Genomic DNA, 57,671 nt, shown 5'->3' on the forward strand with positions numbered 1-57,671 from the left:
CTGCTCCGGCGACAGCTGCGCCGGCATCCGGTCACTCTTGCGTGGACTCACAACATCAGATGTCATCACTCACAGTGCCCATCCCGCCGGACCTTCGGCCCGGCGTGTCGGGCCGAACACACCGATCTTGAAACAGTCCCAGAAAGGGAGTCCAGGTGAGGTCAGTTCCGGGATGGTTCGGGTGGCATAGGGAGGGTGTGGTCGTACTGGCCGGGTACGCGGGGTGTCGACGGCGCAGTGTAGGCGTCCGGGCAGTCAAGGGGTGCAATCCGCCCGGGGAGTAGTCCGCACGAAATGTCGCTGGCCGCTTCTTGCGCTCGCCGTGTGTGCCCGTCAGCAGACCACTGTCACCGATCACCACGGGCAGTGTGCTTCCAACCCAAGTAGTTGGTGCGCACGTCAGAGACGCCCGCGGTCGGGCAGGTTGGTCGTGCGGTGGAGTTCGCTGTCACGATCAGCCGTAAGACCACTAGCCGTCGGGTGTTCTTCGCTGCCGCGTTCGTCTCCTGCTCCCTCATGCGTATTGATCGGCACATTGACCGAACGAACATGCTCGAAGACATCGTTGTTCTGGTTCTCCAGCGACGTTGTCCAGCTCGTTGAGGCGGCCAATTCCCCGGGTCAGCATTCATCGCTGAGCGCTTCGTCGAGTCCAAGAGCGCCGACGTCGGATAGTCGGTCGATGATGTCGAGGCATGCGGTGCGGGTGTGTCGGTCGCCTTGGTGGTAGAGGCGGAGGACGACGGTGATGATGTCGCGGCTGATGGCTGCGGCGGCGGTGCGGATGTCGCCGAGGTCGTCGCCGGCTGTGTCGATCACGCGTGTGCTGGCGGCTAGAAGAGTCTCGGGGAGCAGACTTGTACTTTGTTCGAGTGTGTGGAAGAGCGTGTTGTAGTTTTCCGGGAACGCGGCGCTGCTGGTGAAGGAGGCGACGAGGTCACGAGCGGTGGCGATGTCGATGTGTTTGAGGTGCCGCATCGCGTTCGTCGCTGTCTTGCGCACTTCTGGATCTTCGTCGTTGAAGAAGGCTTTGACGAACTCTGGCCTGGCGTTCGGCATATTGGCGAAGACCTTGGCCGCGCCGTTCTTGGCAGCTGGTGGGAGTGCTGCTGGATCGATCGGAGATGTGGCGGAGAGTTGCTTGTTGATCAGAGCGACCGCCCAGATCTGGCCTGCTCGGTCCGCGATGGGCGTGGCAGCTGTTAGGCACTTGGCGAGGTATTGCGTGAAGTGATCACCGGAGTGTTTGAGGGTCGCCAGCAACAGCTTCATCGAGTTGTCGGAGTCGAAGATGGTCGGCTCCGTGTCGGTGAATAGCGTGTCCGCGAGTTGCAGCGCTTGTTCTGGATGTGTCGTGAGTAGGGCACGGACTGCTCTGGCTGCTTGTGCGCGGACGGCGAGGACGGGGTCGGCGGCGAGTGCGGCGATCGTGGGAAGAAGTCTTTGGGCATGTTCCGGCTGTGCTGTTAGCAGGTAGCCGATCGCTCGTGCGCAGAGTCCGCGTACGCAGTTGATCGCTGCGTCCTCCAGCCAGTTGGGCTGGTAGGAATCCGAGGAATAGTCGGGAACACTGGTGTCTGCGGTGTTGGGGTCCTCCGCGTGGGCGTAGTGCTCGAGAAGGTCGATCATGGACTCGACCGCTTCGGCAGCCACGGCTGCGATCGCTCGGCAGATCACCTGGCCGACTGCCTCGTCTGCGATCGTGCGGGCCTGGACACAGACTTGGGCGAGTAGGTCGGCCGGGACTGTGCCGGTGAGTGCTTCGATGGCGTGTTCGAGGTAGGCGGGATGGGTGTTGTGGTCGAGCGTCAGCACGAGTTGGGCGAACCGTTCAGGTTCGCTTGCGGCCTGACGGCCAAACAGTGCAGCCAGTTCCGGCGCGCCACCGCTGAACCCGGTGTCAACCCACCGTGATTGTTCGTCGCGGTAGGTACGTATGGCCTGGTCCCAGTTCTCGTCGGTCATGAACGGGGTAGCCCGTTCAGGCACGGGAGATGGGACGAATTCGAATTTCATCGGTTGTGGTGGTGCCAGTGACGCTGGGCCGAACTTGCGGTCCAGTTCTTGGAGGCGGCGGCGCGGAAGCTCAGGTAACCGATCATGGCGGATCGCGGACAGCAACTCGTACTGGCGATGTCCTCGTAGTCGCAGGTTCTCAGCCTTGAGTTCTCGTGCGGGATAGTGATCGAGCAATCGGGTCGACAGTGCTTCTATTCGGTCGTCGTCGCAGTGTGCGGTTGCGGCTTCGATGAGTTGGCGTGTTGCCCAGGCCGGGCTGTCCAACCAGCCCAGGCGGAGGTTGTGGGAGTCGGTGAGGAGCCAGTCGACGGCTTCGTTCGCTGCTTGGTCAGCGAGTGCGGTGTAGGCGCGGCAGGCTAGGAACCGCATCGGTTCGAGGTCACTGGTCGCTAGCCGATGGATCAGCGGGTCGGCGGCAGCGTGTAGGTGGGGTGCTGCTGTGATCAGAGCATGTTCGACTCCCTCGAACAGTGCGTCATGGACGGTGTGTGGTCCCAATGTCCGGTACCGCCACAGCCGGCCATGCCGGAGGTCATCGGGGCTGTCGCTCGTGGCTGTGACATCCAGGATCGTGGAGATGAAAGGGAGTACCTCGGCGAGGACTTGTTCTGGTGCTGCGATGGCGATGTCCTTGATAGTGGTTTCTCCGCCGCCGGTCGTGTCTGAGAGGTACCCCGAGTGGAACGGATCCGCCCTGCCTGCGATGAGTGCGCGGTCCCATGCTCGTCGCAGGTATGCACCGACGACACGAGCCGCACCCGCCGGGTCCTCGTGTTTGACCGTGGACACGATGGACCAGAAGTCGCTGTTGATGGCGATCGATCCTCGTACGTCGTCGAGCAGCCCGCGGTCGATCAGCTCCACTGCCAGGTCGACGAGTCCTGGCGTGAGTGACCACGTGACCATGACGCGTAGCCAGTTGTTCCACGTGTTCGATACGCCGATGTACGGTCGCACGAGTTCTGCTGCTCGCTCGGCTCGGTCGCGAGCGGCGATGACCAGCTGGTTGACAGCTACATCGGCCGTTGTCGGGTCGGAAAGCAGGTCCTCCCAGCGGCCTGTGGCGTCGGCCGCGTCGAACCACTGGGGCAGGCGCAGTAGGCCGACCAGTCGTCGTGTGCGGCGCGTCCCGTTGAAGGCCAGTGGTTCCAGCGCCAGCCAGTCCTCGGCGGTGGGGTGATGTGCCCTCAACACGTTCAGGACGATGTCCAGAAGATGGACTCGTATGGTGTCGCTGGCCATGAGGCGGACGACGGTCTGGCGGAACCGTTCCGGTGCGACTGCTTTGAGGTGCTCGAGGACTTGGCGGGTTTGGCCGCGCCGGAACAAGTGCTGTCCGGACGTCGCGAGGAAGTCGTGCAGGTCGCGTCCCTGTGTCACGAATGCCCTGGCGAACAGGAAGTCGAAATACGTCTCGTGGAAGAACGCCATGGTGGCGCCGTCATCGACCAGCATGCCCGCAGAGACCAGCGCCGACACGGCCCCGATCGGCACACCATCCAACACCGCCGACGGAGCTTGGAGCGACTCGTGGTCGCTCATGTAGCTCACGAGGGTATTGGTTGTCTGTTGCCAGGCCGCTGGCGCATCTTTCTCTGTCACTCGGCGTATCTGCCTGGTGAACTGCTCGTATAGCTCTGGCAGCGTTCGATACGTGCTTGTTCGTGCCTCGACCGGCAGGTGGAGGAAGATCGCGAGGTGCAGTGGCACCTGAAGCAGCGTGGACGTCGCCGTATCCAGGTTCTTCGGGTTGACTCCCGCTTCGGTGAGCGCCTGCCGTACCGCGTCGGGGGTAAGTTCGCCGATCTCCACGCTCTCGGCGCTGCTCGGATCGTCCAGGAGAGAGCGCATCCGCGGGTCGTTGTGCAGGTCCACCGTCCTCACCACCACGAGGACCTTCATGGCGGGATAGGCCTGCGCCTGCTCCAGCATTTCAGTGACCGCGTCGAAGCTGTCCGGCATACGGCCGCTGTATAGGCTCACCGCGTCCAGTTGGTCCACTACCAACAGACTCGGAGACTCTTCCGCCGCCGACGCTAACGAGACCACTGGCGAGTCTGACAGCTCAAACACTCCACCCACGGCCTGCGCGGAGAGAACGACCTGCTCGACTGCGTCCATCCGCACCGCGCTGACCGCCCACCCCATCGCTAGCACGCGGTCTATCGCTTCCACAACCACGGTCGACTTGCCCGAACCTGCCTGTCCGTGCACGACCAGCACACGACGGACGTCGCCTGAGGTCAATCGATCGACCAGGACGGAGACCCCAGGATGAGCGGCCATGATCCGGGGCCGGGTTGACCGATTGCGCCGACGAAGACGGTCGACAGTGGCCCCCACCGCGGCCACATGGTCCACTTCGGAAGCCCCAGCGCCGGCCAGCAGGTTGACATCACCGATGTGCACGCCGGAATTGGCGTACCCACCAGGTGCTGTCGCCGCCCCGGTGTCGGTCGCCGTGACCCGTCGCGCGCGTCTATCCATATCTCACCATTTGCCAGGGGACCGCCGGTCCGAGGGGACACCGTACTCAGTCCAGTTGAGCGCCGGTGATGGCGTCGCCGCCTCCGGACGCCTTCGCGTCACCCGTCCGCTCTACCCGCACCGGTCCGTCCACACGGGTGGCCTTACCAGACACACCAGTGATCGCCCGGCCTCCGTCTTCTGCGGTTGCCCGACCCGTATCGGACACCGTCAGTGACCTCCGGGACGGGGCTGGGCGCAGAGCGGCCCATATTGCAACGCCGACTGCCGCCAGCGCCGCCAGCGCTGAGACCGCCGTGGCCACCTTGTTCGCCTGGTCCCAGCGGGCGACGACGAACCACACACCCAACCCCGCCACGACCACACAACTCATGATCAGTACCAGGCGACTTGCGTTCATGCCCTCATCATCGCGGCAGAGCCGCCGAACGCAACGCAATCGGACCACCTACACACCTGCCGGACCGCCTCCGGAGGAGGACCATCCCGTAGTCAGCGTGCGACAACCCCGTTAGTCAGCGACTGGTCCTGGCTTTGAGAGGCCTGCGGTTCCACGAACGGGGTTACGGATTGTACCCGATCGTGTGCACTGAGCGCCTTACCCTGGACTCGGGTGAATGTGTCATGGCTCGTGTTCTGAAGCCGTCGGGTCAGGCCCCAGCCCGTCGTGGAGCGCAGGGGTCGGTCACCCAACTGCCCTCCAGGTCGTTGCGGGTGAAGGTCTACGCAGGCCCGCATCCGGTCATGGGTCGGCCGCGGTACATCGTGAAACGGTCGCGGCTGGATCGTTGGCACGAGAGCAGGCAGAGGAGGCTGCCGTCGCCTGCTCGGTCAGGTGCGTCGCGGTTGTCGACGGCACGTGAACACTGACCCCGGCGTGGCATCCGAATTTTGACCCCCTGGTCGGCTGACCCTGGCTCCCACCGAGCCGGGGAGGACGAAGGGTGTTATCCGTGGAAGATTGGGCTGAGATTCGTCGTTTACGCAGGTCAGAGCGAATGCCGATCAAGATGATCGCCCGGGTGTTGGGGATCTCGAAGAACACGGTGAAGGCGGCGCTGGCCTCGGATGGGCCGCCGCGGTATCAGCGGGCTCGCAAGGGCTCGATTGTGGACGCGGTAGAGCCGCGGATCCGCGAGCTGTTGCAGGCCTATCCGACGATGCCGGCGACGGTGATCGCCGAGCGGATCGGCTGGACCCGGTCGGTCCGGGTGTTGCGCGATCGGGTGGCCGAGTTGCGGCCGGTGTATCTGCCGCCGGACCCGGCGTCACGCACGTCCTATGTGGCCGGGGAGATCGCCCAGTGCGACCTGTGGTTCCCGCCGATCCAGTTGCCGGTCGGGTTCGGGCAGGTCCGCAAGCCCACCCAGCTGCCGGTGCTGACCATGGTGCTTGGGTACTCCCGCTGGTTGCTGGCGATGTTGCTGCAGACCCGGAAGACGGAGGACCTGTTCGCCGGGTGGTGGCGGCTGATCGAGCGGCTGGGTGCGGTGCCGCGGGTGCTGGTCTGGGACGGGGAAGGCGCCATCGGCCGGTGGCGCGGTGGGCGCAGCGAACTGACCGCCGAGTGCCAGGCGTTTCGCGGCACGCTCGGGGCGAAGGTGGTGATCTGCCGGCCGGCGGATCCGGAGGCCAAAGGCCTGATCGAGCGGACGCACGACTACCTGGAGCGCTCGTTCTTGCCTGGCCGCACGTTCGCCTCACCAGCGGACTTCAACGCCCAGTTGGGTGATTGGCTGGCGGTGGTGAGCACCCGGCCGCGGCGGGCGTTGGGCTGCGCGCCGACCGAGCGGATCGCCGCCGACAAGCAAGCCATGCTGAGGTTGCCGCCGGTGGCTCCGGCCACGGGGTGGCGGGCCTCGACCCGGTTAGCGCGGGATCACTACATTCGCTTGGACAGCAACGACTATTCGGTGCACCCGGCGGTGATCGGGCGGCGGATCGAGATCATCGCAGACCTCGATCAGGTCCGAGCCCTGTGTGACGGGAAGGTCGTGGCCGATCACGAGCGGGTCTGGGCCTGGCACCAAACGATCAGCAACCCGGAGCATGTCGATGCCGCAAAAGCGTTGCGGCGCAACAGGATCGGCCTGCTGCACCCGACTCCAGTGCCCGAGGTTGAGGTCCGCTGTCTGGACGACTACGACACCGCGCTCGGCGTCACCGACGCTCACAAGGGTGGGGTGGCGTGATGGCCAGCCGGACGACCACAACCAAGACCATCACGAAGACCACCACCAGCAGCCGGGACGTCTCGGCCGAGGTCGCGTTCCTGACCCGGGCGCTCAGGGCACCGACCCTGCGCGAGTCGGTGGCTCGGCTGGCCGAGCGGGCCCGCGCGGAGTCCTGGACGCATGAGGAGTTCCTGGTCGCCTGCCTGCAACGGGAGGTCTCGGCGCGGGAGGCACACGGCGGCGAGGGCCGGATCCGGGCCGCTCGGTTCCCGGCCCGCAAGAGCTTGGAGGAGTTCGATTTCGACCACGCCCGCGGCCTCAAGCGGGACACCATCGCCCACCTCGGCACCCTGGATTTCGTTGCCGCGCAAGAGAATATCGTCTTCCTGGGGCCGCCGGGCACCGGCAAGACCCACCTGACCATCGGCCTGGCGATGCGGGCCTGCCAGGCCGGACACCGAGTCGCCTTCGCCACCGCCGCCGAGTGGGTCGCCCGCCTGGCCGAGGCCCACCACGCCGGCCGGCTACAGGCCGAACTGACCAAACTCGCCCGTGTCCCGCTGCTCGTCGTGGACGAGGTCGGCTACATCCCGTTCGAAGCCGAGGCCGCGAACCTGTTCTTCCAACTGGTCTCCTCTCGCTACGAACGGGCCAGCCTGATCGTCACCAGCAACAAGGTCTTCGGCCGCTGGGGCGAGGTCTTCGGCGACGACGTGGTCGCCGCCGCCATGATCGACCGCCTCGTCCACCACGCCGAAGTGATCTCCCTCAAGGGAGACAGCTACCGGCTCAAGGACCGCGACCTCGGCCGCGTCCCCCCAGCCGGCACAACCGAAGAGTAGAAGATCAACAAGCCGAGCAGGGGGTCAAGATTCAGATGCCGCCAGGGGGTCAAGATTCGGGTGCCGTTGACATCGCTAGGGGAACGGGCGTTGCGCAGCTTGGCGAGTGCTTGGTGCTGCGGTCACGCGGACAGCAGTTAGCGTGAGGCCGACCGCACCAATTGGCCGTTTCAAGATCTCCACGAGCTTTGTGACCAGGTAGGCCGGTGGATGGACTCGAGGATCAGTGAGCACGACAGCCCCTCCCCCGGCCGCCGGGGGAGGGGCGCTGCAGGACCACTCTGCTGCTAATCCGGCGCGGGTGTCACGATCCCTCTACCCCTCGAATCCCACGAGCCACAGCAGGCACGCGGACTAGGTGCACACTTGCCGCCACAGCGGGTCACTGGACCGAGCGGCGCCGTGCCTCCGTGTGCCGGCTGTCGCTCGCACCAAGAGGACTCGACGTCGATCGGGTGGACGTCCAGCGGCGGCGCCGGTGAGGCTGCGGGTTACGTGGGCGGGCGTCCGAACTCGGCTAGGACTTGGAACAACCGGGTGCGCACCCACATGTATGTGAGGACGAAGCTGATCAGCAGGCCACCCAGGATGAGTGTCAAGGCGAAGGCGGCTGACGTATTTGTGGTATCGGAGGTGCCACTGCTGTTGTCGAATGCATCGCCAAGCCGTGTGGCAATCTTCCGCAGTATGGCAGCGACTTGCCGGATCTCCACGAGCCCGACACCAATAATGATTTTGGTGAGCCAGTCCGAGACCTGCTCCAGATTCGAGTTAGGTATGTAAGGCGGCGGAGCGACGCCTTCTCTCGGCACGTAGGGTACCGACTTCGGTACACCAAAGAGAAAGCCAGCGATCGCACCGATAGCTGCCGATGCGAATAGCACCAGCACGGCGAGCCCAACCAATCGGGCGCCCTGCCCGCCGAGCAAGTACATCGAAGCGGCAGCGACGGCCACCAACGACCACACCAAACCCGCGAAGATGACCCCATTACCGAACGGCTGGGGAGGGCGCGACTCCGGCGCACCGTCGCCGGGAACTCTCCTTGCCATCGCGACCGTCCTCGAGTCAGGGACGCAGTTGGCGGTGCACGCGTTCTCGCTGCTCTCGCCTCGTGCCTGTGCAAGTGAAGTCGACCTCCAAGAGCAGGTGTTACGGCAACAGAGCCCGGGTTGTGCCGGTAACGGACGCTGAGGCTGCTGATCCGCCGTTCGCGCTGGATAAGCGTGGCTTCCTGGCTTCGCCAGCTGATCAGCCTGGCCGCTTGACGCACCCGTCGGCGGCTGCTGCCGCGAGTGGTCCAAGGTTTGCTTTTGTCCTTGATTTGTCTATTCCACCGTAATCATCGTCAGTGTCCTGACATCGCAGATACTTCTCGGTGACGTCACACTGGGTTGTCCTGATCTTATGCTCTCGGATAGCTTGCGCGGATCGATGGAAGTGTCGATCAGCGAATCGTGGCGAGGGAGGGTGACCGGGTGGTCGAGTCTGTTGAGCTTGTTCTCGCGGCGCTGGGCGCGGGGGCGGTCGCAGGGGTGAGCAACACGTCGTCGAAGGCGGTCGTGGAAGCTTATGACGGGCTGAAGAGCGCGGTTCGCACGGCTCTACGCCGAAGGGATGCCCAGCTGGGTGAGTCGAGCTCGCGAGAGGCGATAATTCTCGATGCGCAACTTGCCGAACCCGAACAGCACCGAGAAGAGCTGGCCGCCGCGTTGACCGAAGCGGAAGTCGGCCGGGACGCGGAGGTGCTGGACGCGGCGCGGAAGCTGATGATCCTCACCGACTCACGTCAGTACAAGAATGACGTGCACGACAACACGGGCGTGCAGGTCGGTGACCACAACACCATGTCCATCGACCTTCGCTCCATGTAGGTGCCGGCATGGACGTATTCGACAACGTGGGTGTGCAGGTCGGCAACGGCAATCAGCTGAACATCCACGCCGTGGACAACGATGTCGGCCTTCTCGTCAGACATGGGAGCGAACAAATAGCGTTCGACCGCGACAACCGCTTCTACGTGGAGATCAGCAACAGGACATCATCGCCCAAACGGCTCGAACTCAGGATCGAAGGCCTGCGCGAGACTGTGGCGACACTTCATCCAGACAAGACAATCGACCTGCCAGGCGGTGGGACGGTCGAACGGACGCTGATTCTTCGGTGTACCGCCACCGAGCCGATGGCCGGCCCGAATCCGTTTCGGATTGTGGTGATAGACAGGGACACCGCGCGCGTTCGGGTGCAGAGCGAACTGCTACGCGTCACGATCCCCGCGAATCCGGTAGTGGCCAGTCAGTTGATCCTGGGCAGCCGTGTGTCGTCCGCGGGAACCTACGCCGCGTCGCTGGAGCTGACGAACAACGGCAACGGGGAACTGCATGTCAGGCCGCGTGTGCACGAGCCGTTCGAGGACGCAGCCGACGTTCTTCCGAAGAAGGGTGTCCGCCTCGAGAGTGAGTGGTTGAACCTTGTTCCCGGGCAGCGCGTCGAGATCCCTGTTGAGATCGACTTTCCCAACCAAGAATGGGCGGACCGCAGGTGGACGGTTCCCATCAGCATCGAGGTGGAGGACCACGAGTCGGTCGGCGGGGCTCTCGACGATGGCAGTGAGATCACACAGTACGGCGTGTCCGCAGATCTCGGGCGCGCGACGGCAGACCTGGCAAGGCGGTTCGGGAGTTGGAACAGACACCACCACCGGGTGCGAGGGATATGGATCCTCGGATGTGGTCTTCTCCTGCTGGTCACCGGATTGTGGGTGGGCTCCGCTGTCGCATCCTCGGTTGCAGAGTCCGCGACGGCACCGCGGACAGCAAGCCCCATGCCGGCCGCCGACGCCGCACCCTCGACCACCGAGGTGCCCCACACGGCAATGCCCTGCCAACCGGAAACATTCGTCGCCGTGCTCAAGCCGCTAACCGCGGACGAGGCCCAAGCCCACGGCGCATGGCTCCTCGAAGTAGAGACCGCACGGTTCCAGTATTGGGCGAAGGTCAACCCTGTGCTGAGCACCTACACCAAGGACGACAAACCCTTCATACACGCGACTAAGCGAGACGACGCCTGCCCGACAGTTCAGGCCAAGTACGGACCGTCGTACACGACCCTCATCTGGGCGGGACCGGTGCCCAGCCAGGCATCCGTGACGCTCTGCCAAGACCTCAACAGGCCAGCCCCTAACAAAATCAACTACGACTGCCTGCTCGTAGCTACGAAGTGACAACAGCCCTACGGTTGGGCCAGCCCCACCGGGAGTCGGTGGGGCTGGCGTGAACGGCAGGCTCTGGCGGCTCGGGTGCGAGACTGTGCGAGGGATGTGACGACTCAAGGGAGTGCGGTGTGGCCTCAGACGCCATCGAAGGACCGGTCCCGTCGTCGAGCGGACGGGGCCAGTCGATCCTCGACCTGCTGGACAAGGCCATCGACCTGCAGACTCCGCTGGTCCGCAAGAACCTCGCCCGAGCCCGCCAGCGCAACCCGGAGGCCACACCGACGGAGGTCGTCCGCACCCTGGAGCGAATTTACCTCAGTGCCCTTGCGAGCACCGGAGCCGCGGTCGGGGGCGCGGCGGCCGCGCCCACGGTCGGCACCGGGATCGCGCTGGCGCTGTCGGCGGGCGAGGTCTTCTCCTCGCTCGAACTGAGCGCCCTGTTCGTGCTCTCGGTCGCCGAGGTCCACGGGGTCCGGCTGGACGAGATCGAACGCCGGCGGACGCTCGTCATGGGGGTCCTGCTCGGCCAGTCCGGCTCCACGACCATCGGCAAGGTCGCCGAGCGCACCGGTCAGCACTGGGCCCGCCAACTCGTCAGCAAGGTGCCTACGGCGACGCTGCGCCAGATCAACAGCGTCCTGGGCAAGAACTTCATCACCAAGTACGGCACCAAGCAGGGGATCATCGTGCTCGGCCGGGTAGCCCCGTTCGGCATCGGTGCAGTGATCGGCGGCGGCGCCAACGCCACCCTCGCCGCCCTTGCCGTCCGAGCCGCCCGACGCGCGTTCGGCCCGGCCCCACAGTCGTGGCCCGAGACATCGGTGGAGCCCGCGCCCTCGACACAGGGTTCTCGACTTGTTCCTCCTGATCAGCGCTCATGACGCGGGTGCCGTAGCCGGCGTCGACATCCGCACCGACGCCGGACAGGACACTCCGAAGGCCACCCAGATTGCACTGTCCACCCTGAAATAGGTTGGCAGGCACGAGAACCTGGCCGTGACCGGCCCGGCCGGCACTGGAAAGTCGCCCTTCGTCGAGGCCCTGGCCCATGTGACGATCAAGAATCCGACTGGACCGCTCCTCGACGTCGATGACTTCAGTTGTGGGTCGTTGGACGGTATGGACTGGCGGCAATGGCTGGACCTGATTCGCCACCACACCAAGGAGTACCGGCCCTCGCCCTATCAGCAGCTCGCCGCCGTGGAGCGGGTCGCCGGGCACGACGGCAATGCCAGGGCGATCCTGATCGCGCAACAACAAGACTTGCGGCGACGCGCCCCGCATGCCCTCGGTGGGTGGCTCACCCGCCGATTCCACGGGTTATGGGGCGCGCTCGCCGGATACGGCTACCGCGCCCGGCGCACCGCCCTGGCTCTCTTGATCGCGCTGATCGCGGCTGGCGGCGTCGCGGTCTGGGCTGGTCACGTCACCACCGGGCCCGGCCGGTACGCCGCCGAACACACCATCACCACACCGACGCCCTCGACACCGTGCTCCACGGTCGAACTGGTCGGGCTCGGCCTGGACCGCGGTCTCCCACTGGCCCAACCGGCCTGCGCACCCGCTGCGACCTGGACACGGAGACCACCGAGGGCCAGGTGTTCACCGTGCTGCTGTGGTTCGTGCAGGCCGCCGTCTGGGGATTGGCCACACTGGCCCTCGCCGGCTACACCGGGCTCATACGCAAGAGCGCCTAACTCGGCGAGTCCAACGACACCTATCCCCCGACCGAGTTAACGTCAGTCGGTTGTCGTCCGGAAGGACTCACAATCGGTCAATATCCCTCAGGCTGTAGTAGCTGAGTCTTGGTGGCCGCGACCACTGCGGCAGTCTAAATGCAGGTCTGAACCACGTTGAGTTGACACGGCCATCTCATCTGCTGCCCGGAGTTCAGAGTGTCCTTGGTTCTCTGGATCTCCACCATCGTGCGCGGCGTCGCAGCACCACCACCGGCTTCTGCGGTTCGTGCCGGTCGTGGGCTCAGGGGGTGCTGGCTGCGATGCGGTCCCAGCCGGGCGCCGCGGTCTGCATGCTTCCGCCGGGAGTCCAGGACCGCACCTGGGAGCGGGTCAACCTCCCCGGGTGGCTGCCTCTACCGCCGAAGTCTCTGTATGCGTCCTTGCCGGTGTTCTCGATCCATATGAGCGACTTCTGCTCGGCGGTGAGCCATCGTTCGAGCCAGTCTGCGTCGACGAGGAGTTCGTTCTGGCCTGCGTTGACCGTGTGACGAACCGTCGCGACGAGCTGGCCCGCGTGGTCGGTCCAGCCGTTGCGTCCATTCCAGTGGAGCTCACCGGGAGCGAGTCCGAAGAACTCGGGGGCGGGCATGTCGAGGGAGATGGTCTCCTGATCCCCTGGGGCGTACCCGTACTCGCCGAGGAGGCTCCAGGCGGCGGGCTGGGTAGGGACGGTGAGTGGCTCGGGCCATTCATTGCGCATCACGTGGAGCTCTGCTCCATGGTGGTGGCCGTAGGGGAATTCGCCGACGTACCCGCGGTGCATCTCGGGTTTGTTGGCGATGGCCTCTCCGAGGAGATCGCGTCCTTCGAGTTCGCTGACGGCGGTAGCGAGGTCGTGGGTCGCGACCAGATGGGTGTAGAGGTGGGTCCACATGCCCCGGGTGCGTTTCGTGGTGTCGGAGCCGTTGTTCCAGTCGTAGGTGCCAGACAGGACGAAGTGGGGGCGGCCGTCGAAGATGGCGTCGTTGACTGCGATGTCTGGGAGGTCGGTGTCGTCGGCGATCCACTCGGCGTCGGTCTTCGCGGCGGTCGGCGCCCAGTCGTAGTCGGGTACCCATGGGCGTGGGGTCGGGTCGGCGGGGGTGAACTCGACGACGGTCGGGTCGACCTGCCGGGAGATGTCGGTGTGTGGGCCGGGAACGGCGGGTGCTGGCGGGTCCCAGCTGTCGGGGGTTTTGGGGGCGTGGTCGGAGACGATGCCGATGAGGCGGTTGAGCGCGATCCACTGGTACTTCTTGCCGATGCGTTCAATCCATGCGGGCTTGGACCGGCCACCACCGAACTTGCCGAGGACGTATCCGTCGAAGGTCGCGTGGAGTTGGGGTTGGTACCCGAGGCGGATGACTTCGGCGACGACCCACCGCGCGGCGGCGGGGAGGTCGATGCCGGGGCGGTCTCGGAGTGCGGGGCTGAGCTGGTAGATGTAGAAGTCGTCGCCGGTGGCCGAGTAGACCAGCTTCGGGTAACTGTGGGTGTCGTACGTGGCGATGTCGGTTTCGGTAGGCCAGGTGAGGGGCCAGTCGCTGGTGTACGGCGGCCGGAACTGGTCGACGGTGGCGCCGGCAGGGAGGGCTGCGCGGTCGTGGGCGGCTTCGAGGATGCTGCGGGCGGCGTCACGCACGGCGGCGTTCGGGGTGACGGCCGACGGCACGGAGAAGATGGTGTTCCACACCACCTCGGCCGCGGCAGCCCAGTCGTCGTGGGTGCCGTTCGCTAGGAGGGCTGCGTACGCGACCTCGCAAGCTCGTTCGACGACCCACTCGTCGTCGACCACCATGAACCGGTCCAGCAGCCCAGCCGCCTGGCTCGGGTGGCGGGTCAGGAGACGGGCGGCGGCGATGGTTGCCGGTTCGCGGACACGGCGGTCGCTGGCGCTGGTGGCCCACAGGAGCGCGGTCACCCACAAACGGGTGGTTTGGTGACTGACCTGGTCCAGCGGCTTCTCCCGGGCCCACCGGATGAGCCGGTCGACTGCTCCGCTGGTGCCGTGAGTGATGTGAAACCAGCCGAGCAGAAACGAGTCGCGGGCACCCATGGTCAGGCCGGTGAGGAAATCGTGGAGGTAGTCGGAGTTTAGGGGGTGATCGGGGCGAGCGGCGAGACGGAACAGCATCGTCAACGCGTCGGAGACCACGTCGGGCCGGCAAAGCGCCTCGTCAACGATGTCGCGGGTGGCGTCGGTGATCGAGGTGTCGTTACGCCATCCGATTCCGGCGACGACGGCTGCGGCGATGGCGTCGTCGTCACCGATTTCAGTGCGGAACTCGGTGAGCTCAAGCCCCAGCCGTTCCGCGACCACGACGGACGTTGCTTCGAGAAGGCCGAGGTCGATCGTGTCGCCGAGGCCGATGATCCTGCCGAGGCGGCCGCTGAGCTCGGCGGTGATGCCGGCGGCGTCGGTGACCTCGGAGAGGGCGTCGGAGACGATGAGGTGGTGTCCGATGCGTTCGAACGTGATGGCGATGATGTCTGTGCCATGGGGGCTGTCGTCGGGGACGACGTCCTCTTCGACGAGCCCTTGGGCGATGAGCGCGTCGAGGAGAGACTTCTCGGCGCTCCGGTCAGACCAGATCGGTGCCAGCTGGGCTTGGGCCTGGACACGAGTCAGCCACGGGTCGCCGCCATTGTCGGCGATGGCTGCGGCGAGGGCGCGCATGGCCTGGTGGACGACGCGGTCGGACAGTGAGGCGTCGATCCGGTCGCTGACGATGTTATTCGCATTGTCGAGAACCATCTGGGTCAGCTCAACGAGGCCCATGGCGGCCTGGTCGAGGGACAGCCGGCTGTTGTTCTTGAGCGCTTCGCAGACCAGGCGCAGGTACAGCGGGTTGTCGAACTCGCCGTGGATGGGCGGCGACGTCGGCGGTTCGAGGCTATAGAACGCGGCGTACTCGCTGACCGCTTCGAACTCGACCCCTTCGAACCCGGTGTGCTCGAACCGCGGCAGGTCGAGCCCGGGCGGGAGGACCTGGCCGACGTAGTGCGTGCGGGCGGTGAGAAGGAGCCGGACGTTCCGGTACCGGCCGACGGTGGTGATGAGCCGTTCGAGGTTGTCGCGCCACGTGGACCGTGGGCGGGTGTCGTTGAGCGCGTCGATCACGAGAAGGGTCGGGACACCTGCGACGCGGGCGCTCTCGTCGAGGAGCGCGATGACTTCCTCGCCGGTGAGGTCGGACGGCATCTTGAGCACGTCGCGCAAGTAGGTCAGCGGGTCGCGGTCGGTGAACCAGCGGCCGTGCATCATGACGCTAGGGCGGCCGTGGCCGAGGCGCCGGACGACCGCGTCGATGGCGAGGTAGGTCTTGCCGATGCCGGCAGCACCAGTCATGAGTGCGACCTGGGCGGCGGCAAGCCGACCGACTGGACTGATGAGCAGTCTGGTGGCGTTACGGAGTTTCTCGCCGAGCTCGCGCAGGGCGTCGACGGCTGCCGCGGGGAACGACACCTGGTACTCGGCCTGGAACTGCCGCCAGCCCGGGGTGTCCCAGTTGTCGCCGGGGTACTTGGCATCCATCGCCGCGACTTCGACAGCTTCCTGGTCGCTGACGATGTTCGAGGCCACGGCGAGCGCTCGAGCGAGGTCGTCGAGTCCGGTGGTCGTGCGCGAGGTGTGCCAAGCGGCTAGCGCGGTAGCGACCTTGGTGGCGGCGTCAAGGGCTGCGTTCAGGTCTGCGGCGAGTACATAGTCCTCCGCGATGCGCACGCCGCGGACGGAGCCGTTGACCTCATCGATCTGGTCGCTGACGACCGCCCACCACTCGTCGTCAGAACAGAGCGCTGCGATGGACCTGGCAGCAGGTACCTCAACGTTCAACTCGGGCATGTAGCGGGGCCGGGCGGCGGCAATCGCCTCCTGCAGCCGGTCTTCCCACCACCGGTCGGCGAGGACGTCGGCGTCGAACCAATACCGGCGCTGGATGCCGGTGGTGTCCAGGCGTTCGAGACGGGTGAGGATGTTCGTCGCCCACTCGACCTCGAACTCCACCGTCATACCGCGCTTAGTGGCCTCAGATTTCCAGCCCTCGAGCCATCCTCCCGGGTCGTTGATCTTCTCCAGGAGAGACTTGCCCTTGGCCGCGGTGCGGCCGGTCGGGTCAGCAGGGATGGCAATCGTGTATTTGGTCAGGTTCGGATGCTGGTCCAGAGCGGCCTTGACGGACTTGTCGAGCTGGGTCTTGTCGACATCGGCGTGGGTGGTCCAGTACTTGGCCTGCCAGCCATGCTCGGTGCCGTCGGACAGCGTCCAATAGCACTCGACGCCGCCGTCACCGCCGGCTCCGTGCAGCGAGACGAACTTAGCGTCCGATGTAGGCGGCTCCTGTGCGACCTGTTGGCAGATGAACTGCTCATACCCGTCGCGTTGCCCGCCAGGACCAAGCGATCGAATCCGCGTGAAGTCGATATCAGGGATGTTCACGGGGATGTCCTTCGGAATGCTGCGGTCCCGGTCGCCGGGCTTGCGGAGAAACGCTACCGGGCTGCCGCCAAGTCCTCGGTCGGGGCGTGCAGCGTTGGCCCTCGGCGCGAAACGCAAAGGTCACCGCAGCTCCTAGGACGCCGCCCTGGCAGAGGCGCTGCGGATTTCAATGGGCGCGACAGGGCCGTCGTGTGGCGCCCCAGCTGGCCTCCGCCGGGACATGTCGACAATCCCGCGATCGGGTGCCGGACAGCACCCGTTCGTGCTAGATGAGGGCGCACCGTGACTGCCAGTGGATTGACATGACTCGGGCTCAGTCGTGGCGCCACTCGAGCACGCGCCAGCCAGCCCCACCCCCCGCGCCGGCCTGGCCAGCGAAAGCTTCGCCGGACGCCGCTGAAGGCAGGGGTTGGCTGCTATCCGCCAGTTCGTCGAGCGGGCATACATCACGAATGGGTGATCAACGCTGCGGCGCCATCTGATTCAGGACTACGGTGGCTCGCACTCAAGCCATGTGAGCGCCGTAGCAATGTTTCAGCAGAGAGAGAACTCGATGGTCCGCTCCCGCCGATCGCGGAGAAACTCGGGCATCACCGGCACCTCGATGACCGTGCACCGCTTGCCCAAGCGGCAACCTCTTGAACGCAACGAGCACCTGTGCCCGGTCTGTTTCTCAGTCCCGGGCAACCCTGCCGCAAGGTACTGCCGTCTCCGCCGGGCTCGAAGAAGCTCAAACTCGGTGGTGCTCTGTCCACGATGCACAACCAACGACCAGGCGCCTCGTCTGCGTCGAGCAGCAGCGTGTCCAAGCGTCGTGCTCGTACGAGCAGGACCGTCGACATCGAGCGGATCGACCCCGACAGAGCAGGGTTCGTGCCACGCAACCAACGCAACCTGGACCCTGACAGCAAGGGGAACAAGCGAACGGCAGGCTGGTCTCGGGACAACGACGACGCGCTCCCCCGTAGGACTTCTCGCGGCTAACGCCGGGTGGACGGTGTCGCGTCGCCGTCGACGCCAATGGAGACCGAGCTGGTGCGTCTCGACGTGGATGATGGCCGCCCTGGTATGTGGCGTCCCGTGTGCTGGCGCGCGTGTCAGCGGCGCGGTCTCCTGGCACACCCGGGCCCGGGGACTGGTCTCCCTGGCCCCACAGAGCACCCGCGAGACGAGCCAGACGGCTCTCCGGTGCCACCGGGAATGATGACCACACGACAGGACGCAGACCCGCGGCCACCCACACGGCAACGTCCACAACCCTGTCATGCATGCCACCTCGCCATGCCACCTCAACGCCACGGGCACCCGGCGCGTCTCGGACGGTGCACCGGACGGGTCCTCTTCGGGACGATCGATGTCGACATCGAGGGCGAAGAGACGCGCAGCAGCCGCTCGAACACCGGCTGCTGCGCGTGCGGGACACCTTGTTCTGACCGGAGCCAGGCCGGCTGGGTGGTGACCTCGGCGGCCTGCTCGGTCAATGGTGGTGCGGGGTCAGTCGACGTCGCCGGCCGCGTACGTGGCACGGTCGAGTTGCTCGACCAGTTTGACCATGGCCGCGGGCGTGGGCGTGGGCAGCGGTGTGTCGCCGAGGTAGGCGACCACAAGAGGCTGGCGGCGTTCTCGGGATCGACGAGGCCGTAGCGCCAGCGTTCGGTGGAGTTCCAGTCCAGGTTGATCGGCTGTGCGTAGACGGCTTCGCCGCACTGGCTGGTGTCGAGTTCGAGCACGATCGCGGGCAGGCCGGTGTAGGTGGTGCAGTCGGTGATGATGCCGGCGGTGACGCGCAGGCCGTCGACGACCGCGCGCCCGTGCACGACGGCCGGCAGAGCCGGCAGGACTCACCCTTCTCGACCGCGGCCTCTGGCTGTGATCCCACAGCACCGGCAGACCCCCACGTCCACGACATCCAACCCATTCACGCTCGGCCAAGCGCTCGCCGTGCAGGCGTCACCCCGCACAGCACTCAGTCCACTCGCGACCTCTCGTCGTATCACCGTCACCCGACCCGGCAAGCGCGACGCGACGGGCTAGGCACCCGGGGCGGACCTAGAGTCCGATGGCGGCCCCGGGTGCCCGCCGATCACGGTGACAGGAACTCGTACACCTTGAGACCGAGACTGACGATGCCGACGAATGCGGCTCCGGTGGCGCCCAGGGTGATCAGGGCTGAGCCGCCGAGCACGTAGAACAAGCCACCGATGATCACTGCGCCCAGTACGGCGCCCAGGATGACGACCGCCAACCACATGCCTCGACCCTGCGATCGATCGCTCACTCGCTACCTCCTTCCGAACCCCTTCCGGGCTCCGAACGATCCGTTCTTGTCTACATTCAGCATCGCGGAGCACATATATGCAGGTCAAACCATGCTTGTAGTATTTGTGAAGGAGGTGAACTACGCTTACGCAGGCGTTGAATGTGCTTGCACCTGAGCAATAAACCGCCTGTGCAGCTGCTGCTTCACGACTGCGCGGCAGAGGAACGACTACAGTGACCCCCCGGACCCCCGGCTACCCCCGTACCGCCTGTTTCTCCTGCACAAAGGTAAATTGATCATGACGAGGGTCGCCTCTTCGCAGCGAAAACTACCCACGCAAGCCCAGCGAGAGGAGGGCATGGAATTGCTGGGCAGAAGCGTGACCAAGGCGCAACGCCAGGAGCAGGTGCCGTTCGCGAAGGACTTCCTGCGGTCGACCGACGGTTTCCCTCCCCTGGCCCGGTTGCTCCAAGGCGGACGAGGCGGTGAGGTCAGGTTGAAGCTGTTCTTGACCATCACGATGATGGCCACCAGGAAGCCGTACGACATCAGCCGGCCACCGTCGCCCGCGTACTGGGCACGCACGCTGGGGATCACAGGCGAACCGCCGGCGCGACGGGTCGCTGACGCGTTGCACTGGCTGGACCGCGAAGGGTTCATCCGGTTGACCCCGAGGAAGGGGACCCTGCCGCTGATCACCCTGCTGACCCCGCAAAGCTCAGGTCGGCCGGGACTGGATTACGAGCGGCCGATCGAGCGGGGAGAACGGTGGATCAGCCTTCCCCTGACGCTGTGGACGAAGGGGTGGATCATCGACCTGCCCGCGACCTCGCTCGCTTTGATCATGGTGGTCCGCGATGTCCAGCAGGGACGTGACGCAGCACGGTACGTACCCGGCGACGAACGCACGATGTACGGGCTCTCCGCCGACACCTGGACCCGAGCCCGCCGCGATCTGGAACGCAGGAACCTGCTGGAAGTCAAACGCGTGCCGCAGGGCGGCGAGTTCGACTACAGGCGGATGCGCAACCTGTACCGGATCCGTTTGGAACAACTCGGCGAGCTCTCACCAGCCGAACACGAACTACCAGCACACGCCGATACCGTAAAGGCGTAGCAGGAACGCCAGCCTCGAACAGAGACGCTGCCAGGAGTTGCGGGGTACCCGATGTTCATTCGAGGGCGGCTCTCGTCAGGACCGTTCAAGGTCGTGCAGCTGCACCGGGTCCTGATCGGACAGGTATCTGAAGCTCTGTGGTGGCCGGAAGGTGGCTCTGGTGCGTAGCGCCGCCAGCGTGTGCGGCTCAGGCAATCGTTGAGGCGAAGCGACGGTGACCGCGGTGGCTGTGCTGGCACCGGCCAGGTAGGCGTCGTACTCGGCCTTGGTCAAACTGAGGTTGGGGCGGTGTCTGCGCCAGATACGGCTGGGGGTGTCGGTGTCGCGGTCTGCGAGGATGGCGGTGCCGATGACCGCCATGACGGGTGTGCTGGCGTAGAGGATGAGCAGCGTGCCGCTGGGTGCGGATAGTCGGGTTCGTCGTAGTTCGACGGTTTTGGTTCCGTCCAGGATCGCGTCGGCGAACCGTGGCCGCAGCGAGAGTACGAGTGGTCGCAGGAGGAATGTCTGCGGTTCGGGTTCGGCGGCGATCGCGGTCACGACCGGTTACCTTATCGGTACTCGACGCTGAGGGCTGTCAGGTCGGCGGTGTGTGTCGGTCAGCTGTTTCCCCTGATGTAGACGGCGTCGAAGGCAGCTCTGGGCATGCTGACCGGAGCCTGGATCTTCCTCGGTCCCGCGGCGCTGGCGGAAAGTTTGAGGTAGTCGGCCCAGGGAACCGGGCGACGGAACATCTCCGTGTAGGACAGTCGCAGAGCTTGGACTTGACCGAGATCGCCGGCCGCTTCGCGAACGTCGCGGAGGGTGAACACGCCGTAGTGCGCGAGGCTGGCATAGAGTTCTTCTGGTGTGCCGACGTCGATCGCGTCCAGAAGGGACGTGCCGATGAAGCGGCCGGGTCCGGTCGTGTGGTCCTTGGTGAGGTACCAGAGGATTCGGCCGGGGGCTTTCAAGCAGCTGGGATGGCCGCTTCGGTAGTAGATGTGTTCTCGGCCGAGCGCCAGTGTGGTTGACCGCGGTGTCAAGGTTGGTGGTTCGCCGAACAGTTCGGCGCTCCACCGGGGTTTGATGGCGATGGCGAAGTGCGGCAAGGCGCTGTCGGCGATCTTCGCCGGCCACCACGTTCGCTCGTACTGAGCAGCGACATCCGGGGACAGGCTCGGAGACAACAGGGCGGCGGGTCCGAGACCCACCTTGTCGCGCGCTGTGGTGACCGCAGCGCTGAGTTCACGGCCCGATGCTGCTTTGTCGATCACCCAGGAGAACCACGCGTCGTTGACGCGCTGGTAGTACTCGTGCTCTGCGGCCCGCACGGCGAGTCGCGACAGGTACGGATCGTCGATGTGCACGACCGAGGCCCCGTGCTGGCGTGCGGTCAGCCGCAACGTCCACAGCAGGTACCTGGCGATGGTGTCGGCGTCAGGATGGTTTGCGACACGAAGCAGTGGCGCGCGAACGACCTGGCCGTCGACGAGGGAGGCATAGCAGCCGACCGGGTCACCGCCGATATCCCGGATGATCGAATGCGACCGCGGAAGCTGGGCCAGCGTGTGCAGCCGTGCCTTGAGTTCGTTCTTGGCTTCGCCGCCAGCGCGGTCAAGGAAGGTGAGCAAGACTGATTCTGACGCCGAGTTCGCCAGCTCGGTGCTGAAGCGGCTTCCGGACAACACCTGCGGCCGATAGGCCGCTGCGTGTGCGAGTTCGTCGAGATGGATGACCAGGTGGTCGGGGTCGATGACTCGCAACGTGGAGAGCTCCGGATGGCTCATCTCCAACAGCACCGGCGCCACATCTGTGCGCAGACGTTCGTCCCAGGTGAGCAGCACCTTCACCCCGGCTGCGGCTGTCTCGGCGAGTTGCAAGAGATCACCGACGTCCTGAGGCGAGGGTGTGCGGTCAGGGAACTTTGACCGGTAACTCTCGCGCAGTGCGTCGAACAGCTGTTCGGCTTTCGCGGGAGAGCCATGTGGACGTCGGTAGTGCTTCGTCGCCTCGAGGAGACGCTCCTGGAGCTGTACCGGATGGCGTTCAATGTCGCGTTCGAGACCGTGCGGAACGACCTTCTCGATCCGGTCCGCGACGTCTGGGGCGAGCAGCACCTGGGAGCGTTCTGCCTGAGGAGCGGCTTTGCGGGTGTGTAGGTCCATCAGGATGTTGGTATCGATGGCCACCGTCAGCACGGTGGGCTCGTCGGCCGTGGTGAACAGGTTCGGATGGCCGTGGTCGCGCCACCAGACGGTCATCGCGGCGTTGTCCTCGCCCCGGCCGCGTGTCCGGCCCAACTGGGCGAATCCCAGACCGCGCCACACCCGTTTGATGTCGGCGTAGTCGTCTCGGCACTTGGCCCGCACACCCAACCTCATCGGGTAACGCCTGCTGACCTCGTTCACCAGCGACTGTGCGATCCCCGCACGGCGGTGCCCCTGCTCAACACACAGATGCGTCAACACCACCTCATTCCTCGGCAGCCGAAAAAGCACGTAACCAACGATCCGGCCATCGACCCGCGCGGTCAGAATCCGGCCCTCAGTAGCAGCTTCGTAATAGGCGGCCTTCGGCAACAACCCGAGAGTCTTCCTCGACCCATTCCCCAATTCGATCAAAAGTTCGATCGTTTCGGCGTCATCGCTGACCGCCGACTCCACAGCGACGTCGTCGGACGCAAGCACCACGGGTCAAGCTTTGCTCCAACTGCTCGTTCTGCGTCATTGTTTGTCCGAGGTTCACCTGACTGGACGCAGCGACGGGCGGGGTGTGGCCTCCTATGCGACAAGCGGATGTGCTGTCACATCGACGTTCGCCCGGATTCGCTCAGCTTTCGGACAACCAGGTGCTGACCACCGACACGGATGCGATCACCGGGCCACGGTTATCTGGCGATACGTGTGGTTATCCGGCAGCTACCTGGTCTACTTTCAGTAGCTTTTGTAGCCCTGTTCGGACTACAAGCTGTACCCGATCGTGACGCACGGTGTGCGTCACCGGACCGCGCAGTGTCGTCCCGGTCCCAGTCTGCGACCGGGCGGCACACCGTCACATCAGAGATGTGCCCGTACTCGAACCCGGTCAGGCGGCAGGTGTACTGGCGCCCGTCCTCATAGGGGCCGTCCTCGTCGAGGACGCTTACGCGGGCAGCGTCGGCGACACCGACAGGAACGACGACGTGCTTATTGGATGTTGGGTTCGTGACGATCCACTCTGTCGAGCGGTCGAGAAAGCATCAACGTCGTCGGTAGCGGAAAGAGTTGCGCGAGCCGACCTGTGATGGAGCCGGCATCATCCAACTCCATGGCCAGGGCGTACTTGAAATCGATACGGCAGCGCACCGCCTCGGCCGCCTGACGGTCGGACAGATCAAGCAGGAACTGCAGCACACAGACCGTGGCCAACTGAGCGGGCGAGAGACCAGGGCGCCCATCGCGCGGGTACCAGTCGAGGAAGTCCTCGTCACGCCACAGCCCGTTGAGCCGATCCTTCACCCACATCGCAGTCGTACCGCCCGGATTGCTCGCCCGCGCAACCTGAACGGTCAGAGACGGAACCTGCTCCCCAGAACGGAGACGAACGGACAACGGACACCTCAGCAGCTGCATCGACCCGTGAAAAAGGCTGATCATGCTACTGATCACGTGTCACACCGCGAAACCAAGATCACCGACAGAGTCACTGGCCGGACAGGCCAGGTTCGGGCGCAGGTTCCGAACCCTCGCCGGATCCGGGCCGGGGACATGCGTTGTGGTGATGTGGTTTTCTCCCACGGACGGCGCAGGTCGGCCGCGATGCCGCGGGCGAGGCGTAGTTGGGTGTAGGCGGCAAGCGGGAGCCAGGTTCATCGGTCGGCCGCCTCAGAGTCCCGGAGTTTCGGGGTGGTCCAGCCCAGGGTTGCTTGAGCATGCAGAAGGTGTGTTCGATGTCGAACTTGCGCAGGAAAGCCTGCCAGGCCAGATCCACTTCGCTTGTGGTGAGGCTGGTGCGGGAATGCCAGAGCCACACGGGTTTCGGGATCGCCCCGCTGGGAAGACGGCCGACCTGTTAGAGGATCACGGTGCCTTCGATGATGGGTAGGTTCCCGGCGTGGTCGGCCCAGGCGATGCGGTGGGTCAACCTCGGGTGCAACCGGTCCCACGCCCGGATCAGCGCGGGACCGTAGAGCCTGGTCTCGGTGCGGGCGGTCACGTCGGGTTCGCCCCAAGTGGCGGGGGTCACCGAAAGCGAACTCACCGCCATGTCTGTGGGACGGCCTTGGGCGATGCCGGGCAGGTAGGCGGGTGCGGGGCGCGGTCGGAGCGCATCCGCACCAGCACGGTGACCGGCAGGTCGGCCAGCACATGTGTCAGCCGGGACCCGTCGTAGCCGGCATCGGCCACCAGCAGGATCTCCGGATCACCGGGCCACCCTCACCCTCTGGCTTTGAGGATGCTCCCTAAGGGTCCAGGTAGGCCAGGCCGATCTCGTTGAACCGGGGATCACCTCTCGCACCGTGTCCTCACACGCCACGAGTTTGGCGATCACGGCACACGGTCCCCGGAGCGGTCGGCATGACAAGCAGACTGCGCTTGCCTAGGTATGTAGAGTACGGATGTGCGTAAGACGCAGGCTTTGATCCAAGTGGCGGTCGCCTTGATGGCAGATCCCCAGGGCAAGCACTGGGGGTACAACCTCACGAAGCGGTCCGGTGTGCGTTCCGGCGTCCTATACCCGATCCTGCGGCGCCTTCTGGACGAACATTGGATCTCAGACGGTTGGGAGGATCCCGCCACGGCCGGCGGTCGACCACCCCGGCGCTATTACCAGCTAACGGAACTCGGGCACCAAGAGCTGAGAGCGCTGCTCGCCATCGCGGGCAACGAGCCGCGGTTTCAGGACATCATTCCGGGATGGGCACGATGACGATGAGCGACCTGTTCATCGGGGGCAAGGTGTTGTGGCTCGCGCCGGTCTCTCTGCTGGTGTTCGGCGCGGCTTTCGGGCTAATCCCAGGGCTGCTGCTCCGCGGGATCGTGTTGCTCTACCCGAAAGATGACCCACGGCGGCAGGAACTCTTCGGCGAGCTGTACGCGCCGGAGATGGGGCGATTCGAACGGTACGTGTGGGTCTTCCAACAGTTGGAGACTGGACTACGTGACGGTCTGCTGGCTCGACGGGATAGCCGTCACAGGCGCAAACACGCCGGGAAGTTGCGTGAGCAGTTCTCGACGAATCTGGCTGAGATCAGTGAGCACAACGGCGCCGCAACAGCACAACGATCCCTGGCTCCTGGTGCGTGCGAGTTGTCCGATACTGAGCTGCTCGCCGCCGTACGCGAGGGCGACATGGGAGCGTATGGCGTGCTCTACGAGCGGCACCTGCATGCCGCGAAGTGGGCCGCGTCGTTCCTGACGCGTTCGTCCGCGGAGCGGGAGGACATGGTCGCGGACGCGTTCACCCGTGTCTTGCGCGTGCTGCGCGACGGCCGGGGGCCCAACGAGGAGTTCCGCGTGTACCTGCTGGTCACTATGCGCAACGCCGTGATCAACTCTGCGCGCGAGACCACGGTGCAGCTGCCGGACGTGCCGGAAACCGACTTGCCGCGCTCGGACGACGACCCAATGGTGAATCGCTGGGACGCGACCACCGCCGCAAAGGCCTTCGCTAGCTTGCCGGAGAAATGGCGCACCGTTCTGTGGCACACCGAGGTGGAGGAGGAGACGCCCGCGGAGATCGCTCCGCTGCTCGGCATGTCGGCGAACGGGGTTGCTGCGCTGGCGTACCGGGCGAGGGAGGGGTTGCGGCAGGCGTACCTGCAGGCCCACCTGCGTGACGTCGAGGGCCGGGAGTGCCAGGCGACGGTGTCGAAGCTGGCCGGCTGGATGCGCCGCAGCGTGCCGGTCCCGCTCGGCCGCAAGATCAGCCAGCACCTGGCTTCCTGCGAGGACTGCCGTGCCCGCGCCGACACATTGGCCCGCGTCAACCAAGAGTTGCGTTAGTACTCCAGCAGCACTTTGTGATCTTAGGTGTCTGCGCTGGTAGTGGGCTTGTTGGGCGCGGTATTGGTGGCGTCGGCGCCAGTCCGGGCAGCCGGCGGCGGCAACGGTTCAGGAGGCCCGCGACCAACTCGGCGACTCGGTGTCGGTCTACCTCGACGGCGGCCCCTCCGGCGACCCGGTCCCGTCGACGATCGTGGACCTCTCCGGCGACGAACCCGTGGTACTGCGCGAGGGCGCGGTCTCGGTGGCCGCGATCTCGGAGGCCCTCGGCGAAGAGGTCGGTACCCGCTGAACCGGGCGCGAGGACCGTCACGGCTTTGCCTGGTCGTTGCCGGCGCCAAGACCGAGAAGATCCTTGAGATCCTTGGCCATACCGAGTTTGTCCCTGGCCGCCGAATCGAACAGGGCCAGCAAGGTGACGAATGCCCACAGGCCTGCCGGGTAGAGGAACGGGTTGACGACCTGGTCGACTGACGACGGACCGAGTTGTTGCACGCCGATCAGAATGCCCAGTGGAAGGACGCCGAAAGCAATCTGCCTGGCCCCGTGAACCAGTGCCCACACCCGTCCGGCGGACGTGGCCCCGGTTCCGTCCGGCGCCAAGGGCAGTTCGTCGTAGTTGCCCCGGACTATCGCGAGAATCACGTCCATGATTCGCTGCCGTAACTCGACGAGCGACTCCGCACGTGGCAGCGCTACCCACAGGGTGTAACCGCGCAGGGCGAGCCCGGCCTGCCGACACCGGTCGGCGACAACCGCACGGTTGGTGGAGTCAGGCAGCCGGAAGGATCTGGGCAGAGCGGTGGTCATCGCGGTCGCCGCGAAATGGAGTCGGTTGATGCGCGCCTGCTTGTCGTCCGGCGTGCGGAGCGGGGCGTCTCCGGAGAGGTCGTGCAGCAGGCGTGCGAGTGCCCAGAAAGTGATCACGTCACCGTCGCCCCGGTCCACCCGGACCTCGCCGACGACGACGGTTTCGACCATCGTGACGAGCAGCGCGACCATGAACAGCAACGACACCATCGCGGCGGCGGATGCGAAGACACAAGCACCGACAGAGGAGACCGACAGCGGGTAGCTCCCGAACAGTGCGCGGAGATCTGACGGCAGAGTACCCGCGAAGGCGAGGCTGACAGCGGTCAGCAGCATTGTCGCGGCGGCATAGGTTCCGCCTACTCTTCGAAGGGTCTGCCGGTTGTGATATCTCCTGCGCAGATGGGCGGAGAAGCGCATAACCGTGATGGAACCGAGGAACATCCCGCCGAATCCTGCCGCGATGAACCAACCGTGCAGCAGTATCGGGACACCGATCAACACGCCGGCCACGAAAAAGAAGGAGAACCCTTCCCGGAACAAGGTTCGCCGCACCATCTCGGCGTTGCCGCGACTGATCGCACGACGGATGTACTCGTTGTACGTCCGGTCGAAGCTCGAGGTTTCCATTCCTCGTGACCGGGCGTGCTCGAACACCAGGTCGCGGGTTCGCAAGGCGGCGACCCAGTGCTCGACAAGCTTCCGGATGTGCGTCGCCTTACCGCCGTCGAACGGTATCTCCCGAATCAGACGGCCGAGCGCGGACAGTTGTCTGCGCATCTCGGCACGGTCCTCACGGCCCGCTTCCCAAGCCAGGCGGCCGACGTCGAAACCAGGTAGCCACTGGATCCACGCCGATGGCTCCTTCTCCGCCGCAGTGCCTGTCCCCGTCTCGACGGGTGGTGTGCCTCGTGGCGGAACCACATCCATACCGGACCTCCGAGCAGAGCGCTACGCAGGATGACTCGTGCCGATATGCGGGAGCGTTACGGTCTGTGTCGCGCCAGGTCCGGACAGTCGTGCACTGTTCAGGCTCGGTAGGCCGTCGCGAACCTCGGGCGGCCTGCCAGGTCCTCGTGGTCGGTCACCTTCGTGAGGACCTTGCGGGTGGACAGCAGCGCCGGGACCGACTCGCCCTGGGTGTCGTCGTGTTCGATGCCGACCGCGCCGCCCGGGCGTAGAAGCCTGGCCGCCAGGTTGACCACATGCCTGATCACCGCGAGGCCGTCCGTGCCGGGCGGTCTCGCTGGTCATGTGGGCCATGACCCACCGCAGCGTGTGCCGGTTGCCGTCGACCGGGACGGCGAGGCGCGCGTCCGGGTCGCCGACGGCACGGATCGCGCGGTCGCTGTCCTCGATCGTCGCCCGGTAGCCCCGCAGCACATCGGCTGCGGCACGGTCGGCGGGGACGGTCATGTCGTACTCCCGGTCCGCGTCCCGGCGGCCCCGATGAGGTGGTGGCCGAACCAGTACCGCTCCGCCTCGGCCAGGGTGCTGGACCAACCCCAGGATGGAGGTGCCACTGTCGACCAGGACGCGGCGCAGTTGCCCGTCGGACACCCGTCGGCCTTCTTCAGCACGCAGTGCCGGGCGAACGACAGCTATACATGCAGACGTTGCATGGCGCACCGGGCCGATCCGTGCTCGTCGCATGAACTAGATCAGGCCGGTCTCGTGAAGGCGAAGGGCGATGCCGATTAGACCGGTGGTTTTGCCCAGGATGTGCTTCAAGACCCGGTAGGTCTGGGCGCGCTGCTGCGCGTTGCGGCTGGACAAGGAGATACTAGCGGCGTAGGTAGCCAGGACGGCGACCATCGCCGCGTAACCGATGATCAGCCAAACCCAGATGCTGGCGGTCGACGTTCCAAGGAACGAGGTCAGTTGCAGGGTGAGTTGCGCGACTATGTGAGATGGGTCGGGCATGCTGGGCATGCGATCCCCTCCGAGGGTCGGGAGATCCGCCGGGTACTGGTTGGCTGCCGGCCGGGGGATCTCGGTGGGCGGACACCGCTCGGTGTTCGCCCACCCATTTAGGAGAACGCCGAGGTTGTCCAGCTACTCCGGGCGGACAACACGGACTGCGGACAACGGGCAGAGGAGCCACGACGGGTGGATGACAGACCTGGGAAGCCCTCCGCTGGGGGCGCCCCACCCCGGATTGACACGGCGGACCTGAAGTCGCGGTTCGGACAATCCGGAGTTGACCTGATCACGCTCCTCTACCGGCTGCGGGATGAAGGCCAGTTCACCAATAAGCAGGCTGCCGCACGCTGGGCTCTCGATGATCCGAAAACCTGCCAACAGTATGGGGTATCGATTGCGGACGAGCGCGAAATCGAACCTCGCAGATTATCTGAGCTGATGAAGATGAAAAAGGAACCGGTCCCGGGGGGTTTGGTCTACGCGTTTTTCAAACTATGGGCCGAGAAGCATGAGAACAACGTCGTTCAGGTCAATGCGCAGGCCGACGTGCTTAACCAGATCTACCGCGCTGTCGTACAGGCAAGCTCAAAATCTTTACCTGATCGACGCCCGAATAAACTGGTCGAGATAATCCAACTTAAAGATGAGTTGGTCTTGGTGCAGCGTGAACTCATCGAAGCCACAAGGAGCGAGAGCCATTTCCGCACCTTAGCGGTTGTTCTCGGCACAGCCCTGCTCCAGCTTAAACTGCAGTACGAACGCCTGACCCTCGAACGCGATGACGTGCTCGCCCGGGCAGAGGCCGCCGAAGCCGCCCTAACGGGAAGCAAGGCTCAAGCCGCTAATGACCAGCTCGCCCGGGCCCAGCGCCAACTCGCCGACACCGAGGACAAGCTTCAGCAGGCGAACACTCTCGTTCAGCAGTTGCAGGAAAGACAGGCCCAACTCCTGACTGAACTGGACAAACGTGGGACCACCCACGCGACTGCTGTATCCGAGGCGACTTCTGATGCACCCGCGGTGATTGGCGGCTGGACCTCAGAATCTCTTCACGAGCATGAACGTATCCTCGATCGGATCGACCAGGAAATACAAGAGGGCACCCAACGTTTGGAACAGACCCGCCGCGAAGCTTCTCGAAACACCCGACAAGCCGAGACAGGCGCCACTGATGAGACCGAAGGGATGCCCCACCTGACGGATGCTGTCCTGACCGAGGCTCCTCCTGCGGGCGCCGTACAAGAGGGCATGGACGAGTCGGCGGACGTAGTCCTGAGGAAAGACATCCCCTCGGGGTCTCGCGTGGCCCTCCACGAGCTCGCCGCAGAGACCATCGGGCCGGTTGTCCGCCTAGGAAGTCCGTTGCCGGATAACCCCGCCACCTGGGATTTTGCGTCCCTGGAGCTGGGCGCGGCCGTCGCGACGCACGCGGCGAAGTTCTGGTTGCAGCGCCGGAAAGCACGGTTCGAGCGCGGTGCATCGTTGGTGGAGTTGGCCCAGGCGGAGTTGAAGGGGCCGTTGCAGCAGCGCAAGCTGGAGAACCTGGTCGACCGTATCGGGCAGCAGGTGGCCGAGCAGCTTGCGTCCATGCTGAAGAGGTACTTCCGGGACCTGCCTGACGGCGAGGCCGAGGCCGCGATCAGCGCGGTGGTTGACGTGCTGCAGGACGTGGACCTCTCGGACAAGGCCCTACTGTCGGTCGACGTGGACGCTGAGATCCTGGCCAAGCGAGTGCGCCGACAGTGCCGGAAACACACGGTGATGCTCCCCCCGATGGCCGAGGAGCTGTACGAACTCGCGCTGGACCAGGCGTGCCGCTGCCTGGTGCGGGTCGTGCGGTACCTGCCGTCTTTCCAGCCCGCAGCGCTCGGGGAGGTGCTCAGCGGCCTGATTGCCCGGTCCGAGCAGCTCGGGCTGCTGCTGTCCCGGATACCCACCGCCAGCCTCTACGCAGCGCACGACGTCGGCCGTGACGAAGACTTCCGGGTGGAGTACTTGAGGTTGCTCGCTTCAATGCTAGACCGGCTGGAACTGCTCGGTTTGCCGGGCGAGGAGCAGCCTGCGCTGTCATTAAGCGTGGCCTATCTAAGCCTGAGCATGTCCGGCAGCCTGGACGGCGAAAAACAAAGAATTCGGCTGCGGCCGGAGAACTGGTTCGACCCGCAGGCGCGCAACGGCACCGATGCCGACGAGGGTGTGGCTGTCGAGACCGCCATCGGTCGCGCATCGCGGATCTTGCTACGCGGTGAGGCAGGTTCGGGCAAGACCACGCTGGTGCACTGGCTGGCGGTCCGCGCGGCGCGCGGTGAACTGACTGGCGACCTGTCCGAGTGGAACAACTGCGTGCCGTTCCTCATCCGGCTGCGCACCGTCGCCGAGGGCAACCTGCCAGCGCCGGAACGGTTTGTGTACCACTGCACGCCGATGCTCGCCGACATCATGCCGGAGGGTTGGGTGCATCGACTGCTAGAGGCCGGCCAGGCGATGCTGCTGGTGGACGGGGTGGACGAGGTGCCCGTGCCCAGGCGACGTGCGATTAAGATGTGGCTGCGGAATCTGTTGGCGGCCTATCCGGGCACTCGCATCGTCGTCACCGCCCGCGTCTCCTCTGCTGACAGCCGATGGCTGGCGGAGGAGATGTTCGGCACTGTCATGTTGGAACCGATGAGCCACCGTGACATCCTGAGCTTCGTCGAACGGTGGCATCAAGCGGCTGCGCTGTCCGGCGCGGACGTCACGGACGCGGAACACCGTATGCGCCGCCAGATGGAGCGCCCGCACGTACGCCAGCTCGCCGCCAGCCCGCTGCTGTGCGCTCTGCTATGCGCGCTGAACCTGGCTCACCGCTCCGAGTTGCCGCGCAACCGGATGGATTTGTACGACAAGGCGCTTGCCATGCTGCTGCACTTGCGCGATGTCGAACGCGGCATCGCGAGCCTCCTGGACGACACCGAGAAGCGCGTGTTCCTGCGAGACTTGGCGTGGCGGCTAGCGTTGGCAAGCAAGTCTGACTTCCGGACCACGGAGGCGCTCGAGTTCATCACGCGCACACTGTCGCAGATGCCGAACGTGGCTGTAGTCGACCCGACGCTGATCTTCACGGACCTCGTCGAGCGCAGCGGCATCTTGCGAGCGCCTGTGCACGGTCGCGTTGACTTCATGCATCGGACGTTCCTTGAGTACTTGGCGGCCGAGGAAGCGGTCCAGCAGCACCATATCGACGTTTTGGTCGCGCACGCTCACCAAGACACGTGGTGGGAGACGATTGTGATGGCATGTGGCCACGCGACAGCCACTGTGGCCAGCCAGATGCTGACCAGCATTCTGGACCGCGCCGACGCAGAGCGGACCAAGGCACGCCACCTCCGACTGCTCGCGGCGGCCTGCCTGGAAACGGTACACTCCATCGCGGCGAAGGTGAACGCCCGTGTCGACGCGATGATCCGCGAAACCCTGCTCCCACCGCGCAATATCAACGAGGCAGGCTCACTGGCGGCCATAGGCCCTCGCATCCTTCGCTATCTACCCAGCAACCTCGACGGTCTGTCAGATGCGAAAGCAGCAGCCACGGTCCGTGTCGCCGCACTGGCTGGCACCACCGACGCATTGATGCTGCTGGCGTCCTACGCGCAAGACCCGCGAACAGCCGTCCACGAAGAGCTGATAAACGCCTGGCACTATTTCGATCCGAAACGCTTCGCAAACGTCGTGCTCGCCGACTCGTCACTGAACAACGGCCAATTGACCGTGCGGTCACGCAAACAGGTACCGCATGTCCGACACCTCCGGACAGTCGCAACGCTGAACGTCGACCTGGACTGGTCCGAGGTAATAAAGAGCCTCGACTTGTTCGCCGCGCTGCCCGCCCTCGAAAGACTATCGGTGCGGCTGCATGACAGCACATCACACGACCTCCAACTGCTCCGCGAGCACCGGCGTCTCAAAGATCTCAAGCTGTATGGTCTCCGGGCGACCAATGACCTCTCACCGCTCGCCGACCTCCCCGCGCTCACCCACCTCCTGCTGGGCGATTACCGGGATGAAGCGCTGTCGAGTATGACTGAGTTGGACGGGATGTCATCGTTAGCTCTATTCGACCCCGTGGATCGCTGCGGTATGAAACACGCTCTGCGGGTCTTCCGGTCGTTGAAGACCCTCAACGTGGTCGGCTTCCAGCCGATAGACCTGGCATCAATAGCCCGCATCGCGTCGATCGAGAACCTGATGCTGCAACACTCGACGTTCGACAGCATCGCGCCACTCACACAGATGACCGGACTGAGGACGTTGGACATCTCGAACAACGTCCACTTCGACTACGACCTCAGTCCGTTGGCGGCCCTGAATCTGCGGCACGTGCAACTGGGCGAGGGCCATACCTACATCGGCGTCGAGAGTCTGAAGGGCACAGTCCGATTCCAATGAGAGCTCCCAACAGAATGATCTTGGAGCCTTCCTTCTCAAGTTACGCCGCGCTGAGCCGAGGCACGGTCCACCGCTCTTGCGTCAACGCCCCGCTGCCGCGCAGCGGCCGACCGTCGCTGTGGATGTCAGTGCGGCGCACTTGCACCGCCCGCAGCGCTGCAGCCTCGGTGAGCAGGTGGGGCAAGCGGTGTTGGCCAGCCGTAGGCAACAACGCTCGTGCATAGCCATTTTCGATCTGCACGGCCCCGTGCGCGTCCGCCAGTACCCACCCGGCCGGCTCCAGATCCAGGCCACATACCTACGGTCGCCTAACTCTTTGTAGCTCGGCAACGGCTCCGGCATCGCCTCCCGCGTTGTCGATGTGCCTACCTTGTGCCGCTCGAAAAGTCATCGCTGCTGGTGAGGCAGCGTATCCGTATTCGTTGATGAGCCCGCCCAAGAGGCGAGTGCGTAGCAGCCTGCGGGTCGTGAGGTCGTGTGCCGCGGCCGGGTGCTGCTGTACCTCTGGCGGTAGCTGGTGGCGGTAGCTGGTGGCGGGCTTGGTGGGGCCGGTGCCGGTTGTAGTGGCCTTCGTAGGTCTTGAGGATCTGACGGGCATGAGCTTGTCCCACAATCAGGATGTGGTCGAGGACTTCGCGGTGGATCCCAGATCTCCATCGTCCGCAAGGGAGAGGACATCGGGCAGGTGGCTGACGCGCTCAGCTACCTTGGCCCGGCCGGTCGAATTACTAATCTGGCCGTGGACGCGAACGACGCTCCGCCGCCCCTCGACCTGATCATGGATCTGAGGTTGACGAGGCACATGAGCTCGGCGGCGCCCGACGAGCTCATGATTCCCTACGCGGATCATGAGCTCGTCGTGATCCGCGACTATCTAACCGAACGCGCTCCGCGGGCAGGGCTGGCACCCATCCGCGAGTCGTTGGAACGGTTTCGTACCGCGTTGACCGAGAACTTCACACTGGCGGACATCCTGCCGAGAGTCGAGGCCAGGACCACCGAATCGCGACGGGACTGAACCCGGGGTTCGGGCGCAGCGCTCACACCGGCAATCCGAGGCGCTGCGATGCGACACGCGGCCCTCGAAGTCAGACAGCCTGTGCGATGTCGCGACGTCTCGATGCGAACCAGTGATCACCCGTTTGAGTTGCTAGCTGTACCCGATCGTGCGCGCTGAGCGTCTTACCCTGGACTCGGGTGAATGTGCCATGACACGTGTTCTGTCGTCTTCGAGTCAGCCCCCGGTCCGCCGCGGCGCGCAGGGGTCGGTCACCCGCTTGCCTTCCGGGTCGTTGCGGGTGAAGGTGTACGCCGGCCTGCATCCGGTGACTGGTCGGCCGCGATATATCGGGGAGACGGTGGCTGCTGGGCCGTTGGCGCGGGAGCAGGCTGAAGAGGCGTGCCGTCGTCTGTTGGGTCAGGTGCGCCGCGGTCGACGTCTGCACAGCCACGCGACAGTCAACGATCTTCTAACCCGACATCTGGCGATGTCGCGTGTGGGTGAGAGGTCGCGTCGGTCGCACCTGTTGATGGCGGCCAAGCACCTGCGCCCGTTCATCGGCGACCTGCCGTTGCGGGCGGTCACCGCAGAGAAGCTCGAGCACCTGTACGCCGAGTTGCTTCGATGCCGTGACCACTGTCCCCCTCGCCCGGAGGCCGGGCATCGGTGTCGGCCGTTGCATCCGGGCACGGTTCGCAAGCTGCACTACCTGCTCAGCTCGGCGTTTCGGCGGGCGGTCCGGTGGGACTGGATCGATCACAACCCCACCAGAGACGTGGAGCTTCCGTCCCAACCGCATCCTGAGCCGAAGCCGCCGTCGGTGGTGGAGGCGGCGCGGATCTTGGGTGAGGCTTGGAAGGACCCGGACCTGGGGCCGCTGGTGTGGCTGGCTATGGCCACCGGCGCCCGCCGGGGAGAACTGTGTGCGCTGCGGTGGCAGCATGTCGATGTTGGTCAGGGTGTGTTGGTGGTGCGGGCGTCGATCGCGCAGGTGGATGGTGAGGTGTGGGAGAAGGACACCAAGCTGCACCAACGCCGCCACATCGCCCTGGACAACGTCACCGTCGCGGTGCTGAACGCCTACCACCAGCAGCGACAGCAGCGGGCCGCCGCGGTCGGTACCACGCTGACCCTGGATAGCTTCGTGTTCTCACCCCGTCCCGATGGACGGACGCCTCGATCGCCCAACGCGGTGACCTGCCAGTACCGCCGGATGGTCGACCAGTTGGGCATCCACACCACCTTCCACAAGCTGCGGCACTACTCGGCCACCGAACTCATCCGAGCCGGCGTCGACATCCGCACCGTCGCCGGCCGACTCGGACATGCAGAAGGCGGCACTACCCTGACTTACTACGCGGCCTGGGTACGCGAAGCCGATCAACGCGCCTGCCGCATACTGACCAGACGCCTGCCCATGCCAGTCGCCTCACCCGCAAATTTGCCGATAGTAGATTCTTCTAACCCACCGTGCCCATACAGGATGATCGCGGATGGCCTACGTGTGGCAATTCTCGACGGCACGCTGCCTGCTGGAAGTGTTTTGCCAACCGTGAAAGAAATCGCGCTGCGGCATCACGTATGCCCGAGTACCGCTCACCGAGCTATCGCTGTGCTCGCTCGAGAGCAATTGGTTGTTGTCAGCCGAGGCCGCCGCGCCATCGTGAGCGACACGCACCCCCCAGGAGGGACTACAGGCCGTGACATCACAACGTGACTACCACTCTCGCGTGGAATGCCTCGTGGAGGGAAACTGGTGCGATCAGAGAGCCTGTGGAGTACTATTGAGGCTGACAGCGAGAACATAGTTGCTGGCAGAGGCTGGGGAGACTTTGGTCGTAGCCCTCTCAAGGCGGTAGCGCGGGTTCAAATCCCGTCGGGGCTACACATTCTCCGCAGCGCGTTGACCCAGGTCAGCGCGCTGCGGTCGTCTCTGCGGCATCTGTCAGCGTGACCTCAGAAGGGTGCGCGTGGAATGCCTCGTGGAGTGAACGGTCGGCGGGTGGCCGGCGACGCCACGTACAGTGGGGACATGGAAGCTTCGGGGGGAGCTTCTCGGGGGGAGACGCGCACGCGCCGAACAGCGCGGGCGCAGGGACATATCGAGAAGCTGAAAAGCGGCTCCTTGCGGGTCTGGGTTTATGTCGGCCACGACAAACTTTGCACAAGCCGCTGTATTTGAAAGAAACCATTTCCGCGGGCCCGGATGCCGCGGAAACCCGGGCACGTGCCGAACAGGTGCGTAATGACCTGCTGGAGAAGGTGCGGGTCGGGAATCATCCGCGCAGCGACGCGACGGTCGACCAGCTCTGGGAGGCGCACTGCGAGAAGACGAAGTGGGGTCGCAAGACCCGGGACACCAACGCGGGGTACTACCGCAAGCACATCCAGCCGTTCCTGGGCCAATACAAGATCAACAATGGGCGTCTCGACGGTGACCTGATCGACGAGTTCTACGCCGAGCTGGAGCGGTGCCGTGACCACTGCACCGGGTCACGCAGCGCACCTCCGGTGCGCCATTGGTCAGCGTCGGAGCACCGATGTGACCAGCGCTGCAAGCCCCACACCTGTCGACCACTCGCGGCCTGGACGATCCGCAAGATCCACTCGATGCTCAACGGTGCGTTCAGCTACGCCCGGCGCAAGAAGTGGACCCTGCGCAACCCGATGGAGGGTGCGGAACCCTCATCGCCCAAGGGATGCCCGCAGCCGCCGACCGTGAAGGAAGCTGCGTTGATCATCGACGCGGCCTGGAACGGCACCTACTACGGCCCGGCGGTGTGGTTTGCCACCACCACCGGCGCCCGGCTCGGGGAGCTGTGTGCGCTGCGCTGGCGGGATCTGACCATCCCAGCACGTGGACATCTCCCACGACATCGACGGGCACGACCCCCGCGATTGTCTCGTACAGGGCTGTCACTGGGTGCTGTCGATCAGCCGCAGCATCGAGCATGGCCAGTCATCATGCCGCGCCAGTCGGTGTCGCCGCCGCGGACTTGCGGCCGCACCCACGAGCACTTCATCCTTCGCGCTCCGCGCGGCTTCAACCTGCATGGATGGAGTTGTCGACAGGCACAGCGCCGCCAACGACATCGAGTTGGTGTTCACCCCGACCAACGGGTCGTGGTTGAACTGGGTCGAGTGTGAGTTCACCGCGATCCGCTACTTCGCCCTCAACGGTAGTGACTACCCCACCCACACCGCGCAAGAAGCCGCGATCGCCCGCTACATCCGCTGGCGCAACAAACACGCCCAACCCAAACGACACTTCGCCATCAGATCCAAGATCCGCCAACCCGATTACCTCCCCCTATCAGCTTGACGCGGCACTAGCCCTTCCGGGAGTTCCGCGTACTGCTTTCGTCTCCCCCCATCAGCAACGATGCCATCTTTTGAAATCTCACAACTCTGCCAGGCATTCTCGGCGGACGAAGTGAGTACCAAGATAATGAGTTGAGCGGGAGATCATCAATGCCATTTTTACCTTTCACGACCACCGTTCTGGAGGGAAGTAGCGACGGCCCTGGTCCGATCTCGACTTCGGCAGCGTCAGCCCAATCGATTCGCGCCGAGGTGCCGAACATTCCTCGTTCTATGACGCTTTTTTCGCTGACGTACACGCCTGAGCGCCACGAGGTGTAGATCCACCACCCACTACCGAGCATTACCACTATTCCGATTACCAGTATTACTATGTCTCCGTCCCATCCGGAGGCCACCGCAAGCCCGGTAACCAAAAGTATAACGCTCAGAGTAAGCACGAACCAGCGCCAGGGCGATCGCAGAGAACAAGGCAGTTGCAGACTGGTGGTCTCGTCAGATCTCACGTGATCACCGTACCATTTGCGTATTCGGGCTTAGCACGGCCTCTTTCTCGCGATCTGCCGATGGGCGCAACCGCCGGTCTTGATCCAGTTGGCGCCATTCAAGCCGGTCATATAGCTAGCTTTCCCCCACAGACTCATGGCTTTCCAGGTGGCGGACCGGGCAGTGTTTTGGACCCATGGCGACATTCTGGCAAACTTGACGTAGCGCAGCGATGAGGCTAGGCCGAATGACAGCGCGGTTCCAGCAGCGTCAGCGAGGATGGAACTCTTACTGTTGCGCCACCCGTTCTGTTTGATCTTCTGAGCGGTGCGAACTCCGAATGCGAGCCCTTGAGCCACCCCGCACGATGCCCAACCTGCGACCGGCACCATGCATACGCCTGTTGCCGCGATAGTAGCAATCGTACCGGCATGTTTACGTACGAATCGGCCAACAGATCTGGCGGCCTTCTTCAACCAGCTCCACCAGCGCCCATCGAGGTCAGTGCGATTGATGGGGTCGGCGTTGGTGTAGTCGTAGTCGTTGGCGGAGCCTCCGTCGACCGGGTCGACGGAGAGGAATCGGCCGAGTGCTGGGCTGTAGGGTCGGGCGCCCATCTGGACGAGTGACAGGGCGCCAGCGTGTTCGTAGGGGCGTTGGTGTTGACCAAGCCAGCCGTAGTCCATCTGGCCGGGTTGGTTGTCCGGCACGCTGTCCGGGTTGATGGCGCCAGTCGGGCTGAGTGGTTCGCCGAATGGGGTGTAGGTACGCAGTGGGCCGGTTTGGTGACCGGTGGGATCGGTGGTGAGACACAGGTCGCCGCGCACGGTGGGATGGTCCCATGTCTGCTGAGCGCCGATGGTGTAGAGGACGCCGCCTGGAAGGGTGATAGTGCGGGTAGCGATGCGTTTGTCGGCGGTGAGGGCGAGATCCGCGGTATCGCCGTCGCTGGTGTAGGAGTAGAGCACAGCTGCGGCCGTGTCACCGGTGGCGGCGTCGCGGCGAATGATGCGGTCGGTGGCGTCGCGGATGTAGGTGACGGTAGCCGGGTCGGTACCAGTGGTGCGGGCGCCGGTGTTGCGGTCGTCGCCATCCCAGGTGAGGGTAGTTGTGGTGGTGGCGCCGGCGGTCCAGCCGGTGGTATTGCCGTGAGTGTCGTAGGTGATGCCGGCGACCTCGGTGGCGCCAGAGGTGGCGAGGATTCGGTCGGTGGCGTCGTAGCAGTAGGAGGTTTCGGTCGTACCGGTCGAGGTCTGGTCGAGTAGCCGCACACGGTTGGTGTTCGTGCCGGCGCCGACCTGGGTGCCGGTCGGACAGGTGGTGGATGCGGTGCTGGTGAAGTCATAGGTGTAGTGATGTCCGCTGACCCAGGCTTCGGTGAGCCGGCCGGTCGAGTCGTAGACATAGTTGGGTGCGTTGGGGCGGGCATCGACACCCGCGAGGGTCTCGTTGGTGACGGTGCCGGCGCGGGTACGGTCGACGGAGGAGGCGATGGTGGTGTTGTCGCTGGTGAGCCAGGTCAGACTGGTGGTCTGTCCGGCGGGGTCTTTGCCGATCGCGGTCAGGGAGGTGCCGTTGGCGTAGGTGACGCTGGCCAGTTCGCCGGCGCTGTCGTAGGTGACTGTGGCCAACAAGGTGGTGTCAAGGGTGTGGGTGAGGATGCGGCCGGCGTCGTCGTAGGTGTAGGTGGTCGTTCGGGATGGATCGGCGGTGCTGGGTGGAATGAGGGTTTCGGCGGTGACACGGCCGGGTTGGTCATAGGTGGTGTTGGTGCGGGTGCCTTGGGTGTCGGTGTAGGCGACGGTGCGGCCGAGCAGATCGACCCTGGTGGTGATCGTGCCTTGGTTGTCGGTGACCGAGGTGGTCAGCGGGTCGCCACCGACGGCGTAGTTGGTGGTCACGGTGCGCGCCGAGCCGGTGGACGAGGCCGGATAGGCGCGAGAGACGACACGGTCGCGGTCGTCGTAGGAGGTGCACGTCCAGTCGCCGTTCACCGCGCTCGCGATGACCCGACCGGAGGCGTCGTAGACTTGCTGTTCCGACCTCGCCGAGCCAACTGCGGGGGTAGGTGAGGTGACGAGCTTGGTCATCCCACCCTGGTTGATCGCTGGGCTGCCAGCCACACACGGGTTGGCCCGCGTTTCGGTATCGCCGTAATAGGCGTAGCTCGTCGCGGCCCCGGTGGGCGAGGTCTTGGTGGTTTGACGTAGGTAGCCCGAGCCGGGGACCTCATACCCGGTCCGAGATGTCAGCAGCGTCGCTCCTGTGCCAGAGGTCGTCGAGGTGGCCAGTCCGTAGGTCAGGTCCAGACCATTCTCGTCGTATCGGGTCGTGGTGACCTGATCGGGCACACCGTCGGCGGGAGCTTCGGAGGTGGTGGTCGACGTGGTCAGACCATAGCGAGGGTGCAGGTACTGCCCAGGAATGTGTTCATAGGTGCCGGCAGGGGTGGTCCAGTTGACGTGCAGTTGGCCGGGGCCGCCGCCGTTGAAATGGTCGACCCGGATGCGATGGATAGAGCCCGCAGTGGTGTTCGTGTAGTCACCGCGAGCGGCACGTGGCACATCCAGCAACCAGGAGTCGACCACGAGCTGGTCGTCGATCCACAGCCGGGCGCCGTTGTCGACGTGTACCTCCATCGTGTACTTGCCAACATCGGGAAACTGGATCTCGCCGGTCAGCCGGATACCGAAGTTGCCGGCCGGGATGCCGGGTGCCGGGGGTGTGGTGCCGTCCCAGTCCTGGTACATCTGGCCGTCGGCGTGGCCGAAACCGGTCGCATACACCTTGGGTGCGCCGCTGAGGCTGGTGTTGTCGTAGTAGGCCACCGACAACCCAACCATGCCCTCGTCGTAGCCGGTGTGGTTGTGCGGCACGATACCGGCGCACGCCGCCGTCGGTAGCTGGCCGGTGAAACAGGACGCGGGCGCGGGTCCGTACTGGTCGGTTGGGCGATCGGCATAGTCGTAGACGGTGGTGGACATGCGGCCCGCCGCGTCGGTCGAGGTGAGCGCGAGGTCCTTGTCGTTCCAGGTCTGAGAAGTGGTTTTGCCGGTGGCGTCTGTCGTGGACAGTAGGCGCCAGGCGTCGTCGTAGGTGACCCTGGTGAAGAATCCGACCGCCGGGGAGAGCCCCGCCTCATCCACGAAGGATCGGTGGTTGGCCGGGTCGTAGCGGTAGCCGTGTCGCGGACGGGGTTGCCCCGGTTGAGGCGCGGGAGCGGTGATCGAGGTGGCGACGGTGCCGCCGGCGTCGTAGCCGATCGCCCAGGTGGACTCAGGCGTGCTGCGGGTTGTTGGATCGACGGCGACCCAGTCATTGACCAGTCCGTTGCGCATCGCGGAAAGCATGCCGGCGGTGTTGTAGGTGTAGTCGGTGATCTCCGAACCCGGGTCCTCGATGCGGAACAGCTGCCCCTGCTTGTACCAGAGCCTCGTCTGGCTGCCGTCCCAGTAGACGATCCGGCACAGCATCTGGGTCGGCGGCAACGTGTCCGCACCACTCGGTGGGGTGGCGCCGCCGTAGCAGTCGTCGCCGGAACGGTTGTAGTACAGGTGATGCGAGCGACCGGAGACCGGATCCTTGATCTCCCGCAGCCGCGACGGGGTGCCGTTATAGAGGTTCACCAGCGCGGCCGGCTTGCGTGAATCGGGAGATGTGCTCAGAGTTTCCAGCTTGCCGTCCGCGCCGAATACGTACACATCCGAACCCTCGGTCAAGGTGACGTGGCCCCCGGTGTCCAATGCGAGGACGCCGTCCTCACCGTCGGGCGGACTGTAGCCGCCCGCGGACTTCTTGGTCCAGGTGTGCTTCGCGCCGGTGCCGTCGGTCACCACGATCGTCTGGTCGGTGACCTGGGCCTGGGTGTAGGTCGAGCCGGTGCCGTCGAGGTCCGCCGAGAGCGTCCAGCCGCGCGGCAGGACCGGGCTGTCGGTGGTGTGCAGCCAGTCGGCGGGCACGATCTGGGGCGGCACCGTGCCGTTGGTGGTTTGGGTGAACAAGCGGAGGTAGGACGGGCCGGTGGCCTCGGCGAGTTCCACCTTGATCGGCACCGGGTGGTGGGCGGTCAGTGCTGTCCCGGTGGCCTGGGTCCAGTTCACATCGCTGCAGCAGCCGGTGTTGTACACCGACTGGTTGTTGATCCACACCTTCAAGGTGTCGTCGTGCACCCCGGCGAACTGGTAAGTTCCATCGACTGGCGGATCGAAGTACCCCTCCCACCGCACCACGAACCAGTCCGGGTCCAACGCCGGCGCGTACGGCGACGCGGTGCCGAAGTCCACGTTCACCTGCGGCTCGGTACGCACCAACGCAGGTTGCTGACCATCGGCGACATTCCCATTGTGCGACAGGTCCGCGAAGTACGAGGCTCGTAGCCCCTTGGCATCCTGCTGCTGGGAGTTGTAGTCGAACGTCAGGCCGGCCGTTCCGCCGACCGTGATGAAGGTGGGCGACGCCTGTGAGGTCATGACGTTCCCATTGGCCAGGTTCACGGTCACCGGACCCAGACCGTCCGACGGTGCCGGCCCCTTGTCGCCGACACGCTGGTCCACCCGGAAATGCCCGACATTGGGCTGTGTGACCATCGAAACGCCGCTGTACGTACTCGCCTGCCACGTATACGCGACCCCATCCTGCAACACACCCGACGGTACCGTCCATGTAGGACCAGATTGGCAACCCGACTCGACCACCACACCCGACTTGCCGTCGTTACCCGTGGCCACCCGGAAGCAGTACTTCACCGCATCGCCGTCCTGATCGCTCGCCGAGTCCACAGCCAGCGTAGGTGTCAAGTTCGTCTGCACGCTGTTGTCCGGCGGCGCGATCTGGACCGGCGCCGGCGGAGCGTCCCCCAGGTCGATCGTCAGCGTGACAACCAGGTTCTTGTACGTCCACACATTCGCGACCTCCGCACCCACCAGCATGAAGTACGGGCGGTTGTCGCGGTTCGCGACCGCTGTCGCGATGTCCTGCGTCAGCCGAGGATCCGAGAGACTGCCGACCTGACCCACAAACGCGCTGGCCAACGCTGCGCCAACGCCGTCGAAACTAAACGCCGTGGCGTGATACAGGTCCGCGTTGTAGGTCTTGTCCACCCCCACCGGTGTCCGTGTGTTGCTCAGGTCCATCCGTGCCCCGACGACCGTTTGCCCGAACATCGACGAGTAGTCGAAGTGGAAGACGCTGCGCCACACCGCTCCGCTATCGAGCGGATTCCCAATCTTGATACCGCAGTTGGTGCACGTCGCCCCATCGGACTTGTAGGAGATCGATTGATCGTCGCCTGTGGCGAAGGTCGGGTCCACACTCACCGGGTACGCCCGCGCCGGGTCCCGCAACCATGTCTCGTCCACCGACACCGTCAGAATCCAGCTATCCTCTGCTGGCTCGAGGTCGTAGCCACCACCGGTCATCGCCGGCGGGCGAGCGGTGGAGCCGGAAGAATCCCATGCCGCGATCGGTGGCATCACAACCACATTTCTACCGGCGCCATCCGCGAACACCACCGAACCGTCACCAGCAACCCGGGGGGTCAACCCATCAGTGCCTAGCCGAAAGCGCCACGAGGAATTCCCCTTGTCCGGAGGCTTGTGCAGTTCGATGGTCTCCTTGACAGAGCCCGCGGTGACCTCGTAGTCCAGGTCGGTGTTCGGCAATACGTTCGTGTAACCGACCTCGCTGCCCGATGCGCGGGCCGCACTCCCCGTCGCCTGCTCAAGACCCAACCAGGCACGCTTGCCGTTCACCTCCACCGACAACAGTTCCGGGTCATCGGCTCGCCTGCTCAACGACACGTTCAGTGGGTGCCGCTTCGCCCGCAGCCGTCCATCCCGCCTCACCAGACCGGTGTCCACCGGTTGCCAAACACCCGAAGAATCCCTGGTGTTCAACGGCTCACTCGACTGACGCACTGTGCGGGTACCGTCCAGGTTCTCGAACTCCGTCGCGAACATCGATCGCGACACCGGCTCCGAACTCTTGGCGTCGAAGTGATTCGTGTCCCTGACTTCGAACGGGCTGAAGTCCGCGTGCGGATCCGCCGGCGCCAACGACTGAGGCGCCAGCGGCTCGCCGGGCAGCAACGGCACATTCCGTGGATCAACCGCGCGCGAGGCCACCTCCGCCAACGCGGGAGCCATCGCATCCAAACGGACAGGGCCAACCCGGCGACCATCACCAGTACCAAAATCCGAAACGCGCGCACGTCAAACCGACCGAACAGCACCATAACCCCCAGAAGGGCTCGCGCGGACCCCGACTCCCCGCAAGGCCAAGAAAGAATCTCGATCACACGATCCCGGATGACACCAACAGTGTCACTCCACCGAACGACGCAATCGCGGAACGTAACCCACAGCTAGGCTGAACGGATGACCGAGACCTCTCGTGACAACGAATGCCGGTTCCACGAACTGATGGCCCAAGGCGGTCCAACCGCCGTGGAACGACAGGTGAACAACTCAGGACCAAGTTTGGCCCTGCCGGACAATCGCGGCTCGTACTACAACAGCTGAGTACTGGTCACCGTTCCCGCGAAGCACCGGCTCTTCAGGGAAGCAAACATAACGCCAAAGCCCCTGACCGACGAGTCCGAAGCCGTCGTCATTCGACGGTCACCCAATCCAGGCGCCCGGCCGCTGCATACGGTTCACCGGGCCACGCCTACGTGCACCAATTGATAAACATCCACGGCGAACGACGTCAAATGAGGGGAGTTCAGACGGTCGTAGCATGTGATCTTGGTGTTCTGTGGGAAAGGATTCGCTGTCGTGCGCAGGATTGACCTTGGCGGGTCGAGAGGAGATCTCCCGTGGGCCTGCGGAGTTGTTGGAGATCAAGGACATCGCGGTCCGGATTGGTCGTGGACCTGGTGGCGGGCACCTCGACGTTCAACTCGGGCCTGTACGGGGCCGGGCGGCGTCAATCGCCTCCTGAAGCCGGTCTTTCCACCATCGGGCGGTGGCCGGATCTCGGGACTGTACGCGACCTACTACATCCGGCTGTTCAACAGCTGTTGGGACGCCGAAGGGAGCATTGCGAACTGACCCCCGTGGTGAACGGTCACCTCGGGCCGATAATGCGCGAGTTCTGGCTCCTGTTGGCACACACCGGGGCCTCGGTCCGTTCCTACGCCCGGCAACAGGCGATCGATCCGGCCTCGGTGTCCCGCTACCTCAACGGAGCGGTGCTGCCGGCGGACGAGTTCGTCATCGACCTGATCGACGCAGTCAGGCGTGCGACTGGGCAGGACCTGGTTTGAGGAAGCCGAGCAGCTGCGGAAGCTGCACCGGGCCGCCCAGGAGGCTCAGACCAGCAACTGGGGTGTCACCCAGCAGTGGAAAGCCAGGGAGGCGAAGCTGCGCGACCGGGCGGAGGCCGCCGAGGCGATGGCCGCCGCGAGCGCGGAGGAGGTCCGTGAGCTACGACGGCTGGTCGAGGAACTGTCGGCCCACGCCGACGCATCCCCTCCGGCGAGCACGGGAGAACCCGCCAGGGTCCAGCCAACCCGTTACTGGAGCTCCTACACCGACGCTCTCACGAGCAAGGGGTGGACGTCCGAGTCCGTCGCCGCCGTCGACGAGGTGACAGAGCGGGTCATGACCTTCCTCGCCGACCCGACGACGCCGGAACCGACTCCAATCAGGGGAACCTTCGTCCACGAACTGGAGAGCGGCAGGACCGCCAGCGCGGTCGGTCTGATCGCGAAGTCAATCGATGCTGGTTACCGTCTGGTGATCGTGCCCACCGGCACGACGAACATCGCCCGGCGACAGATCCAGGAGACTATCGACGCTGGCGTCCGGTCGCTGCCCGACACTTCGGGGATCGTCCGCCTGACCGACCCGGAGCTGGACTACCGCAGACTGGCGCAGACCCTGTCCACGCTCGAGTTTGAGAAGCAGCGACCCGACCTGCCCCTCAACGACGCGCGGAACCTGTACGGTGCGTCGGTACGGCTCATGGTCGTGAAGAAGAACCAGTCGGTTCTCCGGAGGCTGCTGAACGACCTGCTATACGTCCAGACTCAGCTCGGCGAGATCCCTACCTTGATCGTCGACATGGCACCGGAGAGCCACCAGGAGGGTTCGGCGATCGACAGGTCCCTCATCCGGATGGACGGACACCCCGGTCACCGCTGGCGCTGACCTGCCAGTACCACCGGATGGTCGACCGGTTGGGTATCCGCACCACCATTCACAAGCTGCGCCGCTACTCAGCCACCGAACTCATCCGCGCCGGCGTCGACCTCCGCACCGTCGGCGGCCGACTCGGACACGCCGAAGGAGGAACCACACTCGCGTTCTATGTGGCCTGGGTTCGAGAGGCCGACCAACGCGCGTGCAGGAACGCCAACAGATCGTCTATCACGGTGACCATCGGCAACTGCGGACGGGAACGAACCTGCTCGCTGGCGAGCGGATCTTTGCACGTCGCTGCGGTGACATATCGAGAGACTGAAAAGCGGCTCACTATGGGTTCAGGTCTATGCCGGCCACGACAGATTGCTGCACAACTCGCTGTATTTGAAGGAGACCATTCCGACGGGTTCGGATGCGGCAAAAAGCGGTAGTACCCGGTGTTGATATCGCGGCACTTGCGACCCCACTTCTACCCACTGTTGATCTTGTGGTGGCCCGGCGCCGGTTGGATGCGCTTGCGCCATAGCCGTTGACACCGTGGGTTGGCTGACGGCTGGTCGCTCACGGGGTGGCGGCGGCCGCCGAGAGCTCCGCGCCGGTGTCGATGAGTTCCGCCAGCACCAGCGCTCCTCGCAGGGAGGACAGGTCACCGAGAAGTGCTGGGCGCAGTGGCGGTAGGTCGACGCCAGGTCGGGACAACGCCCTCGTTTCGGCACCTACCAGTGACAGGAGTTCCGGTGTCCTGGCGGTCACACCACCGCCTAGAACGACCACGTCCGGGTGGGCCAGCTCGCAGATCCCCACCACCGCGACCGCCAGGGCGTGTGCGGCCTCCCGCAGCGCGGTCACCGCCCAGGACGCGCCTGCCGCCACCGCACCGGTGAGATCCTGGTGCGGCACGTCCGCGCCCCGCAGTTCGGCAGCACGGCGCAGGATCGCGGGACCGGATGCGGCGGCCTGCACGCAGCCGCGGCGTCCGCAGGTGCACCGGCGGCCCGCCAGGTCGACCACGAGATGGCCGACCTCGCACGAGCCGCGGTCCGGCCACAGCCGTCCGGCCGCGACGATCCCGCCACCCACGCCCGTTCCGACTCCGATGTACAAGACGTTCTCGCGGCCTGCCGCGCGGGCTTCGGCCAGCGCGGCGAGGTCGCCGTCGTCGGCGTGTGCCACGCGGCTCGTCGGGAACAACCGCTGCAGCGCTCCGGACAGGTCGAGACCCGTCCACGTCGGTCGGTTCGGCCAGGTTCGCACGATGCCGTCCGCGTCGCAGGTCGCCGGCACGGCGACCCCGACGGCGGTCACGTCCTCCGGCCAGTCCGACAGCGCGGCACGCACGGCGGCGTAAAGGTCTGCGAGGTCGTCAGCGGCCGATCCCGTGTCGCGCCAGTGGAACACGGACTCGGCCACCCGCTCACCGGCCTCGGCGCGCAGCGCGACCTTCGTGCCGCCGATATCGAGGCCGAGCCTGCTCACGGTTGGACGCTCCGCTCGGGGTGGAGCCCGTTGCCCGCATCGCGCACCGGTTCTGGTGTGGACAATTGTTGTCCTGGCATTACAGCTCCTTTCCTTCCGTTCGGACGTTAACCGGCGCGGATACCTGCCGGCACCCCTAACCCCCCCTTTGTGCGCCGCGGTCGACATATTCCCGGACGCCTGCGAACAAGAGTTGATGTAGGCACAACCGGCTCTGCCTAGACTTTGTCGACGAACCGTGTCGACGGCCTGGGGGATGACCGTGGCGACAGTGCCGAGACCGTGGGAAAAGATGCCGACCGGGCAACCGGCCGTCACGAGCGGGAATTCGATGAGGTTCAGCCTGCTCGGACCGCTGCGCGTGCACGACGACGGGGAACCGGTCCCGCTCGGCGGCACCAACCAGCGCGCGGCACTGGCGTACCTGCTCCTCTACCCCAACAGAGTCGTGGCGACGAGCCAGCTCATCGAGGCGCTGTGGGGCGGTGACGCGCCGCCCTCGGCGCGGAAGATCCTCCAGAACGCGATCTCCAATCTCCGCCGCATACTTGGACAGGACCAGCCGGACGACAGCTCGGTCCTGTTGCTCACCCGTGCGCCGGGCTACGCGCTGCTGGTCGACCCGGAGTCGGTGGACGTGTGCCGGTTCATGGACTTGGCGAAGAAGGGCCGGGCCGCGCTCGGTGAGAGCCGGTTCGACGACGCCGACCGTGAGCTGCGGGCCGCGCTCGCGCTCTGGAACGGACCCGCGCTGGCCGATCTCGCCGAGCACGGCTACAACTGGCCGGAGCTGACCGCGCTGCAGAACGCGAAGTTCGTCGCGCTCGAGGATCTGATGGAGACGGCGCTTGCGACCGGCCAGTACCTCGAGGTCATCACCGAGCTCGAACCGCTGGTCGGCCGCACGCCACTGCGTGACCGGCTGTGCCGCCAGCTGATGCTGGCGCTGTACCACTCCGGGCGCCAGGCCGATGCGCTCACGGTCTACCGGCGCACGCGGTCGGTGCTGGTCGGCAGGCTGGGGCTCGACCCGAGCCCGGAGCTGCGTGAGCTGGAGCGCGCGATCCTCGACCACGACCCCGGTCTGACCCGCGCCGGTGCGGCGCCCGTGCGGCCGATCGCCCCCGTGCGGCTGCGCGCGGACGCCGAGTGGCGCGACGACGGCTTCCAGGACATTGTCCCGGTCAAGGCCCGCGCCGAGGAGGGCGGCCCGCCCGCGCCCGAGCCCGCCTTCACGGTCGCCGGTGGCGAACGGCGCAGGGTCACCGCCCTCCTGGTGCGGGCCGACGTCGACGAGGCGGTCGCGCCCGAGACGCTCGAGTACGTGCTGGCCGGGGTCGGCGCGGCCGTGTCGGCACGGGTGGGCAGGCGCGGCGGCAGCGGCCACCAGACCATGGGCCCGGTGCTGCTCGTGCTGTTCGGCACGGACCGGACCCGTGAGGACGACGCGCGCCGCGCCGTCGAGGCGGCGATGGACGTCGCACGCCTGTCACCGGGCGGTTTGCGGTTGCGGGTGGCGGTCGCGGCCGGTGATGCCCTCGTGGTGCACGACCAGCACAGACCCGGCGGGCGACACGTCACCGGGCACCTGGTCGGTACCGGGCTCGACCTGCTCGCCGCGGCCCGGCCCGGTGTTGTTCGGGCCTGCGAGCAGACGAGGGAACTGTGCCGGGACCGCTTCGAGTTCACCTCGGTCGCGGGGGAGTACGGGTTCGACCTCGCCGAACGGGCGCAGCCCGAACTGAGCTGCCCCACCGACCTGCCGTTCGTGGACCGCGCGCGGGAGATGCAGCAGCTCTTGTGGTGGCTCGACGACGTGCGCCACAACCGGCGCCCGCACCGGGTGACCATCCTCGGCCCCGCCGGGATCGGCAAGAGCAGGTTGATGCACGAGTTCCAGCGGCGCGTCGCCGACGGCGCGGGCGTGCGCTGCCTGGTCGGCTGCGACCACAGCTTCGGGCCGGACACGCCGTACGCGGCGCTCGCCCGCGTGGTCCGCTCCTATGCGGGCATCGCGGCGGAGGACTCCCCGGCGGAGCGCGACCGCAAGCTCGCCGACGCGATGACCGGCCTCGTCGGCGCCGGTGAGGCCGCGGCCCGGCTCACCGACAACCTGCGCGACCTCGTCGCGCGGCCGTCCGACCGGCCGGTCGACGCGGCACCCGTCGACCACCGCGCCGCGTTGCTCGCGTGGCGGTGGTTCGTCGAGGAGCTGGCGGCCCTGGCACCCGTGGTCATCATCCTGGAGAACCTGCATGTCGTGGATGACGTGCTGCTGCGGTTCGTCGGCGACCTCGTCGAGGGCGTGGTCGACCTGCCGCTGCTGCTCGTGGTGACCGCGCGCACCGAGCTGTTCGACCGGCAGGAGTACTGGGCGGGCGGCAACCGCAGCGCCACCACCATGAGCCTCGACCCGCTGCCGAGGGCGGCCGTCGAGCGCCTGCTCGATGGCCTGCTGCCAAGGGGCACCTGCACGACCGACCTGGTGGCGGGCGTGCTCGACCAGGCGGGCGGAAACCCGCTGTACGCCGTCGAGTACGCGCGGATGCTCGCCGCGGACACGAGCCTCGTCGCCGAGCGCGACGCGCGGCGGCTGCCGGTGCCGCCGGTGGTGCACACCATCATCTCCGCGCGCCTGGACACGCTGGCGGCCGGTGAGCGCGTTGCGCTGTACGACGCGGCGCTGCTCGGCACGCAGTTCGGCCGGGGCATGCTCGCCGCGCTCGACGACCGCACGGAGCACGAGCTCGACCTGTCACTGGAGTCGTTGGTGCGCCACGAGCTGTTGCGGCGCAGCAAGTTCGGGCCGGAGCAGGCTGACGTCGAGTACGCGTTCACCCACCGGCTCGTCGGTGAGGTCGCCGTGTCCCGGCTGCCGCACCACGTGCGTGCGGAGAAGCACCTGCGGACGGCCCGCTGGCTGAGTGCGCGCGGCGCCGACTCGCCAGCCCTGCTCGTCCACCACTGCCGGCAGGCCGTCGTGCACACCGCGCGGGCGGGGCGCCCGCAGGCGGAGGTAGCGGGGGAGATCAGTGACATCCTCTTCGAGGCCGGGCAGCGCGCCCTGTCCAGCGGCGCCATCCCGGTCGCACAGGCGTGCTACCGCGCGGCGGTGGACTTCTGCCCGGACGGCCACCCCCGTCGCGCCGAGCTCTTCCGCTGGCGCGAACTCAAGGCCGCGTCAGGGTCGTGAACCGATCCGGTCACACTGCGTCAAGGATCGGTAACCGGATGATGGGTGGTCCACTCTCCGGTAACTGATCGCCAACCACGGGGTCATGGTCATTGAGGGTGGCCGGCCGCCGTCCCAGACTTGGCGTTGTCACTGTCGGAAAACGCGGGCAGTGCCGTGCCGGAATCTGCACAGACGCCACGTCCTCGCGACAGGGGAAAAACGCAGCGCCGCGCGCCCTGACCAGGGCCTGTTCCCCGCTGGGTGAGGCAGACCACGCGTTTTCCCGGCGATCCCGGAAGAACGCAGGACAGGGGAATCATGCGGTTGGTGGAACGCGACAGGCACGAGATCATCCTCAATGAGCTCATCGGGGCGACGGTGTCGGACGGCGGCCGGGTCCTGCTGGTCGACGGCCTTCCCGGCACCGGGCGGAGCGCACTGCTCGACCGGGCGGTGACGTTGGCGGAGCGCGCGGGCCTGCTCGTGATGCGGGCGTCGTGCTCGCCCATGGAGCGGGAGCTGGCCGGCAGCGTGCTGACCCAGCTGCTGCACAACGTGCCGGTGCCCGACGACCTGACCGGGCCCGAGGTACCCGGGCACCGCGAGTTCTGCCGCACGGTGCACCACCTGGCCGCCGACCGGCCGCTGCTGGTGGCGGTCGACGACCTGCACGACGCCGATGAGCGGTCCGTGCACAGCCTGCTGTACCTGGCGCGCCGCGTCGACACCGCCCGCGTGCTGCTGGTCATGACCTGTGAACGCGAGGGCCTGCGCCCGGCCCCCGGGTTCATCGCCGCGCTGCGTGACGAGCCCAGGGTGCACCGGCTCGGTGTCGAGCCGCTGAGTCCCGCGGGCACCGCCCGGCTGGTGGCCGCGCACGGGCATGCCGCGTCGGCCGCCGAGTTCCACCACAGGAGCGGCGGCAACCCCGGCCTGCTCGCCGCCCTGCTCGATGACCACCGCAGCGTGGATGACCGCTACCCCGACACCGTTGTCCGGCTGCTGCGCAGGACCGACACCACCACCCTGCGCGTGGCCAACGCGATCGCCGTGCTGGGCCGCATGGGCACCCCGGAGCGGGTCGCGCGGCTCGCCGGCCTCGACCGGGGCACCGGCGCGGCGACCGCCGAACGCGCGGTTCGCGCCCTGACCGCGACCGGCTTGCTGCGCTCCGACACCTTCCCGCACCCGGCCGGGCGCGGTGCCGTGCTCGCCGCGCTGCCCACCGAGGAGCGCGCGGCGCTCCACCAGCGCGTCGCCGAACTGCTGCACACCGCGGGCGAGCCCACCACCGCCGTCGCGACCCACCTCCTCGATTCCGGTCGTCCCGCCGACCCGTGGGCCGTGCCGGTGCTGACCGAGGCCGCCGAACACCTGCTGCTCGCCGGCGAGGACGAGCGCGCCGCCCGGTTCCTGGAGCTGGCCGCCGAGTCCTGCCACCGGCCCGCCGACCGCGCGCCGGTCCTCGCCAGGTACGCCGACGCGCTGTGGCGGCGCAACCCGTTGCTGGCCGCTCAGCACCTGCCCCAGCTGGTCGCGGCGGCGCGCGCCGGGCACCTCGACCGCCACACGTCGGCCGAACTCGTGCGCAAGCTGCTCTGGCACGGCCGTATCGACGACGCGGCGGCGGTCGTCGGCCGGCTGTGGGAGACCGCGGGACCCGAGTCGGGCGAGGGCGGCGTGCGCGCGCTCGAGGCGTGGGCGGCGTGCACCCACGCACCGCTGGCCGTGCGCAGACCGGCCCGCTCGGCCGCGCCGGACCCGACCGCGGGCGGTGACCCCGGCCTCGCGTCGGCCGCAGCCATGGCCTCGGCCCTGCGCTCGGGACACCTCGCCCGCGACCTGGAGCAGGTCGCGCGGGTCCTCGGCAGGCCACGACCCGCGACCGCCGACGGGTGGACACGCGAGGCCGCCGTGCTGGCGCTGACCGGGCTGCTGGACGTCGCGCGGCCGCGGGCGGTCGTCGAGCGCTGCGCGGAGCTGACCAGTCCGGACGACGCGACAGGGGCGCCGGCCTGGCACGCGGAGGTCACCGCCATCCGCGCCGAGGCTCTGCTGCGGGCCGGGGACCTGACCGGCGCGCACGCGGCGGCGACCACCGCATTGTCGGTGCTTCCGGCGCGGGCGTGGGGCGTCGCGGTCGGCCTCCCGCTCGCCACGCTCATCACCGCGGCGGTGCGGTCCGGACGCCTCGACGAGGCGGCAAGCCACCTCGCGACGGTCCCGCCCGAGGCCATGTTCCGCACCCGATACGGGCTCTACTACCGCTACGCGCGCGGCGAGCACCACCTCGCCGCCGGCAACGCCTACGGCGCGGTCACCGACTTCACCGCGTGCGGCGACCTGGTGCGGTTGCTGGGCCTCGAGGCCGCGCCGACCGTGCCGTGGCGGGTGGGCGCCGCGCTCGCCTGGCGTCAGCTGGGCCACGAGGACCGGGCACGCAGGCTCGTGCGCGACGCCCTGTCGGGGCTCCCGCGCGCCGCGGGTGGCCGGGCCCGTGGGGCGGCGCTGCGCGTGCTCGCCGCGGTCAGCCGCCCGGACCGGCGGCCCGCCCTGCTGCAGGAGGCGGTGGAGCTGTTCGAGGAGTGCGGGGACCAGTACGGCCAGGCGCAGGCGCTGACCGACCTCGGTTTGGCGTTCGCCGCACTCGAGGACGGCAGGCGTACCAGGACGACGCTGCGCCGCGCCCGCCACCTGGCGTCGTCGTGCGAGGCACGCCCGCTGTGCGACGAGCTGCTCGCCATGCTGGAGCCGACCGAGCAGGAGGCGGGCCGCGGCGGTGGCGGGCGCGGGCTCACCGACTCGGAACGACGTGTGGCACACCTCGCGGTGCTCGGCTACACGAACCGGGAGATCGCGGCGAAGCTGTACGTCACGGCCAGCACGGTCGAGCAGCACCTGACGCGCGTGTTCCGGAAGCTGGACGTCAAACGCCGCAAGGACCTGCCGGCCGACCTCGGTGCGGGCGCGTTCCCCGGTGAACCGGAATGGCTCCCTCAGCCGGCCTCGCGATGAGTGGCGTCGTAGGCGTGCCGTGCGGCCGAGATCGTCTTGCGGTGCCGCTCTGCCCAGTTGGTGAGCGACAGCAGCTCGACGTGCAGCTCCTGGGCGATCTCGGTCAGCCGGTACTCGACCTTGGGCGGAACGGTGGCGTACACGGTGCGGGTCAGCAGCCCGTCGCGCTCGAGGTTGCGCAGCGTGAGGGTCAGCATGCGCCTGCTGATGCCGTCGATCTGGCGCTCCAGCTCGGCGAAGCGGATCGGCCCGCGGGCGACGGCGACGATGACGAGGATGCTCCATTTGCCGGCCACGCGGTCGAGCACCTCACGGACCGGACACGCCTCGGTGGCCACGGCGTCGGCCGCGGCGTCGCCGGACAGGTCGCGGATCGGGGACCGGGGCATCGCGCACGTCCTTTCCTCTCCCATAATAATGCCACGTTCGGTGACCGGACCCGACCGTGACCACTCTTTCGGGGCGCACCCGCCTCTACCCCGTGCTCGGTTACCCCGTAAGCCAGGTGAAGGCGCCCGGCCTGCTCAACCCGCTGCTCGCGGAATGGGGCCTGTCGGCGGTCGTCGTGCCGGTCGAGGTCGCGCCCGCACGGCTCGCCGACGTGCTGCGCGGTCTCGCCGCCACCGACAACGTCGACGGGGTGCTGGTCACCGTGCCGCACAAGGCGGACGTGTGCGCACTGGCCGCCACGGTCGGTCCGGCCGCCGAGGTCACCGGGACCGCGAACGCGCTGCGGCGCGGCCCGCGCGGATGGCACGCGGACAACTTCGACGGAGTCGGGTTCGTCCGGGGGCTGGCGGCCGCCGGTCATCCCGTGGTGGCCCGGCGTGCGGCGGTGGTCGGCGCGGGCGGGGCCGGCAGCGCGGTCGCGGCATCGCTGCTCACGGCGGGTGCGGCCCGGGTGTCGGTGCACGACGTCGACCCGGTGCGCCGCGCGGCTTTGGCCGCCAGGCTCGCCGTGCGCTGGCCCGACCGCGTCGCCGAGGGCCGAGCCGCCGACCTGGCGGCCGCTGACCTTGCCGTGAACGCCACGCCGCTCGGCATGCGGCCCGCCGATCCCCTGCCGTTCGACCCGGCCGCGCTGCGTGCCGGGGCGCTCATCGCCGACATCGTGATGGAACCGGCGCACACCCCGCTGCTGGTGGCCGGTCGGGCACTGGGGATGGACACGCACGCCGGCGCCCACATGCTGCGCGAACAAATCCCCTGCTATCGCGACTTCTTCGGCTGGCCCTGATTTCTGGGATGGCATAGGGGGATTGCCAGGGGGTTTTCCGCCCGATCCCGCCCGCACACTGAATTCGGATGTGCCAATACCGCCGCCGCGTTTTCTTCGCCGGCCGACACAGGAGTAATCCGGGATGCTGCGCACTTCTCTGATCCGGCCCGTTCCCGAGCTGCTCGCCGAGCACGCCGAACACCGGGGCACCCGCCTCGCGTTCGCCGACGCGCACCGCCGTGTGACCTACGCCGAGCTGGCGGACCGGACCCGGCGCATCGCGGGGCACCTCGCCGGGTTGCGCGTGCAGCCGGGCGACCGCGTCGCGATCTACCTCGGGAACCGGGTGGAGACCGTCGAGAGCTACCTCGCGGTGACGCGGGCCGCCGCGATCGGCGTCCCGCTCAACCCGCACTCCACGGACGCCGAGCTCGGCTACTTCCTCGACGACAGCGGCGCGCGAGTCGTGATCACCGATCCGGCGCACGTCGAGCAGCTGGTCGGCCTGTGTGCCGGGCAGGAGCGCCCACCCGTCCTCGTCGTCACCGGGGACGCCCGCCCGCCCGTGGGCGCCTCGTCGTTCGAGGCGATGGCGACCACCGAGCCCGAGCAGCCCGCCCGCGACGACCTCGACCTCGACGACGTGGCGTGGATGCTCTACACGTCCGGCACGACGGGGCAGCCGAAGGGCGTGCTGTCGACGCAGCGGAACTGCCTGTGGTCCGTGGCGGCCTGCTACGTCCCGGTGCCGGACCTGACCGAGTACGACCGCGTGCTGTGGCCGCTGCCGCTGTTCCACAGCCTGTCCCACATCGCCTGCGTCCTCGGCGTGACCGCCGTCGGCGCGTTCGCCAGGATCACCGACGGCTACTCGGCCGAGGAGGTGCTCGCCGCCATGCGCGCCGAGTCGCCGACCCTCATCGCCGGTGTGCCCACGATGTACCACTTCCTGGTGCGGGCCGCCCACCAGCAGGGGTTCGCCGCGCCGGACCTGCGCGTCGGCCTCGTCGGCGGCGCCGTCACCACCGCGGACCTGCGCCGGTCGGTCGAGGAGACCTTCGGCGTCCCGCTGCTCGACGCCTACGGCAGCACCGAGACCTGCGGCTCCATCGCGATCAACTGGCCGTCCGGCGCACGGGTCGAGGGCTCCTGCGGGCTGCCCGTGCCGGGGCTCAACGTGCGGCTCGTCGACCCGGAGTCCGGGCGGGACGTGCCGGCGGCGGCCGAGGGCGAGGTGTGGGTGCGTGGCCCGAACGTGATGGTCGGGTACCACAACCGGCCCGAGGAGACGGCCGCCGCGTTGCGCGACGGCTGGTACCGCACCGGCGACCTGGCCCGCCGCGACGACGCCGGCTACCTCACCGTGTCCGGTCGCATCAGGGATGTCGTCATCCGCGGCGGCGAGAACATCCACCCCGCCGAGGTCGAGGACGCCATCCGCGCCGTGCGCGGGGTCGCCGACGTCGCCGTGGCCGGCAAGCCGCACCCCGTGTTCGGCGAGGTGGTGGTCGCGTTCGTCGTGCCGGGGCCGGGTGGGGTCGACAGCGACGCCGTGTTCGCCGCGTGCCGGGAACGGCTGGCGATGTTCAAGGTCCCCGAGGAGCTGTACGAGGTGGCCGCCGTGCCGAGGACCCGCTCCGGCAAGGTGACCCGGCACGTGCTGCTCGACGCGCCCGCCCGGCTGGTCGCCACCGGCACCGGCCAGCACGAGCAGTTGCTACGGGTCGGCTGGGCACCGGTCTCGGCCGGACCGGCGATGCCGCTGAGCGCCGCGACGGTGCTGCGCGTGCCCACCGGCGAGCTTATGTCCACGGTGGACATCGTGGCGCGGGACGTCCGCGCCTGGCTGGACTCCGGCGCGACAGGGCGGCTCGTCGTCGTGACGGGGGGCGGTGTCCGCGCGCTGCCCGACGAGCTACCGGACCCGGTGGCCGCCGCGGTGGCCGGGCTCGTCAGCGGTTACCAGGCCGAGCACGGCGACCGGGTCGTGTCGCTCGACCTGCCCGCGGGGTCCGAGGTGGACGCCACCGAGGTCCTCCTCCCCGAGGCGGGCGCCCGGTTCGCGGTGCGGGAGGGTGTCGTGCTGGCGCCTGCCGCGGAGCGGGTGCCGCTGACCGCCACCGCGCACGTCGGGCACGGCCGCGCGGTCGTCGTCGGCGCCGACACGGCGGAAGGGGCCGCCGTCGCCCGCCACCTCGTCGGCGCGCACGGGGTCCGCGAGCTGACCCTCGTGGCCGCGTCCGGTCAGGACGACCCGGTGGTCGCGGCACTGGCCGAGGAGCTGCCCGCACTGGCGCGGGCGGGCCGGGTGTCGGTCGCCGTGGCCGCGTGCGCCGGCACCGACCACGCCGAGGTGGCACGCGTGGTGCGCGGCGCGGGCACCCCGTCGACCGTCGTGCACGTGGCGAGCGGCGACCTCGCCGCGGTCGCGCACGGGGTGGC

35 protein-coding genes and 3 pseudogenes (1 of these 38 running past the window's edge) are annotated in these 57,671 nt (G+C 66.6%); 21 read left to right on the forward strand and 17 right to left on the reverse strand.

All coding sequences use genetic code 11. The features are described from left to right. Positions 1-621: 621 nt before the first annotated feature. Positions 622-4,428 (reverse strand): hypothetical protein, encoded by a 3,807-nt coding sequence (locus VET29_RS32680; RefSeq protein WP_324927923.1) that lies wholly within the window; start codon positions 4,426-4,428, stop codon positions 622-624. 1,022 nt (positions 4,429-5,450) lie between these two features. On the opposite strand from VET29_RS32680, the gene istA reads away from it, so the two are divergent. Both istA and istB read left to right on the forward strand, forming a co-directional pair. Continuing rightward, entirely contained in the window at positions 5,451-6,698 is a 1,248-nt protein-coding gene (gene istA / locus VET29_RS32685) for an IS21 family transposase (RefSeq protein ID WP_324927925.1), read from the forward strand. Beyond that, positions 6,698-7,522, forward strand: a complete 825-nt coding sequence (gene istB / locus VET29_RS32690; RefSeq protein WP_324927927.1) for an IS21-like element helper ATPase IstB — start codon at positions 6,698-6,700, stop codon at positions 7,520-7,522. The genes istA and istB overlap by 1 nt, the downstream gene beginning before the upstream one ends. A gap of 491 nt (positions 7,523-8,013) precedes the next feature. Here istB and VET29_RS32695 read toward each other — a convergent pair whose 3' ends face one another. Then, positions 8,014-8,574 (reverse strand): hypothetical protein, encoded by a 561-nt coding sequence (locus VET29_RS32695; protein WP_324927929.1) that lies wholly within the window; start codon positions 8,572-8,574, stop codon positions 8,014-8,016. Positions 8,575-9,000: 426 nt separating this feature from the next. On the opposite strand from VET29_RS32695, the gene VET29_RS32700 reads away from it, so the two are divergent. The 3 genes from VET29_RS32700 (at position 9,001) to VET29_RS32710 (ending at position 11,617) form a co-directional block, all read left to right on the forward strand. Beyond that, positions 9,001-9,396, forward strand: coding sequence for a hypothetical protein (locus VET29_RS32700; protein ID WP_324927931.1), 396 nt, complete (start codon positions 9,001-9,003; stop codon positions 9,394-9,396). Positions 9,397-9,404: 8 nt separating this feature from the next. Next, entirely contained in the window at positions 9,405-10,745 is a 1,341-nt protein-coding gene (locus VET29_RS32705) for a FixG Ig-like domain-containing protein (protein ID WP_324927933.1), read from the forward strand. A gap of 119 nt (positions 10,746-10,864) precedes the next feature. After that, positions 10,865-11,617 (forward strand): hypothetical protein, encoded by a 753-nt coding sequence (locus VET29_RS32710; RefSeq protein WP_324927935.1) that lies wholly within the window; start codon positions 10,865-10,867, stop codon positions 11,615-11,617. A 1,099-nt stretch (positions 11,618-12,716) separates the two neighbouring features. On the opposite strand, the gene VET29_RS32715 is transcribed toward VET29_RS32710, so the two are convergent. The 3 genes from VET29_RS32715 to VET29_RS32725 form a co-directional block, all read right to left on the reverse strand. After that, positions 12,717-16,892: a hypothetical protein gene (locus VET29_RS32715; protein WP_324927937.1), complete on the reverse strand. Its 4,176-nt coding sequence runs from the start codon at positions 16,890-16,892 to the stop codon at positions 12,717-12,719. A 1,289-nt stretch (positions 16,893-18,181) separates the two neighbouring features. Then, positions 18,182-18,709: a hypothetical protein gene (locus VET29_RS32720; RefSeq protein ID WP_324927939.1), complete on the reverse strand. Its 528-nt coding sequence runs from the start codon at positions 18,707-18,709 to the stop codon at positions 18,182-18,184. Between the two features lie 266 nt (positions 18,710-18,975). Further along, complete coding sequence (locus VET29_RS32725) at positions 18,976-19,170, reverse strand: hypothetical protein (RefSeq protein WP_324927942.1); 195 nt, start codon at positions 19,168-19,170, stop codon at positions 18,976-18,978. Between the two features lie 340 nt (positions 19,171-19,510). Between VET29_RS32725 and VET29_RS32730 the strand changes: the two genes are divergently transcribed. Beyond that, entirely contained in the window at positions 19,511-20,269 is a 759-nt protein-coding gene (locus VET29_RS32730; RefSeq protein ID WP_324927943.1) for a hypothetical protein, read from the forward strand. Between the two features lie 75 nt (positions 20,270-20,344). Here the strand turns inward: VET29_RS32730 and VET29_RS32735 are convergent, their stop codons facing one another. The 5 genes from VET29_RS32735 to VET29_RS32755 all read right to left on the reverse strand — a co-directional run bounded on the left by VET29_RS32735 (position 20,345) and on the right by VET29_RS32755 (position 24,636). After that, a complete protein-coding gene (locus VET29_RS32735) occupies positions 20,345-20,809 on the reverse strand; it encodes an ASCH domain-containing protein (protein WP_324927945.1) in 465 nt (154 codons plus the stop codon). 59 nt (positions 20,810-20,868) lie between these two features. Next, positions 20,869-22,941 (reverse strand): GNAT family N-acetyltransferase, encoded by a 2,073-nt coding sequence (locus tag VET29_RS32740; RefSeq protein WP_324927947.1) that lies wholly within the window; start codon positions 22,939-22,941, stop codon positions 20,869-20,871. Between the two features lie 495 nt (positions 22,942-23,436). Next, positions 23,437-23,898 carry a transposase gene (locus VET29_RS32745; protein ID WP_324927949.1) on the reverse strand — a complete coding sequence of 154 codons (462 nt, stop codon included), beginning with the start codon at positions 23,896-23,898 and terminating at the stop codon, positions 23,437-23,439. A gap of 403 nt (positions 23,899-24,301) precedes the next feature. Beyond that, positions 24,302-24,475, reverse strand: coding sequence for a hypothetical protein (locus VET29_RS32750; RefSeq protein ID WP_324927951.1), 174 nt, complete (start codon positions 24,473-24,475; stop codon positions 24,302-24,304). Between the two features lie 11 nt (positions 24,476-24,486). Continuing rightward, a complete protein-coding gene (locus VET29_RS32755; protein ID WP_414636677.1) occupies positions 24,487-24,636 on the reverse strand; it encodes a hypothetical protein in 150 nt (49 codons plus the stop codon). A 214-nt stretch (positions 24,637-24,850) separates the two neighbouring features. Between VET29_RS32755 and VET29_RS32760 the strand changes: the two genes are divergently transcribed. From VET29_RS32760 to VET29_RS32770, 3 genes and pseudogenes are all read left to right on the forward strand, one after another. Beyond that, positions 24,851-25,159, forward strand: coding sequence for a PadR family transcriptional regulator (locus VET29_RS32760; protein WP_324927953.1), 309 nt, complete (start codon positions 24,851-24,853; stop codon positions 25,157-25,159). After that, positions 25,147-26,235 (forward strand): sigma-70 family RNA polymerase sigma factor, encoded by a 1,089-nt coding sequence (locus VET29_RS32765; protein ID WP_324927955.1) that lies wholly within the window; start codon positions 25,147-25,149, stop codon positions 26,233-26,235. Before VET29_RS32760 ends, VET29_RS32765 begins: the two co-directional genes overlap by 13 nt. Positions 26,236-26,317: 82 nt before the next feature. Then, positions 26,318-26,527, forward strand: a pseudogene (locus tag VET29_RS32770) (L-threonylcarbamoyladenylate synthase); the annotation flags it as partial. Between the two features lie 17 nt (positions 26,528-26,544). Here VET29_RS32770 and VET29_RS32775 read toward each other — a convergent pair. The 4 genes and pseudogenes from VET29_RS32775 to VET29_RS32785 form a co-directional block, all read right to left on the reverse strand. After that, the gene (locus tag VET29_RS32775; protein WP_324927957.1) at positions 26,545-27,825 is read right to left on the reverse strand and encodes a hypothetical protein; all 1,281 of its coding nucleotides are present in this window, start codon (positions 27,823-27,825) and stop codon (positions 26,545-26,547) included. A 248-nt stretch (positions 27,826-28,073) separates the two neighbouring features. Further along, positions 28,074-28,271: pseudogene (locus tag VET29_RS32780) on the reverse strand (peptide chain release factor N(5)-glutamine methyltransferase); the annotation flags it as partial. 64 nt (positions 28,272-28,335) lie between these two features. Then, positions 28,336-28,698, reverse strand: a pseudogene (locus tag VET29_RS44195) (DUF664 domain-containing protein); the annotation flags it as partial. A 3-nt stretch (positions 28,699-28,701) separates the two neighbouring features. Next, positions 28,702-28,977 carry a hypothetical protein gene (locus VET29_RS32785; RefSeq protein ID WP_324927959.1) on the reverse strand — a complete coding sequence of 92 codons (276 nt, stop codon included), beginning with the start codon at positions 28,975-28,977 and terminating at the stop codon, positions 28,702-28,704. A 177-nt stretch (positions 28,978-29,154) separates the two neighbouring features. Here VET29_RS32785 and VET29_RS32790 point away from each other — a divergent pair, with 177 nt between their 5' ends. From VET29_RS32790 to VET29_RS32805, 4 genes are all read left to right on the forward strand, one after another. Further along, positions 29,155-33,393, forward strand: a complete 4,239-nt coding sequence (locus tag VET29_RS32790; RefSeq protein ID WP_324927961.1) for an NACHT domain-containing protein — start codon at positions 29,155-29,157, stop codon at positions 33,391-33,393. 685 nt (positions 33,394-34,078) lie between these two features. Further along, the gene (locus VET29_RS32795) at positions 34,079-34,411 is read left to right on the forward strand and encodes a hypothetical protein (protein ID WP_324927963.1); all 333 of its coding nucleotides are present in this window, start codon (positions 34,079-34,081) and stop codon (positions 34,409-34,411) included. 280 nt (positions 34,412-34,691) lie between these two features. Further along, positions 34,692-36,110 (forward strand): tyrosine-type recombinase/integrase, encoded by a 1,419-nt coding sequence (locus VET29_RS32800; protein WP_324927965.1) that lies wholly within the window; start codon positions 34,692-34,694, stop codon positions 36,108-36,110. A 443-nt stretch (positions 36,111-36,553) separates the two neighbouring features. Beyond that, a complete protein-coding gene (locus tag VET29_RS32805; protein WP_324927967.1) occupies positions 36,554-37,540 on the forward strand; it encodes a hypothetical protein in 987 nt (328 codons plus the stop codon). Between the two features lie 710 nt (positions 37,541-38,250). Here the strand turns inward: VET29_RS32805 and VET29_RS32810 are convergent. Beyond that, positions 38,251-44,343 (reverse strand): PA14 domain-containing protein, encoded by a 6,093-nt coding sequence (locus VET29_RS32810; RefSeq protein ID WP_324927970.1) that lies wholly within the window; start codon positions 44,341-44,343, stop codon positions 38,251-38,253. Between the two features lie 231 nt (positions 44,344-44,574). Here VET29_RS32810 and VET29_RS32815 point away from each other — a divergent pair, with 231 nt between their 5' ends. The 4 genes from VET29_RS32815 (at position 44,575) to VET29_RS32830 (ending at position 46,775) form a co-directional block, all read left to right on the forward strand. Next, entirely contained in the window at positions 44,575-44,718 is a 144-nt protein-coding gene (locus VET29_RS32815) for a hypothetical protein (protein WP_324927972.1), read from the forward strand. A gap of 347 nt (positions 44,719-45,065) precedes the next feature. Beyond that, positions 45,066-45,464, forward strand: a complete 399-nt coding sequence (locus VET29_RS32820; protein ID WP_324927974.1) for a hypothetical protein — start codon at positions 45,066-45,068, stop codon at positions 45,462-45,464. Next, positions 45,439-46,350 (forward strand): hypothetical protein, encoded by a 912-nt coding sequence (locus tag VET29_RS32825; RefSeq protein ID WP_324927977.1) that lies wholly within the window; start codon positions 45,439-45,441, stop codon positions 46,348-46,350. The genes VET29_RS32820 and VET29_RS32825 overlap by 26 nt, the downstream gene beginning before the upstream one ends. Before the next feature lie 17 nt (positions 46,351-46,367). Further along, entirely contained in the window at positions 46,368-46,775 is a 408-nt protein-coding gene (locus VET29_RS32830; RefSeq protein WP_324927979.1) for a tyrosine-type recombinase/integrase, read from the forward strand. A gap of 130 nt (positions 46,776-46,905) precedes the next feature. Here the strand turns inward: VET29_RS32830 and VET29_RS32835 are convergent, their stop codons facing one another. Then, positions 46,906-47,820 carry an ROK family protein gene (locus VET29_RS32835; protein ID WP_324927981.1) on the reverse strand — a complete coding sequence of 305 codons (915 nt, stop codon included), beginning with the start codon at positions 47,818-47,820 and terminating at the stop codon, positions 46,906-46,908. 331 nt (positions 47,821-48,151) lie between these two features. Here VET29_RS32835 and VET29_RS32840 point away from each other — a divergent pair, with 331 nt between their 5' ends. Continuing rightward, complete coding sequence (locus tag VET29_RS32840; protein WP_324927983.1) at positions 48,152-51,013, forward strand: BTAD domain-containing putative transcriptional regulator; 2,862 nt, start codon at positions 48,152-48,154, stop codon at positions 51,011-51,013. Between the two features lie 309 nt (positions 51,014-51,322). Continuing rightward, positions 51,323-54,010, forward strand: coding sequence for a helix-turn-helix transcriptional regulator (locus VET29_RS32845; RefSeq protein ID WP_324927985.1), 2,688 nt, complete (start codon positions 51,323-51,325; stop codon positions 54,008-54,010). On the opposite strand, the gene VET29_RS32850 is transcribed toward VET29_RS32845, so the two are convergent. Continuing rightward, positions 53,992-54,399: a helix-turn-helix domain-containing protein gene (locus VET29_RS32850; protein WP_324927987.1), complete on the reverse strand. Its 408-nt coding sequence runs from the start codon at positions 54,397-54,399 to the stop codon at positions 53,992-53,994. The two genes, VET29_RS32845 and VET29_RS32850, sit on opposite strands and share 19 nt — an antisense overlap. Positions 54,400-54,455: 56 nt before the next feature. On the opposite strand from VET29_RS32850, the gene VET29_RS32855 reads away from it, so the two are divergent. Together VET29_RS32855 and VET29_RS32860 are read left to right on the forward strand one after the other, a co-directional pair. Then, positions 54,456-55,247, forward strand: coding sequence for a shikimate dehydrogenase (locus VET29_RS32855; RefSeq protein WP_324927989.1), 792 nt, complete (start codon positions 54,456-54,458; stop codon positions 55,245-55,247). A gap of 124 nt (positions 55,248-55,371) precedes the next feature. Beyond that, a protein-coding gene (locus tag VET29_RS32860; protein ID WP_324927992.1) for a type I polyketide synthase crosses the window boundary here: on the forward strand, positions 55,372-57,671 show its 5' end (the start). 10,483 nt of this gene lie beyond the right edge of the window; 2,300 of the gene's 12,783 nt are visible here — the first part of the coding sequence; it begins with the start codon at positions 55,372-55,374; its stop codon lies off the right edge, out of view.

The organism is Actinophytocola sp. (assembly GCF_035634895.1).
Taxonomy (GTDB): Bacteria; Actinomycetota; Actinomycetes; order Mycobacteriales; family Pseudonocardiaceae; genus Actinophytocola.

Coding starts and splice junctions, on each gene's coding strand:
- istB (WP_324927927.1), top strand. CDS start 6,698: ATGGCCAGCCGGACGACCACAACCAAGACCATCACGAAGACCACCACC.
- VET29_RS32695 (WP_324927929.1), bottom strand. CDS start 8,574: ATGGCAAGGAGAGTTCCCGGCGACGGTGCGCCGGAGTCGCGCCCTCCC.
- VET29_RS32705 (WP_324927933.1), top strand. CDS start 9,405: ATGGACGTATTCGACAACGTGGGTGTGCAGGTCGGCAACGGCAATCAG.
- VET29_RS32730 (WP_324927943.1), top strand. CDS start 19,511: ATGGAATTGCTGGGCAGAAGCGTGACCAAGGCGCAACGCCAGGAGCAG.
- VET29_RS32765 (WP_324927955.1), top strand. CDS start 25,147: ATGGGCACGATGACGATGAGCGACCTGTTCATCGGGGGCAAGGTGTTG.
- VET29_RS32775 (WP_324927957.1), bottom strand. CDS start 27,825: ATGCGCAGACAACTGTCCGCGCTCGGCCGTCTGATTCGGGAGATACCG.
- VET29_RS32785 (WP_324927959.1), bottom strand. CDS start 28,977: ATGCCCAGCATGCCCGACCCATCTCACATAGTCGCGCAACTCACCCTG.
- VET29_RS32810 (WP_324927970.1), bottom strand. CDS start 44,343: ATGGCTCCCGCGTTGGCGGAGGTGGCCTCGCGCGCGGTTGATCCACGG.
- VET29_RS32815 (WP_324927972.1), top strand. CDS start 44,575: ATGACCGAGACCTCTCGTGACAACGAATGCCGGTTCCACGAACTGATG.
- VET29_RS32830 (WP_324927979.1), top strand. CDS start 46,368: ATGGTCGACCGGTTGGGTATCCGCACCACCATTCACAAGCTGCGCCGC.
- VET29_RS32840 (WP_324927983.1), top strand. CDS start 48,152: ATGAGGTTCAGCCTGCTCGGACCGCTGCGCGTGCACGACGACGGGGAA.
- VET29_RS32850 (WP_324927987.1), bottom strand. CDS start 54,399: ATGCCCCGGTCCCCGATCCGCGACCTGTCCGGCGACGCCGCGGCCGAC.